This is a genomic window from Pseudomonas sp. (assembly GCF_030150285.1).
Classification (GTDB): domain Bacteria; phylum Pseudomonadota; class Gammaproteobacteria; order Pseudomonadales; family Pseudomonadaceae; genus Aquipseudomonas.
In genome coordinates this window covers 1-57,671 of record NZ_JASLGE010000097.1, presented here as the reverse complement: position 1 = coordinate 57,671, position 57,671 = coordinate 1, and the positions used below count along the sequence as shown (strand labels likewise).

Here is a 57,671-nt window from a genome sequence, read left to right as displayed (position 1 = left end):
AGGTAGTCGATATCGGTGTCTTCCAGCACCTCCTGCACCCGTTTGCCAAACATGTTCAGGTACACCAGCCCGCGAATACCGGCACTTTTAAACTGATGGCGCATTTCGCGTGAGGTGTACAGCGGGTTGGTATTGACCACCACCAAGCCCGCACGCAGGGCACCAAACACGGCAATCGGGTATTGCAGCACATTGGGCATCTGCACGGCGATGCGGTCGCCGGGCTTGAGGTCGGTGTGCTGTTGCAGGTAGCCCGCAAACGCCGCGCTGTGACGCTCAAGCTGCGCATACGTCAGGGTCACACCCAGGTTGCTGAAGGCCGGTCGGTCCGCGAACTTCTTGCAGGAGCGTTCAAAGACATCGACCACCGACTTGAAAGTCGTCATATCGATATCCAGCGGTACACCGGCGGGACGTTTGTCATTCCAGAAATCGGGGTTCATTATTTTTATCCTCTCACCTGAATGTGCCTGGCCGCACTTGAAAGCCCATGAAACGCAGCGTGATCCGACGTTAACAGTAATGAAGTAGTAGGCAAATACGGCGAACTTCGCCATTAACATCTTGAATCCTATTACTCCGTCGCGCTGCGTAACAGGGTCTCTGCGCCAAAGCGCTATACACTGCTACCACCGGGTACAAGGAAACGTCATGACTTCCACGACTTATTGGCTGGACGCAAATGACCGTAGCGGTCTTTTCGTGCATCAGTGGCTGCCCGCGATCCCGCCCAAGGGCATTGTGCTGCTGGTGCATGGCATGGCCGAACACGCTGGCCGATATGCGCGCCTGGGCCACGCACTGTGCCAAGCCGGTTATGGGCTCTACGCCCATGACCAACGCGGGCATGGCAAAACGGCCGAGCGCGGCACACTGGGGCACTTTGCCGATAAGGACGGATGGCATTCAGTCGTCTGCGATGTGGCCAGCCTGCATCAACACGTCAAACAGGCGCACCCGGGGCTACCGATTGTACTGCTGGGTCACAGCATGGGCAGTTACATCGCTCAAGCGTATGTCATGCATCACAGTGCCAGCCTGCACGGTGCGATCCTGAGTGGCTCCAACTTCCAGCCTGTCGCGCTCTACCGCAGTGCCAGCCTGATCGCCCGCCTCGAACGTTGGCGTCAGGGGCCCAAAGGCCGTAGCCCGCTCATCGAGTGGCTTTCCTTTGGCGCGTTCAACAAAGCATTCAAACCCAATCGCACGCGCTACGACTGGCTCAGCCGTGATCCGGCCGAGGTAGATGCTTATGCCAACGATCCCCTGTGCGGGTTTCGGTGTACCAACCAACTGTGGGTCGACTTGCTTGGCGGCTTGCAGCAAATCAGTAAAGCGTCCAATCTCAATCAGATTGATTGCGCCCTGCCCATCCTGGTGATCGGTGGCAGTTGTGACCCCGTCAGCCAAGGCAAGCGCCTTGAAGACTTGGCCAAGGCATTGCGAGAAGCGGGTAACCGACACCTGCAACTCAACGTGTACGCACAAGCGCGACATGAGCTGTTCAACGAAACCAACCGCGACGCTGTCACCGCAGACGTCATTCATTGGCTGAACCAGTCACTCAGCCGAACGCGCCCGCCACGGACGGAATAAGTCGGTCTTTGTTACAGAAAAACCCTTTAAAATCAGAATATTGAAATCAAACATTCGTCACAGGACATGCGCTAGATGACTCAGGTTACCAACACCCCATATGAAGCCCTCGAAGTCGGTCAGACTGCCCACTACAGCAAGACCGTTGAAGAGCGTGATATTCAGCTATTTGCGGCCATGTCCGGTGACCACAACCCGGTCCACCTGGACCCTGAGTTTGCCGCCGCCACCATGTTCAAGGAGCGCATCGCTCACGGCATGTTCAGCGGTGCTTTGATCAGCGCCGCGGTTGCCTGCGAGCTACCTGGGCCGGGCACCATCTACATCGGTCAGCAAATGAGCTTTCAAAAACCGGTAAAAATCGGTGACACACTGACCGTGCGTCTGGAAATCCTGGAGAAATTACCGAAGTTTCGCGTGCGTATTGCCACCCGCGTGTTCAACCAGCGCGATGAACTGGTCGTCGATGGCGAAGCTGAAATCCTGGCACCGCGCAAACAGCAGACCGTAACCCTGCCCACCTTGCCGGCCATCAGCATCGGCTAACTATCACCGCCCACACAAAAGCGGGCGTGTTCGCGATTCACCCCATCGATGCGCGGTGGGTTGTATCGCAACACGCCCGCCTTTATACAGGGCTAGCGGCTCTCAGTTTGCCCTCAAGCCCGCGCACGAGCCTGATTGCGTAGCGCCTTAACCTTGTCGTGATTCTGTTGCACGCCCAAGTACTGACGCTCAACCAGTTCGCGAATGGCCAGCAGGTTGTGTTTGCTGATTTTTTCCAGTGCTTCTTTGTAAGCCTTGATGGCGTGATCCTCACCGCGCTCGGCTTCATTGAGCACCGCTTCTTCGTCTTTGCCGGTGAACACGGATTTCACATCCAACCAACGGCGGTGCAAGTCACCCGCCACACTGGTGCTGGTCTCCGGATCGCCACCCAGTTCGCGGACCTTGACCTGCAACTCGGCTGCGGCCTTGGCACAATCTGCCGAACGGGTGGAGAAGTAGGCTTTGAGCTCAGGGTGCTTGATGTCTTCAGCGCAGGTTTTAAACCCTTCCTGACCATCTTTACTGGTTTCGATCAGATCGTTCAGGACGCTAATGGCTTCTTTATTAAGGTCAGTCATTGTTCAATTCCTTACAGGGTTGAGGATCGTGCAATAGAGGTTGCATGCCCTGTGCCAGGTTGTTGAATCATTAAAAAACCTTAACTATCAATAACTTGTGTTTTTATTTGAACTTCGGAGTCGGTTTATTTGCATGATCTGTCAATTGGCCTGCATGCAGAATACCTGTATTTTCCAACCCATCGCTAAATGCACTTAAAGGTCACTGCATGAACCCTGAAAAGCTCGAATTGCTGGTGACACGTGAAATGCCGTTCGGCAAATACAAGGGCCGTATCATTGCTGACCTGCCGGGCCAGTATTTGAACTGGTTCGCCCGTGAAGGCTTTCCTCACGGTGAATTAGGGGGGTTGCTGGCACTGATGCAAGAGATCGATCACAACGGCCTGTCAGACCTGCTCGACCCGCTACGCGCCAAACACGCCAAGCCCAAACCTCGCCATTGATGGCGCGGCGCGTATGAGCGCGGACTCAAACACCAGGCAAAAAAAAGGTGCGCCGACCAAGCGCACCAAACACGTAGAACACCCAACGAAATCGTTACATCACACTCAATCCAGCAGCGCCAGGGCTTGCGCGGTGCACTCCTGGATCCGGCCCCAGTCGCCGTTCTTGATCCACTCACTGTCCAGCATCCAGCTACCGCCCACGCACATCACGTTTTTCAACGCCATGTAGTTGCGAATATTCGCCGGACCAACACCGCCGGTCGGGCAGAACTTCACCTCACCAAACGGGCCGCCCAGGGCTTTGATGGCCGCCACGCCGCCACTCACTTCGGCCGGGAAGAGTTTGAAGCGGCGATACCCCAGGCCATAGCCTTCCATGATCCCGGAAGCATTGCTGATGCCCGGCAATAGCGGGATATCGCTGGCCGCGCCAGCCTCAAGCAAGTCGCGGGTGATGCCAGGCGTCACAATAAACTGCGAACCGGCTTCTTCAGCCGCGGCCAGCATATGACGATCCAGAATGGTACCCGCGCCGGTCACCAGCTCGGGGCGCTGCTCACGCAACACGCGAATCGCTTCCAGACCAAACTCAGAGCGCAGGGTGACTTCCAGTGCGGTCAAGCCGCCCGCTGCCAGCGCATCAGCCAACGGCAAGATATCCTGCCTGCGAGCGATGGTAATCACCGGCAGGATGCGCGCCTTGGCGCACAGCTCATCAATTATGGCGACTTTTTCGGCCATCGAAATGTTCGCGGTTTTTATGGTCATGGCAGCTGATCCTTGGCTCATGGGCACCAGTAAATCTCTAACGTGGGTTGCAGAAAGGCACGAATCGGCAAGGCGGCAACATCATCACCGGCCAGCGCTTCGTTCAGAATGTTCAATTTGGCCGGCCCTTGAATCGACAGCACGGTGTGGGTCGCGCTCGCCAGCAGGCTGCGGCTCAGGCTCAAGCGCTGGTGAGGCACGCTGGGGGCCAGCATCGGCCAGCAACGGCGCTCATTGCCCAGGTCCAACGCTTTGTCCAGGTTCGGGCTGTTGGGGAACAGCGAAGCGGTATGACCGTCGTCGCCCATGCCCAACACCAGCACATCAATAGGTGGCAATTCAGCCACTTGACGGTCGGCCTGTTCGGCCGCCTCGTCCAGCGTAGAGGCCACGTTGTACAACCCTACAAACTTGGCCTTCGCGGCCGGGCCTTGCAACAGATGCTTATGCAGCAGGCCGGCATTGCTGTCGGCATGTTCCACCGGCACCCAGCGCTCATCGGCCAGGCTGACGACCACGTTGCCCCAGTCGACAGGCTGCTGGCTCAGGTGCTGAAAAAATGCCACCGGGCTGCGACCGCCCGACACCACCAGCGTCGCAACACCCTGTTTGTCGATAGCCGCCTGGAGCCACGCCGCGACGTCAACCGCCAGCCCATCAGCCAATGCCAACGGGGTTTTGAAAGTGTGCGCCGTGACCCCCTCGGGCAGTTTCACATCAGATATCGCCATACCAAGACCTCCCGTCCCGCGTAATCAATGCAATGGAACTCATCGGCCCCCAGGAACCCGCCGCATAAGGCTTGGGCGCATCACCGGACTTCTTCCAGCCGGCGATCAACTGGTCGCACCATTTCCATGCCGCTTCAATTTCGTCTTTGCGCACAAACAGGTTCTGGTTGCCGCGCATCACTTCTAGTAACAGACGCTCGTAGGCATCCGGAATCCGCGCACTGCGATACGTGTCGGAAAAATTCAGTTGTAGCGGGCCGCTGCGCAGCTGCATGCCCTTGTCCAGCCCTTGGTCTTTGGTCATGACGCGCAAGGAAATGCCTTCATCCGGTTGCAGGCGAATGATCAGCTTGTTGCCGATCTGCAAACGCTGCTCGGGGGCGAAGATATAGTGCGACGGTTCCTTGAAGTGGATAACGATCTGCGACAACTTTTGCGGCATCCGCTTACCGGTGCGCAGGTAGAACGGCACCCCGGCCCAGCGCCAGTTGCGAATATCGGCACGCAGGGCGACGAAGGTTTCAGTGTCGCTCTGGGTATTGGAGTTCTCTTCCTCCAGATAACCTGGCACCGATTGCCCTTCGCTGTAGCCCGCAATGTATTGGCCACGCACCACTTGAGTGGTCAGGCCTTCGGGCGTGATCGGGGCCAGCGCTTTGAGCACCTTGACCTTCTCATCGCGAATGCTGTCGGCCGAGAGGTCCGCAGGCGGGTCCATGGCAATCAGGCACAACAACTGCAACAGATGGTTTTGAATCATGTCGCGCAGTTGACCGGCCTTGTCGAAGTAACCCCAGCGCCCTTCAATGCCGACCTTCTCGGCCACGGTGATTTCCACGTGGGAGATGTAGCGCTGGTTCCACTGGGTTTCGAACAGGCTGTTGGCAAAACGCAAGGCAATGAGGTTTTGCACCGTCTCTTTGCCCAGGTAATGGTCGATGCGGTAGATGCGGTTCTCGGGAAAGAACTGCGCCACGGCGTCGTTTACCTTGCGCGATGAATCGAGGTCCGAGCCAATCGGTTTTTCCAGGACCACCCGCGTGTTTTCAGCCAAGCCGACCGTGGACAGGTGTTCGCAAATGGCTCCGTACACCGCTGCCGGGGTGGCGAAGTAGGCGATCAGCCGCTGTGCCGTGCCTGCCAGCTCCGCCAACGGCACGTAATCGTCAACCTCCAGGAAATCCACATGCAGGTAACTCAAACGCCCCAGAAATCGGGTAATCGCTTCGTCTTCGATCTCTTTGGGGCCCAGGTACTGACGCAATTGGCTGTCAATGTGCGCCAGATGGCTCAGCGCATCGCCCGGTTCACGCGCCAGCGCCAAAATGCGCGTGTCGCTGTGCAACAGGCCTGCACGGTCCAGTTGGTACAAGGCAGGAAACAGCTTGCGCAAGGCCAGGTCGCCCAACGCGCCGAACAAGGCAAAGGTGCACGGTTCAACCGTAATCAAAGACATGATGTTTGTTCTTTTATCAAGTTAAGCTACAAATACCTTTTTTTAAGGCATCACTCAAGGAAAAATGTAGTAATAAACACAACATTTTCTCAAATTGCAGATTGTTGCTAGTGGTCGTAACAGGCCATCAGTAGGATAGGCCTCCTTAACAGGGCCGCTGCAGAGCGTCTCTCTTTGCATCGCTGAACCAAGGATCATAAATGGACCGCGTGCGAAACTTACTCGAACAAATCAAAGGCCGCCTCGAAGAGCTGAACAAAGCTGAGCGCAAAGTGGCTGAAATCATCCTGCAGAACCCCCAACAGGCGACGCGTTTCAGTATTGCCGCGCTGGCTCAGGCGGCGTCGGTGAGTGAGCCCACGGTCAACCGGTTCTGCCGCTCATTCGGTGTCAGCGGCTACCCCGAACTCAAACTGCAACTGGCGCAAAGCCTGGCCAGCGGTGCCGCCTATGTGAGCCGCGCGGTCGAAGCGGACGATAACCCGCAGGCCTACACACAAAAAATCTTTGGCAGCGCCATCGCCTCGCTGGACAGCGCCTGCCAGGCCTTGGACCCTAACCTGATCAGTCGCGCGGTCGACCTGTTGATCCAGGCCCGCCAGATCCATTTCTTCGGGCTGGGAGCCTCGGCCCCCGTGGCGCTGGATGCACAACACAAGTTCTTTCGCTTCAACCTCGCCGTCACGGCGCATGCCGACGTGCTGATGCAACGCATGATTGCCTCCGTGGCGCACACGGGTGAGCTCTTCGTGATTATTTCCTACACAGGGCGCACCCGCGAGTTGGTGGAAGTCGCACGCATTGCTCGCGCCAATGGGGCTTCGGTGCTGGGGCTCACTGCCGAAAACTCACCCCTGGCCAAAGCCAGCACCTTGAGTTTGAACATCCCACTGCCTGAAGACACCGACATTTACATGCCGATGACCTCACGCATCATCCAGCTCACGGTGTTGGACGTGCTCGCCACCGGCATGACCCTGCGCCGAGGCGTGGACTTCCAGCCGCACCTGCGCAAAATCAAGGAAAGCCTCAACGCCAGCCGTTACCCGGTGGGCGACGAGTTCAACTGAAACGACGGCACGGATTGCCCCCGTTCAGGGGCGATATCACGTCAAAAACACTGTCAGATATGACAGGTTACACATGTAGGAATATTCCATAAGCTGAATTCTCCAAGGTACCTTCCCCTGGCAGGAGTTCAGCAATATGACTCAAGAACCACTGAGTGTTTCGACCCCTGCATTGCCTAAAGGCGGTGGTGCCATTCAGAGCATTGGCAAAGGCTGGGGAGCCGTCGGCAGCTCAGGCGCAGCGTCGTGTTCGCTTGCGCTGCCCATTTCAGCCGGCCGCGGCTATGCCCCTTCTCTGGGCCTGAGTTACAGCAGCGCCAGCGGTAACGGCCTGTTCGGTTTGGGCTGGGCCGCCAGTGTGCCCCGTATCGCCCGACGCACCACCAAAGGCGTGCCTGCTTATACACACGACGATGTCATTGTCGGCCCCAGTGGGGACGTCTGGATGCCTGAGCTCGATAGCCAGGGCAAAATCGTCTTCACTGAAGTCAGTGAGTATCGCAAGGAGCCTGTTGGCTCTACGTACCAAGTCACTCGCTACTTCCCTCGTGCCGAAGGGGCATTTGAGCGCATTGAATACTGGAGCCACCCGAGTCATTCGGGGTTTTGGCTGATACATGGTGCCGACGGCAGCCTGGCTGTTTATGGAAAAAGCAAAAGTGCACGTACCGCCCACCCTGATGATGAGTTCAAGGTGGCCGAATGGCTGTTGGAAGAAACGCTGAACGTGCGCGGTGAGCATGTGCTGTACGAATACAAGCCCGAAGACCACGCCAACTTCGACAAGAACAGCCCCCGTAACTACAAGGCTCAGAGTTATCTAAGCCGAGTGCGTTACGGCAACTTCATTGCCCATGACAACCTGTATGTGTGGAACGAAGAGAAACTCAACGCGCTGAAATGGCATTTCGACCTGGTGTTCGACTATGGCGAGCGCAGCACCACCCTGACTGAAAAGCCCACTTACGAGGAACCCGCCAACCACAGCTGGCCAGTTCGCAGTGACCCACACTCAAGTTTTACTTACGGTTTCGAACTGGGCAATTTGCGCCTGTGCCATCAGGTGTTGATGTTCCATTATTTCCCGGAGGAGCCCGCACTGGGTCCAACCCCGCAGCTGGTTCAGCGCCTGCTGCTGGAATATGAAACGGGCGAGCTGTCCTACACCCACCTCACCGCCGCGCACTTTATGGCCTACGATGCCAAGGGCGAACCCGAGTACCGTCCGCCGGTCGAGTTCAGTTACGCCGCCTTCACTCTGGGTGAGCAACGCTACACCCCGTTTGACGCCATGCCGGGCCTCAATGATGGCCAGCAGTACCAACTCTTGGACTTATACGGTGAAGGCCTGCCCGGAGTGCTGTACCGCAACGATAAAAACTGGCTGTACCGCGAGCCTGTGCGGGCCGAGCTTGTCAGCGATCCTGATCAAGTCAGCTACGGGGCCTGGCATGCGCTGCCCGTTATCCCGGTGGCTGACGCCAACAAACCCGTGCGCCAATCACTGACCGACCTGACCGGAGACGGCCGACTGGACTGGATAGTGGCCCAACCAGGGCTCAGTGGTTTTTTCACGCTGAACCCGGACCGTAGCTGGTCGCGCTTCGCAACGTTTTCGGCATTCCCGCAAGAGTTTTTCAGCCCGCAAGGCCAGATGGCCGACTTGATCGGTGCCGGCCTGTCCGACCTGGCACTGATCGGTACCCGCAGCGTGCGACTCTATGCCAACCAGCGAGAACACGGGTTCGCCAATGCGCTGGAGGTGCCTCACAACGCCCCCAAAAACGCTTCTGAGAACGATGATGCGCTGCCCATTCTGAGTGACAGCCGCAGCGAACTGGTGGCGTTCAGCGATGTGCTCGGTAGCGGCCAACAGCATTTGATTCGAATCCGTCATAACGAAATACGCTGCTGGCCAAACCTGGGCCGTGGCAATTTTGGCAAGGGCTTCAAACTGGCCGACCTACCGTTCGACTACGCCGAATTTGATGCCTCGCGCATCCTGTTGGCCGACCTGGACGGCTCTGGAGCGGCCGACCTGATGTACCTGACAGCCGACGCGATCGAGATTTACATGAACCGCTGCGGTAACGGTTTTGCCGATAAGCAAACGCTGCCGTGGCCCATCGGTGTGCGCTATGACCGGTTTTGCCAGGTCAGCACCGCCGACTTGCAAGGGCTGGGCTGTTCCAGCCTGATCCTGACGGTACCGCATAGGTCGCCCCGCCACTGGCGCTGCGACTTTGTGCACGCCAAACCATACCTGCTCTCTGAAACCAACAACAACATGGGCGCGGTGGGCACTGTCAGCTATCGCAGCTCGGCCCAGGAATGGCTGGATGAGAAACGTGAACTGAGCACCCATCAACCGGCCGTGTCCTACCTGCCCTTCCCTATGCACGTGGTCAAGCAACAGACCCAATTCGACGAAATCACTGGCAGTCGGCTGACGCAACATTTTCAGTACCGCCAGGGTTTCTACGACGGTTTCGAACGTGAAACCCGGGGGTTTGGCCTGCTGATTCAAACCGATACAGAAGACACCAGCGGCTTTGACGCCGGCTCGGGTAACACCCCACCGGTGCAGACCAAAACCTGGTTCCACACCGGGCGACTCACGGACTACCCCGCGCGGGGTCAAGACACCCGGGATAGCGCTGCAAAGGGGCTGGGGGCCACTCTGCTCACGCGGTGCGAACCAGACACAACATCCGCCTGCAAAGACCGTGTGATCGTCAAGCCCACCGACGCACAGCAACGCGAACTGGCCCGTGCGCTCAGCGGCTCGACAGTGCGAGTTGAGGTACTCGGCCCCTTGGCGGCGGATAACACGCGCCCTTTGTACTCTGTGCAACACAACCGCTTCATGGTGCGCGAGCTCATCCCCCAGGCCTCGGATAAAGGCCAGCTTTACGCCTCCATGCAGGTGCTGCCACTGGAGTCCATCAGCTACCAGTACGACCGTTTTTACGACGACCCACTGTGCGCGCACAGCATCGGCCTGCGTTGGGACTGCTTTGGCAACTCGACCCATGCCGTGTCGATCAACTACCCACGGCGTAAAAACAGCACCCACCCGGGACCGTTTGAGGAAGAACACCAAAACACCTGGTGGCTGGCATCCCATGATGAAGCGCAGCAGTTTTATTACGTGAATGAAAGCCTGGCCGAAGCCATTCACTTGACCGATGCGCAAGGCTGGCAACTGGGCCTGCCTTATCGCGCACGCAGTAACGCTCTGGTTCTGCCCACTTGCGCATTACCCTCACCGCTGATCAGTTATGAATACCTGATTGACGATATCGAGGGCCCGCTTAAACCCCGCTCCGAACGCGAACTCACAGGCCTGAGTGTGCAGCGTTACACCGACAGGACAAACACCCTTGCGGACGGCATAGCCCACTTTCCGGCACTGATGGATGCCGTTGAAACAGCTGAGCTGGACGCTGTTGCACTGAGCGCCTATGACCGCGTCATGCAACCCGACGAACTGGAAGCGCGCCTGCTGGAGATTGGTTATCAGCGCATGTCCGTCTTTATGCCGCCTGACAACGCCGTTGTATTGTGGTCCGTCAAACGCGGGTTCGCGCAATACGAGGACCTCGACAAGTTCTACACCATCAAGACCTTTCGTCCCACGCTCAGCCAGGGCACAACCAGCGTCAGCTATGACCCTTACTGCCTGACACCGGTCAGCGTCAGGGCACCCGACGGTTGCACTACTGTCGCAGTCCATGATTACCGGACGCTTCAGCCCTGGAAAATTATCGACCCCAACCAAAACACCCAAGAGGCGCTGTTCGACGCCTTCGGCCAACTTCGCGCAACCAGCTTTTATGGCACAGAACGCGGTGAGCCGGTCGGCTTCGATCCTGTCAGCGGCTTCCTGGCCAGTTCCAAAGACCCGGCAGCCGCGATCCAGTCCCCCGAAATAGCGCTGGGACGTGTCGCCTCGGCCAGCTTCTACGACCCCTTCAGTTGGATGGGCCGGGTACCTCAGGCATTTCAAGATAATCCTGACTTGATGCAGCAACATATCGCGGCCGGTGACATCATGCCCACCGGGCACCTGCGCGCCAAAGGCCGCAGGCGTACCTCTATCAATGGCTGGGCTGGTGTTGTCGACAACATATCGCGCGAACCGGTGTACAGCGCCGTGTTACTGGCCGATCGCTACCCGGATGACGCTGAGCGCCAGATCCGTATCAGCCTGGCGTGCTTTGACGGGTTTGGTCGCACGCTGCAGAGCAAGCAGAAAGTTGAGCCGGGGATTGCCTATCACGTGGATGAAGCCGGCAACCTTGAAACAGCGGACGGCCAGCCCATACAGGCACCCAGCCCTCAGCGCTGGCGCGTGAGTGAGCGAGTTGAATACAACAACAAAGGTTTGGCTATTCGGGTGTACCGGCCTTATTTCGCGAGTGAGTTTCGCTACATCAACGATGAGTCCTTTCGTCGGTTCGGTTACAGCGACCAGCAGTTTTACGACCCTCTGGGCCGCCCGACACTGACCGTCACGGCCAAAGGTTATTGGCGCCGCCAGACCTACCTGACCTGGTACACCATCAGCGAGGATGAAAACGATCTGCATCAGGAAGCGCTGGAAACGCTCAAAGCCCCCATTGTGCTGGAAGCCGGCGGCAATCAACTTGACCCTCTGAAAGCCCTCCAGGGCGTAACCGTGCGGGTTGAGTACCTGGACATGCAGCCAGGTGACAACCTAACGCTGACGTGGCAAGGCGTTGCCGGGGCAGGCACGACCAGCCGCACCACAACCCTTGAGACCGCCCCAGAGCGCGTGCTTTTTGAGATACCTGCCACGGTTGTGGCTGCCAATATCGGAAAAACTGTAACGCTCAACTACACCGTGACGCGTAGCACAGGGAATAAAACCTCGGCGTGTTTAACGCTGCAGGTGGCCGAGCTACCGCCGGCGCTACTGGGCTCTCTGCTGCACGTTGAGAAGGATGATAACGGGACAATCTATTTAAAATGGTCACAAAACGGCAGCTATATTGACATTAAGACCTGGCCCCTGGTTGCTGTAGGCCAAAAGGTCTGGCTACTGCTGGAAGGGCAAAAGGCCGATGGCTCGCCGCACAACATCAGACTTTGGGCCGGAGCCAGCGTCAACAGCAATGAAATTCGTCAAGGGTATTTGCGCAAATTAGCCAGCTATAGCTACCTCAAAGAGCTGGCCGAGAACAGCACACTCAAGATCATTTTCAAAGTGGCTTTCTCCGGCAAAGACGAAGCGCAGGCCATGACATTCCCGATCAAAACCTTGAGGGTCATGACGAATAAAGGCTAGGCGGAATGATCAAACAACCGGGCCCGTCTGAACCTGGCCACCACCACCGCACGCCCGCACTCACCGTGACGGACCCGCGCGGTCTGGCGGTGCGGGCCGTTGAGTATCGGCGCAGCAGCGCGGACGCGCAGGCCATCGAACAAGCCACCCGTTACCGCCATGATGCCAGGGGGTGGCCGGTGGCCGAAATTGACCCACGCCTGAGTGACCCCAATCAACGCACAGTCTTCAGTTTGTCCGGCGTGGTGGTACTCCTTGAAAGTGTCGATGCCGGGTGGCGTTTGAGCCTGACAGATGAGAACGCCAATACCGTAGACCGCTGGGACGGCCGATACAGCCATTGGCGAACGGTGTTCGATGACTTGGCGCGGCCGGTGGCGATTTACGAAAAAGGCCAGACTCAAACCGAACACCGCGTGACTGGACGCCTGAGTTATGCCGCTTTTTCAGAACAGGCCGCGCTTCATAACCAATGCGGGTGCCTTATTCGTCAGGACGATGCGGCCGGGACATGCCTGTTTGCAGACTACGCCGTGACGGGGATCTCCCTCAGTGAAACCCGCCACTTTTTGAATCAACTCGATCCCCCGAATTGGCCCTTACCTGTTCCCGCTCCCGTGCAAATCCCCGTACAAGAGCCCGGCGCACGACTGGAGACGGGCAACGGCGCAACCACCCTCTGGCGCTGCAACACCTTGGGTGAAAGGCTCAGCCAGATTGATGCCATGGGTCATCAGCAACTCACCGCCTATACCGTGGCAGGTGAACTAAAAGGCGCTACCGTGCAATTGCAGCACGGCTCGCCAGTTACCGTGATGCACCGTATGACACATGGTGCCTCTGGCCAGATAGAACAGCAGACTCTGGGGTGTGGCGTAACACGTTGTCACTTTTACGACCCGGCCGACGGGCGTTTGAAAAGGCTGGTCTCCCGCCGCCCCGGCAGCACCTTGCAAGCGCTGGACTATACCTATGACCCCGTGGGTAACGTGGTTCAAATAACAGACCTGGCCCAACCCGACCGTCACTTCACCCATCAACACATATCTGCCATCAACACCTACCGCTACGACAGCCTGTACCAATTGATCGAAGCCACAGGCCGTGAAGCCATGGGTGCCCTCATTGGGCCACAGTTGCCCGGCCGAATGCCCAACCCGGGAGACCTGAGCCAACTGCTCAACTATTGCCAAACCTATGATTACGATACGGCTGGCAACCTGATTCAGTTGCGCCACATAGGCCATGAGTCTTACACCCGAACGCTGCAGGTCGCGCCTGACAGTAATCGGGGCATGCCTGCCACGGGGGGCCGCGAGATCGAAAACCGCTTCGATGCCAATGGCAACCTGCAAACGTTACAACCCGGCCAAACACTGGAATGGGACTTGAGCAATCAACTCAGCCGAACCGTGCAAGTGATTCGCTCACAGGGTTTGGATGACGACGAGCGTTACATCTACGATGCCCAAGGCCAACGCCTGCGCAAAATCACGACGCGACACAACAAAGCGGCGATAGATATTTCAGACGTCCGCTACTTGCCGGGGTTGGAAATACACACCCGAGAAGGTCAGTGCCTGCACATTGTCATCGCAGCGGGAGTTCGCTGCCTGCACTGGGAGGTCGGGAACCCTCATGCGCCTGCTAATGATGTGCTGCGTTACTCCCTGGATGACCATTTGGGTTCAAGTACGCTGGAGGTGGATAAAAACGCCGCCATCATCAGCCACGAAGGGTATTACCCTTTCGGCGGAACCGCGTGGTGGGCCGCCCGCTCAGGCGTTGAGGCCGCGTACAAAACCATTCGGTATTCAGGCAAGGAACGCGATGTCAGCGGGCTTTATTACTATGGTTTTCGCTATTACGCACCGTGGCTGGCGAGGTGGATAAACCCGGACCCGGCGGGAGATGTGGATGGGTTGAATCTATTCAGAATGCTTAGAAATAGCCCGATGCGATTCAAGGATGAGAGTGGATTGGATTCCAGTGAAGCTCGCGCGGAAATCAAAACCTTCAAAAAAGCCAAAAAGCTGGCCATTGAGCGCTTGGGCCAGGCCCAGGAATTTCTAAAGAAAGAGCAGAATTCCAGTACAGCCTTACACATCGGTCAGATTTTTTTCGGCGGCACACTTGACGTGTCGTATCTGGATCGCTGGTCCGCGCAAATAGAAAAAGTAAGCGACGGACTCAAACAACTCAAAACGTCAAAAAATATTGAATACAAAAAAATCAAGGCAACCAATGAAGACGCAGCAGCCGAGCTTGATGTATTGAAATACGATAACGAAAACAATAGCCGCCTCAAATACATGACAGCGTACACCCAAAAAATCAAAGAAATCAGTGATCTGCCGCACTTGAGTGTAGAGCATATTGCACATATCGCTATTCACGAACTCTCTCACGGCACGTTGAAGACTGAAGATGTCAAATACATCTTGGTCAAACACACCCCTGGCTATCACAACCTGGTCGACTTGGCCGCCTTGCCTATGCTGGAAGGAGAAATAGCCGGAGAGCCTCTGACACAGGAGCAGAAGGTAAAAAAATCGGCCAATATAAATCTGTCAAAAAACAATGCAGACTCGTTCACTACAGCAACTCGCTACCTTGCCTATGCGCAAAAAAACCCACGCTTTGCCCAACAACTTTTCGACGCACACACTTCATGGGCTCTGTCAGACAAGACACAGCCGTTGCTCATCAAAATAGCGAGCATGTATTAGTGGGCACATTGTTTTCTAGCGAAAAACAGGCGAGGAACGGCCGGGGTCGCGTACGACTTTACGTGGTGTAAATGAGCATTCTGAGCCTGTTTTCAACGCAGCATCACCGAGCGCAGATACATTGCGTACAGAACCTAATGACCTCAAAGACACCTTACTGATTACACCCGCACGTAAATCAGTAAGGTGTAGAGCACGCACTCAAGCCTCCACCAACCTCGCCCGTGCCTGCAAGCTCAGGTGTGCTTGTTCACCCGGGGCCAGGCTCTGGCCGCTGCCCTCCCCGCTGGTGGACTCGACACACACAAAGCCCATCACTTCATTCCAACTGACGCCCAGCAACGGCCGCTTGCCCGGGTGCCAGACTACCGTGTTGCCGGTGTCTCCGGTGTCAATGCCAAGCGCACGCTGCCAGGCATGGTCGTTGAGTTGCATTTCACCTTCGTGCTGAAACACACGCTGGCAGCCGCCCTCAACCCGCAATTCGCCCTGCTGCAAGCACGCTTCGCGGTTGAGCTGATCATAGCCGCGTGCACCGTCCAGGCCGGATAGCGCTACCTCGGCCACGTCACCAATACGCCAATAGGCCCGCAGGGCCTGGCTGACCTGACAAGGCTCATCATCCTGATGTTCGGTGCTCAACCGCAGCTCCATCTCTTCGCCCAGGCGTGCGTGCAAATCCACTTGCCAATCACACAATTGCAAACGCCAATGCAGGCTGACGCCCTCTTCGTCCGCACTGCTGTCCACCAGTTTCCAGTCAATCAACCGTGCCCAACCATGACAGGGCCATGCGTTCTCATGGGGGTGGCGCCCATACCACGGCCAAAAAATCGGCACACCACCGCGAATGGCTCCCACCTGCGGCCACTTCGCAGCGCACCACAGCCAAGGTTTTTGCCCGGTGGGTTTGAAGTGCAACAATTGTGCGCCTTGGCGACTGAAAACCGCCTGACAGTGCGGGTGGTCGATCACCAGCACGTCGCGCTGCTGAAAGCGTTCCCACTGAAAAATCGGTTGCTCGCGCCGGGATTTGAAAAAACGGTGAAGCGGATGCTCATGCATGTGCCACATGTCCTGAAAATCATGCCGGTGTGCACGCTATAAAAAAGCGGATAGCCAAGGCTATCCGCTGGAGGGAACAAGGAGCAAGAAACTTAGTCGCGGATGCCTAGAACGTTGACTGGATTTTCAGGCCCGCGACCCATGCGTTATCCACCTGATCAACGCCGCCCGGGTGGGCGATGTATTGCAGGTTGGGGCGAACGGTCAGCCAGTTGGTCACGTGAATGCCGTAGTTGAGCTCGTAGTTATATTCGGTCGAGCGCAGTGGCGCGTACAGCGGATCACTGTAGTCGGTGACCCCCAGGGCGGCGTTGGCCAATTCAGCGTTTTTCTTCACTTCCCCGTTGACATGAATGCGGGCAGCACCAATGCCGATGTCATCTTTGGGCCGCGCATCGAACGGTCCCTTGTACACCAGCATCAGCGACTGATAGTTGTCGACGATATTGGTGGCCTTGTCGTGAAAGGTGGCGTTGACCGCGATGTTCAAACCACGTGAAGCATCGCCGTTATGGCTCGTGAGCTGTTGCTGCGCCACGATCCAGTAGCCGTGCTTGCTGTGACGAACACGGTAGCTCTGGCCTGTGGTGGCGGCATCGGCTCCATTGATGTCTTCGCGCAGGTCATTGGCGGGCGCGGTGCTTTTGTAGTAACCGACACGGTATTCGCCCGGCAGGTCATTGACCTTCGGCAGCCACACCAGCTCGACCGGCAGCACGGTGCCCTTGGTGCCGCTGCCACTGAGTTTAAAGCCGTTACCGTGCTCCAGTTGCGAAGGGTTCTGGTTGTACGCGCCGATCTGCGCATAGAACTGGGGCGTGATGTTGTACTTCACACGCAGGGCCGCTTGGCTGACCGGCCAGTTGTACCAGATGTTGGTGGCCCAGTTGCCCACTTGCGAACCACAAAACGCCAGGTTTTGGAAGTCGCAGGCGAAGGTGTTGAAGTCTTCACCCTCACCGAAGTAACCGGCCTTGACGTCCAGCTTGCCGTCGAGGAACTGATGCTGAATGTACAACTGGGTCAGGCGCACCATATGACCACGGCCGTAGACTTCCTGAGACGAACTCAGCGTGCCGGCACGCGGGTCGCCGATACGGTCGTTGGAGATGTTCTGGCCGTTACGGTTGGTGAGCTGGATCTTGGCCTGGGTGTTGTCCCAGCCCCATAGCTTTTGCAGGTCCAGGGCCACGCCCAGGCCAAATTGATCGCTGTAGCGCGCCGTCTTGTCATGGTTGTAGCCACCGCCCAGGTTCGCGCCGACTTCACCCACGTAGTCGGCCTTGATGTCGATGCCCTGCTCAATCAGCCGGGTGCGCTCACCGCCCCAGTCGCCCGTCATCCATTTCGAATCGGCACTGAACGCTTCGTCCGCCATCGCATGGGCAGAAAGAAGCAGTGCTGTCATCGCTGACAGTTGGCAAACCCGCCGAGTCGCGCCGTGTTGCTTTTTCATCCCTAGACCCTCGTCTTTTTGTTATGAACCATTATGTCGAGCACGAATTACGTTGATTCCAGAAAACGCCAAGTCCTTGCTGGCGTTTTTTTGTGCGCAGACAGCGCCACAAAACCCTTGCGCGCCGGCATTTAGCGCCCCTTGATCGGGGTCACATTGCCGGCCTGAGTGTGTGCGGGCAGCGCAGCGCCCGTGCCCAGGCGCTCACCCGTGCCGGCGTCAAACAGCAGCACTTTGGCCGGGTCAAACTGCAAGGTCACAGACTCGCCCACCTGCGGTGCCTCATCAGGGGCCAGGCGGCAGCAAACTTTGGTTTCATTGAGCTGAACAAACACCAGCGTGTCCGGGCCCGTCGGTTCAGTGATACGCACGTCGGCACGAATCGTTGGCTGGCCATTGGGCACAGGCAACGCCAGTGTGATTTGCTCGGCGCGGACCCCCAACATCACGTCACGGCTTTCCAGGCCCGCCTCATGCACCGCCAACGGCAACTCGCAACGCGCCTGGCCACTGTCGAGCAGTGCCCACAAGCGAGCGTTACGGCGTTCCAGGCGCGCGGGGATGAAGTTCATGGGTGGCGAACCAATAAAGCTCGCCACAAACAGGTTGGCCGGGTCGTTGTAGATGTCTTTTGGCGTGCCGAACTGCTGAATGATGCCGTCCTTCATGACCGCCACTTTGTCGCCCAAGGTCATCGCTTCGATCTGGTCATGGGTAACGTAAACGGTGGTGGTTTTCAGCCGCTGGTGCATCAACTTCATTTCGGTGCGCATCTCGACCCGCAGTTTGGCGTCGAGGTTGGACAAGGGCTCGTCGAACAGGTAAATCTTCGGCCGCCGCGCCAGCGCTCGGCCCATCGCCACGCGCTGCTGCTGACCGCCGGACAACTGGCCGGGTTTACGGGTCAGCAGGTGTTCGATCTGCAGCAGCTTGGCGACACGGGCTACTTCTTCGTCGATAGCGGCAGGCGTCATTTTGCGAATCTTCAGACCGAACGCGATGTTGTCTCGCACGTTCATGGTCGGGTACAGCGCGTAAGACTGAAACACCATCGCAATGTCACGGTCCTTGGGGTTCATGCCGCTGATGTCGGCATCGTCCACCAGAATCGAACCGCCACTGATGCTCTCCAGCCCGGCGATGCAGTTCATCAACGTGGATTTTCCGCAGCCCGACGGGCCCACCAGAATCAGGAACTCGCCGTCCTCGATTTTCAGTTCGATGTCTTTGAGCGTGTCCGGCAAGCCTTTGCCGTAGGTTTTATTGACGTTGCGTAATTCGAGAGTTGCCATGCCTTACCCCTTGACCGCGCCGGACGTGAGCCCGCGCAGGAAATACTTGCCTGCAAATATGTAAACCAGCAGCGTCGGCAACCCCGCAATCATGGCCGCCGCCATGTCGACGTTGTATTCCTTGGCCCCGGTGCTGGTGTTGACCAAGTTGTTCAACGCCACCGTAATGGGCTGCGCATCACCACTGGCAAACACCACGCCAAACAAAAAGTCGTTCCAGATTTGAGTGAACTGCCAGATCAGGCACACCATCACGATCGGCACTGACATCGGCAGTAGAATGCGCCCGAAAATAGTGAAGAAGCCGGCACCGTCCAGGCGCGCCGCCTTGACCAGTGCATCCGGAATACTCACGTAGTAGTTGCGGAAAAACAGCGTGGTAAACGCTAGCCCGTACACCACATGCACCAGCACCAGGCCCGTGGTGGTGTTGGCCAGGCCCAGCTTGCCGATGGTGAACGAAGCCGGCAGCAAGACGGTCTGGAACGGCAGGAAGCAGCCAAACAGCAGCAGGCCGAAGAATAGTTGCGAACCTCGAAAGCGCCACATCGACAGCACGTAGCCATTCATGGCCCCCACAAAGGTCGAGATCAGCACCGCCGGCACGGTGATTTTCACCGAGTTCCAGAAATAGCCGCCCACCGTGTCCCAGGCCTTGATCCAGCCAATGCCATCAATCACCTGCGGCCAGCTCAACAGGTTGCCGGTACGAATGTCTTCCGGGCTTTTAAAGCTGGTCAACAGCATGACCACCAGCGGGATCAAGTACACCGCCGCCGCCAGGATCAAGGTGGCGTAAATGGCCACCCGGCTAAAGGTCAAGCGCGATGCACCGAAGCGGCGCGTCAGGTCAGTCATGGCGTTTGCTCCTCAGCTCGGAGTACAGGTAAGGCACGAGGATGGCCAGAATCGCCCCCAGCATCATGATGGCGCTGGCTGAACCAATACCCATTTGCCCACGACTGAAGGTGAAGTTGTACATGAACATGGCTGGCAAATCGGACGAATAACCCGGCCCGCCTGCCGTCATCGCCGACACCAGGTCAAAGCTCTTGATGGCGATGTGCGCCAGGATCATAAAGGCGCTGAAAAACACCGGGCGCAGGCTCGGCAGCACGATGCGCAAATAGATGACAGGCAAGCTCGCACCATCCACTTGAGCTGCCCGAATAATCGATTGATCGACCCCGCGCAACCCGGCCAGAAACATCGCCATCACAAATCCGGATGCCTGCCACACGGCAGCGATGACCAAGCAGTAAACGACCCGATCCTGGTCCAGCAGCCAATCGAAACGAAAGCCTTCCCAGCCCCAATCACGCAGCATTTTGTCCAGCCCCAAGCCGGGGTTGAGCAGCCATTTCCAGGCCGTGCCGGTAACGATCATCGACAGTGCCATGGGGTACAAGTAAATCGTGCGGATAAATCCTTCTTTGCGAATTCGCTGGTCAAGCAGCACCGCCAGAAACACGCCAATCACCAGGCTGATCACAATAAACAGGCCACCAAACACCGCCAGGTTCTGGCTCGCCACCCACCAGCGATCATTGGCCATCAGCCGGGCGTATTGCTGTAACCCGACCCATTGGTAGCTGGGCATAAAACTGGAGTTGGTGAACGACAGCAGGAACGTCCAAAAAATGTAGCCATAAAACCCCACCAGAACGATCAGCATGCTCGGTGCCAGCACCAGCTTGGGCAACCAGCGTTGCAGCGCGTCAAACGGCGAGGCCTTGCGCAATACCGCCACAGCACTCATCGAAATGCTCCCACAGGGGTTCGCCGGCCTCTGCACCCGCAGACACCGCCTGAACCGAAAGATAAGGGGCCGCGCGAACGCGGCGAGAGAATGAGGCGTTACCGGGCGGCTTTGATCGCCGACGCCAATTGTTTACCCGCCTTGGCCGGGTCGGCATTTTTGTCGCTCATAAAGTTGCTCACGACATCAAAAATGGCCCCCTGCACGGCCAGCGATGTGGCCATGTTGTGGGCCATGCTCGGTTCCAGCTTGCCGGCCTTGTCGGCGGCGGCAAAATCCTTGGCAGAGGCCTGGCCACAGCTGTCGAAACGGGTCATGTCCAGATCATTGCGCACCGGGATGGAACCTTTGTTTTCGTTGAACACGTATTGGAATTGCGGTTCAAGCACGACCTTGGCCAAGTCATTCTGGGCCGCAATATTACCGGGGGTGTTCTTGCTACCGGCCAGCTTGAACATGGCCAGGGAGTCGATGTTGTAAATGAAGCTGCCTTGGGTGCCTGGGAACGGTACACACTCATAGTCAGTACCCGCCTTTTTCCCTGCGGCGGTCCACTCGCTTTTGGCCCAGTCCCCCATGATCTGCATACCCGCCTTGCCGCTAATCACTTTGGCGGCTTCCAGGTTCCAGTCCTGGCCGGTGCCATCGGGGTCCATATACCCCTGGAGTTTTTTCAGCGCCGTGAAGACTTCCGCCATCTGCGCGCTTGTCAGCGTGGTTTCATCCAGGTCGACCAGAGCCTTCTTATAGCCATCGGTCCCCATGATGCTCAGCACCAGGTCTTCAAATACTGTGCTGTCCTGCCAAGGCTGACCGCCGTGTGCCAACGGAATAAAACCGGCGGCCTTAAGTTTGTCACCCGCGGCATACAGTTCCTCAAGGGTGGCCGGTGCTTTGTCGATCCCGGCTTTCTTGAACACCTGCGGGTTGATCCACAGCCAGTTAACGCGGTGAATGTTCAGTGGCACGGCCACGTAATGGCCGTCCACTTTCATGATGTCGGACACGGTTTTGGACAACAGCGAGTCCCAGTGGTTGGCGCTGGACACGTCATCGAGCGGTGCCAGTAACCCCAATGCGCCCCAATCCTGCAAGTCGGGGCCTTTGATTTGAGCGGCTGAAGGCGGGTTGCCCGAGACGGCGCGGGTCTTGAGGACGGTCATGGCCGCTGCACCGCCGCCACCGGCTACCGCACCGTCTTTCCAGGCGAAGCCATCTTTCTCCATCAGGGCCTTAAGCACACCGACGGCTTTGGCTTCACCACCCGAGGTCCACCAGTGCACCACTTCAACTTCGCCTTTGGGGGCGGTATCAGCGGCATAGGCATTCAGGGGCAGTAATGAAACGAGAGAAATGACAACGGCGAGGCGATTGAACGAATTCATGTCAGAACCTTTCTTGTTGTTATCGCGGTGCAAGTCTGTTGCTTGCGCTTGCCATGAGTCTATCCATCACTGTCGCGCCTCACGTCACGAAAAGACGCGCATTTGTCACGAAACGGTGACATTGAGCACCGACTTGTGTGAGTTCCGATGATTATTCGCCAGGCCCAAGCCCTGTGTTCTGACTCGTGTTTGGACTTGCACCCAACTCCATGTAAAGCTTTTTCCGCATTCCCTGTAGGACACATCCCGAAGTCGTTTTCCCACGTTGTACCTGCAAAAAACTTCAGCGAGTCTGCTATTCATCACCCCTTCTTAAGAACGGATGCTGACACTATCAGGAGATGTGCACCATGCAGAAAAAAAGCCTGACACCTCGCAATCATTGCTTCATTTACGCCGCCAAACACCCTGACGGCCAACCCTACGCCTGGAAAGTCGATGTCCAGCACGCGGGAAGAAACCATGTGCACCTCTTCAATTTCGCTGAGTACGGTGGCGAATCGGCCGCGTTGGCAGCCGCCGAGGCCCTGCGTGATGAGCTGGCACTGAAAGCCCCGCTCTCGTTTTCATATGAATGCCGCCAGCGATTGATGCCTCACAACACCAGCGGCCACCCGGGGGTGTACCGGGTTCAATCCAACCATATTGAATACTGGCGGGCGACCACCCGTATTCATGGTTACAACTTGAGCAAAAGCTTTCGCATTGACCGCTATGGCGATGACGAGGCCAAGCAACTGGCGTTGCAGGAGCGCGAGCGGCAATTGACGCTGTGCAACGAGCCCTATGACGTGGCCATGGAAAAACTGCAGCAGCATTTCAGCCAAACCAGCCGACGCGTGCGTGAAAACCGCATCAAGGCGGCCATGAATAAGCCCCGCGAACTGAAGACTGCGCTAGAAGACAGCACCAAAACCCATTTGGAACCGGTACTGCCCATCAGTGCCGAACAGGCCCGCCAGTCGATCAATCGGCATTTCGAGGCAAATACAAAGTAACGCGCAAGCCTTTGACGCGCAGGTTCTGCAAGCTCACTTCGCCGCCATGGCTGTGGGCAATGCTACGCGCGATACCGAGCCCCAGGCCGTAGCCCTGTTGCTGTCCAGCCAGGCGAACATGAGGTTCAAAGACCTGTTCAAGACGCTGCTGTGGCACGCCCGGGCCTTCATCATCAACGGTCAATACAAAGGCGCGTTCATGGTCCACAACGGTCAAATGCGCCTTATGACCGTACTTGAGCGCGTTATCGATCAGGTTGCCCATGCACCGGCGTAGCGCCAGCGGTTTGCCTGGATAAGCCTTGAGCGCCTGCCCTTGCACCGTCACGCGGCCATTTCCATGGGGTAACAGATACGGCTCGATCAGGCAGTCCAGCAACAGGTTCAGGTCCACCGGCTCGATATTTTCGTGGATGTCTGTGTCTTTTACGCATTGCAGCGCGCCTTTGACGAGCATTTCCAGCTCATCCAGATCGCGGCCGAATTTGTGCTGCAGGGCCTCGTCTTCAAGCAGTTCCACGCGCAACCGCAACCGCGTGATGGGGGTGCGCAGGTCATGGGAAATAGCACTGAACAATTGGCCGCGCTCGGTCAGGTAACGGCTGATACGCGCCCGCATGGTGTTAAACGCCCGTGCCACCTCCGCCACTTCACTGCCACCGCCGATTGCAACCGGTTTGGCCTCGTCTTCGCCCAGCGACATATCACGCGCCGCCCGCGCCAAGCGCTTGAGCGGGCGGCTTTGCCAATGCACCAGCACACCGATAAACAACAGTAAAAACAGGCTGCTCAACACAATAAACCACAGTTGCAAGGCGGGCAGCCCTTCCTCTTCAAGGCTGGTGTAGGGCTGCGGCAACAGCGAGGCGATGTACAGCCATTCGTCCGTGGCCAAGCGGATTTGTGTCACCAGCACCGGCGGGTTGACCGGCTCAAGGGTCAACGCGAAATGCGCCCACGAACGCGGCAGCTCATCGAGTTTCAAGCCGGCATTGAAGATACGCAGGTCCTGGGGGCTGACAAACTTCACCGAGAGGTCCACCTGCGGGCCCAGGGAGTGGCGCAACACTTGATCAACCGCCTCCAGCACGGCCTGCTTGCGCTGGGTCGGGGCCAGCACCTGCATGTCCAGTGGTTTGTCGTTGAGGCTTACGACAAAGCGCGTACCGCCCATGCTGCGCAACTGGTCGAGCACCAGCGGGCGATAGGCCAAGGGCAACGAGCGCAAGTACGTCACGGTGGCATTCATCGAGTACGCCAGGCTGCGAGCGCTGTTGACCAGGCCTTCCAGTTGCGTGGTGCGCAACTGGGACAACCAGATCAGGCTGGACAGCGTTTGCGCCAGCAGTATGGCCAACAAGGTGAGCAACAACATGCGGCCCAGCAATGACCGGGGCAAACGGGGTTTGCGCAGCCCTTTAAAGACCATGGCTGATCACGACGTCAGCGGCCAGTTGATAGCCGCTGCCACGGACGGTGCGAATCAGCCGGGGCGGTTTGCCCGTGTCTCGCAGGCGCTGGCGCAAGCGGCTGACGGCCATATCGACGATACGGTCCAGGGGCATCAGGTCGCGGCCACGTGTGGCGTTGCCGATGGTGTCGCGATCAAGAATTTGTTGCGGGTTGTCCAAAAACAGTTTGAGCAGGGCAAAGTCGGCCCCCGACAAAATCACCTCTTCACCGTCACGATGAAACAGCCGATGAGTCACGGTGTTGAGCCGCCACTCATCAAACACCATGACGTCATGCCCCCCCGCCACGCCCACACTGGCAAATTGCGAACGGCGCAACAGCGCCTTGATCCGCGCCTGGAGCTCGCGAGGGCTAAAGGGCTTGCCCAAGTAATCATCCGCGCCCAGCTCAAGGCCAATCACGCGGTCAGCCTCATCAGAGCTGGCGGTGAGCATGATGATCGGGGTTTGAGCAAAACGCGGGTGTTGCCGCACCCAGCGGCACAGGCTGAAGCCATCTTCGTCGGGGAGCATGACATCCAGGATCAACAAGTCGCTGCTGCCCTGTTCCAGCGCCTGCCGCAACCCTGCGCCATCTCCCACGGCCCGCACCGCAAAACCGGCGCGACTCAGATAAAGATCAAGCAGGTCACGAATTTCCTGATCGTCATCGACCAGCAAAATGGATTTGCCGAGTGCGCTCACAGCGGTATTCCTTATTGTTTTTAGGCACCCCGTGGTAGGGGTATGAGCGTTTGGTGACTTTGCGCTTTCAAAGCAACACGGCGTAAAGCCGGAACCTTATGTGGCCGTTATCGCAGCAATGGCTAGGGTTACCGCGCAACAGCGCGGCGTCGAAGACGGGAGGCCCCGCCCACGAAGCGCGGTCAACCAAACGCTTGTTGCAACGCTACGCCCGCCCCCATCAACCCCGAATACGGTGCCGTGACCAGCCACACTGGAATCCCCTTAAGGTAATCACTCATGCAGCCTTTGTCCGTGAAGCTTTTGGCAAAACCGCTGGCCAGGAAAATATCCGCAAAGCGCGGCACCACGCCCCCCACGATGTACACCCCGCCACGGCCGCCGACGGTCAGCACGTTATTGCCCGCCACGCGCCCCAACCAGCAACTGAACTGCTCGAGCACTTGCAGCGCCACCGGGTCACCTGCCAGGGCCGCAGCGGTAATGGCACGGTCGCTGTCGAGCACCGGCGTATGACCCTCGACGGCGCAGATGGCCCGATACACACGCGGCAAACCGCTGCCGCTCAGAATGGTTTCCGCACTGACATGGCCGATGTCGTTGTAGATGTGTTGCCACAATTGCACTTCGCGCGGGTTGCTCACGGGCAGGTCAACGTGGCCGCCCTCCCCCGGCAAAGCCATCCATTGGCCCTCACCCAGATTCAGCAGAGTGCCCACGCCCAGCCCGGTACCCGGCCCGATCACCACTGCCGGCCGCTCGGGCTCCGCGAGGCCGGGGCACACTTGGCGTACGTCTTCGGGGGCCAGGCAGGTCATGCCCAGCGCCATCGCATTGAAGTCGTTGATCAGCAGCAGGTTGTCCACCTGCAGATCATGGCAAAACACCGAACGGCTCAAGCGCCAGTGATTGTTGGTGAAGCGAAACTCATCGCCACTCACAGGCCCGGCCACCGACAGGCACACAGAGCCCACCGTGCCCAGGGCTATGTTGAGGTCATCGAGGTAGTGCCTGACAGCCGCCTGCGGGCAGGCGAAATCGGCCGTGGCCAGGACGCGGACCGAACTTAACTGCCCGTTGTCCCACAGGGCAAAACGCGCGTTGGTACCGCCGATATCACCGACAAGGGCGAGCTTCATTTGAGGGTTTCCAGCGACGAAGTGAAAGTACTCGCGCCCTGCTCGGCCGAACTGAAGGCCTGGCGCATAAACGCAAACAACTCACGCCCGGTGCCGACCGCGTTGCTCAAGGTACCGACGGCCGGAGTGCGAGCGGCAAACGCGGCCTCGTCCACCAACAGTTGCAACGTGCCTTTAACGCCGTCGACCCGGATGATATCGCCGTCCAGCACGCGCGCCAGTGCACCGCCAATAGCCGCTTCGGGGCTGACATGAATGGCCGCCGGAATTTTGCCTGAAGCCCCGGACATGCGCCCGTCGGTAATCAGCGCCACCTTAAAGCCGCGGTCTTGCAGCACGCCCAGAAACGGCGTCATTTTGTGCAACTCCGGCATACCATTGGAGCGCGGGCCCTGAAAGCGCATCACCGCCACAAAATCGCGCTCCAGCTCACCCGCCTTGAACGCATCGGCCAGTTCTTGCTGGTCCTGAAACACCCGCGCCGGGGCTTCGACAATTTGATGCTCGGGGGCAACCGCCGACACTTTCATGACACCGCGCCCCAAGTTGCCCTCCATGACCCGCAAGCCCCCTTCAGCCGAAAACGCGCGCGCCACCGGGCGCAAAATCGACTCATCGAGGCTTTCAACCGGGCCATCGCGCCACACCAGTTCGCCGTCCACCAGGAACGGTTCGCGGGTGTAGCGGCTCAGGCCAAAGCCCGCCACGGTGTTGACGTTTTCATGCAGCAATCCGGCTTCGAGCAGTTCGCGGATCAGAAAAGCCATGCCACCCGCCGCCTGGAAGTGGTTGATGTCGGCCTTGCCGTTCGGGTACACGTGGGACAGCGTCGGTACCACCTCGGACAGGTCGGCCATGTCTTGCCATGTCAACTGAATACCCGCCGCCATGGCAATTGCCGGCATGTGCAGGGTGTGGTTGGTGGAGCCACCGGTCGCGTGCAGGGCAACGATAGAGTTGACCAGCGAACGCTCGTCAACAATCTCGCCCAGCGGCGTGAAACTGCCATTTTGCTGGGTAAGACGGGTCACTTGGTGCGCCGCTTCGCGAGTCAGGGCATCGCGCAATGGCGTGTAAGGGTTGACGAAAGAGGCCCCCGGCAAATGCAGGCCCATGACCTCCATCAGCAACTGGTTGGTGTTGGCCGTGCCATAAAACGTGCAAGTACCCGGGCTGTGGTAAGACTTCATCTCTGACTCCAGCAGCTCTTCGCGGCTGGCCTTGCCCTCGGCATAACGCTGGCGAACGTCAGCCTTTTCCTTGTTGGAAATACCCGATGGCATCGGCCCGCCCGGCACAAAGATCGTCGGCAAGTGACCGAAGCGCAACGCGCCCATCAACAGACCCGGCACGATTTTGTCGCAGATGCCCAGCATCAGGGCCGCGTCGAACATGTTGTGCGACAGCGCCACAGCGGTCGACAAGGCAATCACTTCGCGGCTCAGCAAGCTCAGTTCCATACCCGCTTCGCCCTGTGTCACGCCGTCACACATTGCTGGCGTACCGCCCGCAAACTGCCCCACCGAGCCAACTTCGCGCAGGGCTTTTTTGATCTGTTCAGGAAAATGCTCGTAAGGCTGGTGCGCCGAGAGCATGTCGTTATAGGACGAAACAATGGCCACGTTAGCCGCGTTCATCAGGCGCAAGGTGTTTTTATCTTCCGTGCCACACCCCGCCACGCCATGGGCGAAGTTGGCGCACTGCAACTTGCCGCGTTGCGGGCCGTCACTGGCGGCACCGCGAATAAGCGCCAGGTACGCCTCGCGGGTCGCTCGACTGCGGGCAATAAGACGCTCGGTCACTTCAAGAACGCGGGGATGCATGTGTAGAACTCCAGGCTAACGGATGTGGCGACCTGCACGTGTCCTATGCTGACCGAAGCGCGACGCGGCGCGACTTCAATCATTCGGACCCGTTGATTCAGGTCACTCGTTGTAGATTGAACAAAATATTGCCACTTAAATGGCTTGTTTTCTATTTTTATGAGAATAATCTTGTAATTCCAACAACAAATCGATGGCAGGCGCTTTCCATGACACTACGAATTGCAATCAATGGCTTTGGCCGTATCGGCCGCAACGTCCTGCGTGCACTGTATACCCAAGGCTACCGTCAGGACTTGCAGGTCGTCGCCATCAATGACCTGGGTGACAGTTCCATCAATGCTCACCTGCTCAAATATGACACCGTTCATGGCACCTTCGATGCCACTGTCGAGCATGACCAGGAGAGCCTGACCGTCAACGGTGACCGTATTGCTGTCACGGCCATTCGCAACCCGGCTGAACTGCCGTGGGCCGCCTTGAAGGTTGACGTGGTGTTCGAATGCACGGGCCTGTTCACCGAGCGCAGCAAGGCCGAGGCCCATATTGTGGCCGGCGCCCGCAAGGTCATTATCTCTGCACCCGGTAAAAATGCCGATGCGACGGTCGTCTACGGCGTGAACCACGACATTCTGCGCCAATCGCACCAGATCATCTCCAACGCCTCGTGCACCACCAACTGTCTGGCTCCGGTGGCGCAAATCCTGCACCGCGAATTCGGCATTGAAAACGGCCTGATGACCACCATCCACGCCTACACCAATGATCAGAACCTGACCGACGTTTACCACAGCGACCCTTACCGCGCGCGTTCGGCCACCCAGAACATGATCCCGAGTAAGACCGGCGCAGCCGAAGCGGTAGGCCTGGTGCTGCCGGAACTGGCGGGCAAACTGACCGGCATGGCGGTTCGCGTACCGGTGATCAACGTGTCACTGGTCGACCTGACCGTGGAACTCAAACGAGAAGCCACGGCCGAGCACGTCAACGCGGTGTTCAAAGAAGCCAGTCAGCATTCCAGAGTGCTGGGCTACAACACCTTGCCGCTGGTATCGAGCGACTTTAACCACAACCCGCTTTCGTCGATTTTCGACGCCAATCACACCAAAGTCAGCGGCAGGCTGCTCAAAGTGCTGGCCTGGTACGACAACGAGTGGGGCTTCTCGAACCGCATGCTCGATAACTGCCTGGCGCTGTGCAACGCGGAGTAACGCGATGATCGGTATCAGCTTCACCACCGCCACTCTGGCGGCTCGCAAGCGCATCGCGCTGGTGGCCCATGATCACTGCAAGGGTTTCTTGCTGGACTGGGCCGAGCGTCATAAATCGGCCCTCAGCCAGCACGACTTGTGTGCCACCGGCACCACGGGCTCGCTGTTGAGCCAACGCCTGGGGTTGCCGATTGAGAGCATGATCAGCGGGCCTTTGGGGGGCGATCAGCAAGTGGGCGCGCGCATCGCCGAGCAACAGGTCGATATGCTGGTGTTCTTCTGGGACCCGTTCGAGCCTCAGCCTCACGACCCGGATATCAAGGCGCTGCTGCGGGTGGCGGCCGTGTGGAATATCCCGGTGGCGTGCAATGAATGCAGCGCCGACTACCTGCTCAGCAGCCCGCTGATGAGCCAGCCGCACGCTCACCGCATTCCTGATTACAGCGCGTATTTGAAGGGGCGCGTGTAACGCGCGATACACCTGCATAAACCACGCAGGCTAACGCCTGTAGGAGGGGCCGCCCCGTCTTCGACGCCGCGCTGTCGTTCAGCAATCCTGTCCATTGCTGCGGTCACGGCCACTGAAGGTTCCGGCTTTACGCCGTGGGCCTCCGCGATCGGCCAGCGTGGTTTAAGGGGAGGCTTTAAATCAAAAGCCAGATCAAAAGATCACGAGCAAGCTCGTTCCTACAAACGCTGCCATCCGTGATCCGTAGGAGCGAGCTTGTGCGAAGGCCCTTTGCAGGATGCTTATTCAGGTCATTTTGAAACATCACTTGACCAACGGCACAGATGATAAGCATTATCATTCGCTCAAAATCGGTCGGGTCGCCCTGTGAGTCACTCCCACTTCAATCAAGTCTTCCTCACTCAGCGGGTAACGCTGCTGCGCACGCTTGAGCGCATGGTGAATAACCACAGTACCGCCGAAGACTTGCTGCAAGAGACCTATTTGCGCGTCACCCGTGCCCTTAACGAGCGCACCGTGGAGCATCTTGAGCCGTTTGTGTACCAGACTGCGCGCAATCTGGCGCTTGATCATCTGCGCGCGCGCCGTATTCAATCGCGCACGGTGGTCGACGATGTGCCGACGGAAATCATTGAAGGGGTCGCTTCACCGCTCAGCACCCCTGAAGAAGCCCACCAGGCGGCGCAATTACTGGAGCGTTTAAGTGTGAGCCTGAGCCAGTTAAGCGCCCGCCAGCAACGGATCTTTATCCTTAGCCGTCTGCATGGCTGCAGTTATCAGGAGATAGCCCAGGAGTTGGACGTTTCATTGAGCACCGTTCAAAAGGAACTGAAATTGATCATGGCCATTTGCATCGGGGTAGCCGACAGACTGAATCAGCCTTAACCTTGACAGTCGATCGATGCCGCGAAAATGCCTGAGACTGCCAAGGAACATCTGTGACGGACACTCACACCTCTGCTCAAGACGTGCTGCAAGACAGCGCAATGGATCAGGCACTGGACTGGCTGATTACCCTTGAGTGCGCGAATGAAGAACAACAGCGCGCCTTTAATGCCTGGCTTAATGCCGACCCTGCTCACGCCCTGGCCTTCGCCAAGGCTAACGCCGTGTGGAATGGTGAACCGGTGCTGGCGGCCGCGCACGCCCTGCAAACCCGGCGCGCCCCCCACCTGTTGCGCCGCCTCGCTCGTCACTGGAAACACCTGGCCACGGCCGCTGTACTGGTGCTGACGGTAGGGGCTTACAGCAATGTGCCGATGCGCCTGCAAGCCGATCACCTGACCGTGGTTGGCGAGCGCCAGCACCTGCAACTTGAAGACGGGTCAAAGGTGTTACTGAACACCAACTCCGCGTTTTCCAGCCACCTGGTCAACGCACAGGGCACTGCGCGGCTGTATCAGGGCGAAGCCTTTTTTGAAGTCCCGGCCAACCTGGAGTTGCCGTTGCAGCTCGACGCCGGCCCGGTTCGCGCCAGCGTGCGTGACACCGCTTTTGCCGTGAGCTACCTCAATGGCGAAGCGCAAGTGCGCGTGCAACGGGGCGATGTTGAATTGAGGGTAAAAAGTGCGGGCGCACAAATGCGCTTGTCGGCGGGTAACAGCGTCAGTATCGGGCCTAACGGATTTGGCCAGCCGGTCAAGCTCAACCCTCAGACCGACCTGGCCTGGGTGCAGGGCCGTCTGGTGTTCGAAAACTGCCCGATGGGCAAGGTGCTGGACGAAGTGCGTCGCTACTACCCTGGCTGGATCATCAACAACAACGAAACGCTGGCCAATGTCGCAGTCACCGGTAATTACCGCCTCGATCAACCGCTGGACATCGTGCGCTCACTGGCTCACATCACTTCGTCAAACCTCTCGGAATTCCCCGCGCTGGTCATCCTGAATTAATTAAACTTTTTTTACGCGATGGCCTTTGGTAATTCGTCTCGTTGTAGTCAATGCAACTGATTCGCATTTTGAGTCAGCTTTGCAACTAACAAGAGTCGTTCACCACGGAGCGCTATCAATGCCCACTTGTTTCAACAGCCGGTCCTCTTCCAACGCCCGCACAGGCGGTTTGCAGCAGTGCACGTTGTCGTTGTTGACCGTCGCCATGCTCTTGGCCGGCGTCCAGGCGGCCCCGGCCATCGCGGCCACCGAAGACCAGCCCGCCACCCGCTCCGTGGGCAATTACAAGTTTGCGATTTCCCAGCAACCCCTCGCCTCGGCCCTGAACGACTTTACCGCTGTGACCGGCTGGCAGGTCGGCTTGCCGGCAGAACTGGCACAGGATGTGTCGTCGCCGGGTGCGCGCGGCTCGCTGTCCCCGGAGAAAGCGCTGGAACGCCTGCTCACCGGCACCAACCTGACCTACCGCAAACTGAGCGCCAACAACATCGTGCTCGAAAAACGCAGCGCGACTTCCGGCACGCTGGCCTTGCAACAAGTGACCATCAGCGCCACGCGTAACGAGCAGGACGTCAGCGCGGTCCCCAGCACCGTGACCGTTCATGATCGCCAGGCACTGGACCGCCAGAACGTCAATACCATCAAGGACCTGGTGCGCTATGAGCCAGGCGTTTCGGTAGGCGGCGCGGGTCAGCGCGGCGGTATCAGCGGCTATAACATCCGGGGTATCGATGGTGATCGGATCCTCACCCAAATTGATGGGGTGGAAATCCCCAACTCATTCTTCAACGGGCCTTACGCCAAGACCCAGCGTAACTACGTTGATCCTGAGATTGTCAGAAGCGTTGAGGTTTTGCGCGGCCCGGCGTCGGTGCTGTACGGCAGCAACGCCATTGGCGGTGCGGTCAGCTACTACACCCTCAATCCGGATGACATTATCAAGCCGGGGCAAGATGTGGGTGCCCGCTTCAAAACTGGCTACAGCTCAGCTGATCGCAGTTGGCTCAAGTCCGGCACCGTGGCCGGGCGCTCCGGTGAGTTCGACGGTTTGCTGCATGTGAGCCGTCGCGACGGTCACGAAACAGAGTCCTATGGTGATCACGGAGGTACGGGGTTGAGCCGTACTGCGGCCAACCCGGAAGTTATTCGCACCACCAACGTACTGGCCAAGGCAGGCTGGAACTACAACGACAACGACCGACTCGCTTTCACCTACGAAAACTACAACGACAAGCGCGACATCAATCAAAAAAGCGTTATCGGCGGTATTTTCATGAACGGTCGCCCCTTTAACATGTACCGTTCACGTAACGGTACCGATAACGTGAAACGCGAGCGTTTTGGCCTGGAAAACACCTTTGCCTTCGACAGTGCGTTGGCCGATCACGGCAAGTTGAGCTTGAACTATCAAGTCGCAAAGACCCATCAGAGCAGCGAAGAGCATTACAAAGCATCCCGAGATGTCTATCGCACCCGTGACACCCTTTACAAAGAGCAGCAATGGGTATTTGACGCTCAGTTCGACAAAGCGTTCGCTATCGCCAGCACTGATCATTTATTGACCTACGGTGCCACTATCAAGCATGAGAAAGTCACTGGATCGCGTGTAGGTCAAGGCACATGCCTCGCCGCCAGCCCGAAAAAAGAAGATGGTTGCCCAGCAGCCGGAGCACCCGCCGACAACCTTACTGATACATTCTCTAAACTCAGCGACTTCCCAGATCCGACTATCAACACCTACAGCCTATTCGCTCAGGATGAAATCAGTTGGAACCAGTGGACCTTTATGCCTGGTGTTCGCTACGACTACACCAAAATGAAGCCTAAAATGACGGAGGCGTTTTTGGCTACGGTCAATCCGGATCCGGATCCGGCGAAACAAGACCCCGTCAACAGTGCTACCAAGACCTGGCATCGCCTCTCACCAAAACTGGGCGTAACCTACTCGTTTAACGATAACTACACGTGGTTCGGCCAGTACTCGGAAGGTTTCCGCACCCCAACAGCCAAAGCGCTTTTCGGCCGCTTTGAAAACCTGCAACAAGGCTATGTGGTTGAACCAAACCCAAATCTGGAACCGGAAAAAAGCAAAAGCTACGAAACAGGCTTGCGCGGTAATTTTGATGAGGGCTCATTTGACGTAGCGGTGTTCTACAACAAATACCGCGACTTTATCGACGAAGACAACCTGAGCCCAGGCTATGGGATAGAGGCCTTCAAAAGCCGTAATATCAAGCACGCGACCATCAAGGGCATTGAGGCCAAAGGCAAACTGCAGTTGGATGCAATTGGGGCACCGCAAGGTCTGTACACCAAAGGCTCTATTGCTTACGCCCACGGCCAAAACAACGACTCAGGCGAACCGCTCAATAGCGTTAACCCGCTAACCGGTGTTTTTGGACTGGGATACGAGCAGGACACTTATGGTGCCTTGCTGAGCTGGACGTTGGTAAAAAGCAAAAACCGGGTGGACGAAACTTCGTTCAAGTCCCCTGACATTGCAGGCAAACAATTTAAAACCCCAGGCTTCGGCACCCTGGATCTGAGCGGGTTTTACAAGGTCACTAAGGACGTCACCGTCAGCGCCGGCATTTATAACCTGACTGACAAGGAATACTGGCTGTGGGATGACGTTCGCAGCTATGACGCGGTGGGTGAAGCCGCCGTTGTTAACCCGGCCAATCTGGAGCGCCTGACGCAACCAGGCCGCAACTTCGCAATCAACCTGATCTGGGAAATCTGACCCAAAAACCTCACTGCGTAGCTTTTATTACTGTGCAGTGAGGATTTTTTACTGTGATGCGTCATCTGGTTCGTCTAGTTACAAAGCGCATCTCATTCTCAAGGACTTTTGCATGACCACTCCAGAAACCGCCTCGCGCCCTGCCCTGCGCTCACAACGGATAAACCAGATCACAAACGAGCCGCATCAAAAGCTCGACGCCCTGGTAAAAGCGCACAAGCCCTTCGACACCCGTGAAAATTTCGCCCGTTTTGTCGTGGCTCAGTACCTGTTCCAATCGGAACTGCAAGCGCTGTACACCGACGCTGCCTTGAAGGAAATCGTTGCTGATCTGCCCGAGCGCTGCCGCGCAGAACAAGCCAAGGCTGACCTGGCTGACTTGAACACTGAAGTGCCTGCTGCCGTTCCTGGCGCGGTAAACTCGCCGAGCAAAGCCGAAGCGCTGGGCTGGATCTTTGTTTCGGAAGGCTCCAAGCTGGGCGCAGCCTTCCTGATCAAGCGTGCCGTTGCGCTGGATCTGAGCGAAACGTTCGGCGCACGCCACCTGGGCGAGCCTGCTGGCGGCCGTGCGGAAGGTTGGAAGAGCTTCATCAGAACCCTCGACGCACTGGAACTGAGCGCCGAAGAAGAAGCCGACCTCGACAAAGGTGCTGTAGCCGCCTTTGAACGTTTCACTGTATTACTGGAACACGCTTACGCTGGCGAAACCGCAGAAGCTTAAGCGTGATCTGCCCGGCCCGCCTTGCGCGGTCGGGCATCCTTTTCAGCGTCTTGAGCTTATGACCCGCCAAACCCAATCGTCGTCCAAAATTGCTCGCATCCTGTTCGGCCTGCTCGCTTACGTCAGCTTGGGCATTGGCCTGATCGCTATCGTGATTCCCGGTTTACCGACCACCGAATTCATTTTGCTCGCGGCCTGGGCGGCGACCAAAAGCTCCCCGCGCCTGAGCGCCTGGCTCGAAAACCACCGTTTGTTTGGCCCGATCCTGACCAACTGGCGCAACGGTAAAATCATCAAACGCAAAGCCAAAGTCAGCGCGACCATCAGCATGGCGCTCTGCGCAGGCTTGATGCTGTATGTGCTCGACCATGACTGGCCGGTTTATCTCGCCATTGCCGGCATGAGCATGGGCAACCTGTGGATCTGGTCACGGCCGGAACACCTGCCGTTGACCAGTGAATGACCGACGGTAGGAGCCAACTGTCTTTCGCTTCCCCACGACCAATGCGCCTATCAGAGTGGGTCGCAGCCTTCGTACCTCGTCAGCGGCACAAAAGAATGCAGTCGCTGCCGAAGGCTGCGATCGATTGCGTAGCGCTCGTAGACCCTGATTTATGGTTAAAAGATCGCGAGCAATCGAGCGTCGACCGGCTGTTCCTACGCGTGAGCGGCTACCCCCTTGAGCCACGCGGGTCTCGCGCTGGTTTTACGCAGCGGGACCATGAAGCAAGACCTGTAGGAACGAGCTTGCTCGTGATCTTTTGATCTGGCTTTTGATCCAAGGGCCCCCGTCAACCATGTGTCCGGTCTGTACAAGATCAAAAGATCGCGAGCAAGCTCGCTCCTACAGAGCATGCTTTTGATCTAAAGGGCCCCCTCAAACCACGCTGGCCTCACACCGGTTTTGCGCAGCAGGACCACGAAGCAAGACCTGTAGGAACGAGCTTGCTCGTGATCTTTTGATCTAGCTTTTGATTTAAAGGCCCCCCCTTAAACCACGCTGGCCGAACGCAGGTTTTACGCAGTGGCCCCTCCTACCGATTGAACCTGTGGGCATGAGCCCTAAAGCGTCAGCGCCCCGCTATACAAGCCATACGCGGCCCCCAGCGCCGTCACGATCACCGCCCCGAAAATCACTTTTTCCCACGGTTTGAACAACGGTTGGTGTTGTTCTCGTTTGGCCTTGGCGAAAAAAATAATGCCCGGCGCATACAGTAACGCTGACAGCAGCAGGTACTTGGGACCGGCCGCATACAACAGCCATATGGCGTAGATAAGCGCAATCGCCCCCATCAGCAGGTCCTTGACCCGCCGACGGTTCGCCCCCGTGTACGTCTCACCTCTCACGCACAGCAACACCGCGTAGGCGGCCGACCACAAATAAGGCACCAGAATCATCGACGACGCGAGGTAGATCAGCCCGGTGTAGGTGCCAGACGACACCAGGGTGATGATCAAGAATGCCTGGATCATCGTGTTGGTCAACCACAGCGCGTTGACCGGCACATGGTTGGCGTTTTCCTTTTTCAGGAAAGCCGGCATGGTGTGGTCTTTCGCCGTGGCATACAGGATTTCCGCGCATAACAACGCCCACGAGAGCAGCGCGCCGAGCAGTGAAATGGCGAGCCCGATGCTGATCAGAATCGCCCCCCAATCGCCCACCACATGCCGGAGCACGCCCGCCATCGAGGGGTTTTGCAGTTTGGCCAACTCCGGCTGGGTCATGATGCCCAACGACAGCACGTTCACCAGCACCAACAAAGCCAGCACGCCAAGAAAACCGATCACCGTGGCCTTGCCCACATCCGAGCGTTTTTCGGCACGCCCCGAGTACACGCTGGCCCCTTCAATGCCGATAAACACAAACACGGTCACCAGCATCATGTGGCGCACCTGGTCCATCACACTGCCCAGGCTCGGGGTTTGAGCGCCCCAAAAGTCTTGCGTAAAAATATCCGCCTTGAAGGCCACCCCCGCCAACACGATAAACATCACGATGGGGACGAGTTTGGCGACCGTGGTCAACTGGTTGATGAACGCGGCTTCCTTGATGCCTCGCATCACCAGAAAATGCACCGCCCACAGCAACAGCGAGGCGCAACCGATGGCAATCGGTGTGTTGCCCTGGCCAAATACCGGAAAAAAGTAGCCCAAAGTGCTGAACAACAACACAAAGTAGCCGACGTTGCCCAGCCAGGCACTGATCCAGTAACCCCAGGCGGACGAAAAGCCCATGTAATCGCCGAAACCAGCCTTGGCGTAGGCATACACGCCCGAGTCGAGTTCCGGTTTGCGATTGGCCAGCGTCTGGAAGACAAATGCCAGCGCCAGCATGCCGACGGCCGTGATGGCCCAGCCAATCAGCACCGCCCCGCCCGACGCACGTTCGGCAATATTTTGCGGCAACGAAAAGATACCGCCGCCAATCATTGAGCCGACGACCAACGCAATCAACGCGTTAAGCCTTAGTTTTTGTGGCTGTTGTGACATCACGACCTCTGCGTCCGATCCATGGTTAAGCCTGGGTGTGTAAGGGCAGCGGCTAAATAAAAGCCCACTTCACGCGTTTACTTAATTGACGAAATAAGCGATCCCTCTTTATAGAACAACATGTTCTATCAAGCCGTCATTAACAGGGCTCAGACAAACGGCAGTTTTAAGGTATGCAAGCGTAGATGAAACATCGCAATTGCATTTGCAAATTTGAAAATAGTGGCTAGTTTCAATCCCCATAACACCGTAACCCACCCTTCTCAATACTTGAGCGCAAGCGCTCTAAAGTGGGTATTCGCACGCACCTGAAAAAGACGTAAATGCGACATCCCTGCACAACAAACAACGGAATGTAGATATGCCCTGACCCATATCAATTGGCTAAAAAAAACAACGGACTAACCTTTTAAGCCTCACTTCTCCCGGATGGAGTCACTGCAAATGTCTGATACTCCTGGAAAACTACGATTGGGTGCGTTGGTTGCACTGGTCGTTGGCTCAATGATTGGCGGCGGTATCTTTTCGTTGCCACAAAACATGGCCGCCAGTGCCGATGTAGGGGCCGTACTCATCGGCTGGGCCATCACGGCCGTCGGCATGCTGACCCTGGCATTTGTCTTCCAAACCCTGGCTAACCGCAAACCCAACCTCGACGGCGGCGTTTACGCCTACGCCAAAGCCGGGTTCGGCGATTACATGGGTTTCTCATCCGCCTGGGGCTACTGGATCAGTGCCTGGCTGGGCAACGTCGGCTACTTTGTGCTGCTGTTCAGCACCCTGGGCTACTTCTTCCCCATCTTCGGTGAAGGCAACACCCCCGCCGCCATTATCGGGGCCTCTGTCCTGCTGTGGGCCGTGCACTTTCTGGTACTTCGCGGGATCAAGGAAGCGGCGTTCATCAACCTGGTGACCACCGTTGCCAAGGTTGTGCCCCTGATTCTGTTTATTCTGATTGCCGTGTTCGCGTTCAAACTGGATATCTTCACCAGTGACATCTGGGGCCTGAAAAACCCGGACCTGGGCAGTGTGATGGACCAGGTGCGCAACATGATGCTGGTGACGGTGTGGGTGTTCATCGGTATTGAAGGGGCGAGCATTTTCTCGTCCCGCGCCGAAAAACGCTCGGATGTCGGCAAAGCGACGGTGATCGGCTTTATCACTGTGCTGCTGTTGCTGGTACTGGTGAACGTACTGTCGCTGGGCATCATGACTCAGCCTGAGCTGGCGAAACTGCAGAACCCGTCAATGGCCGCCGTGCTTGAGCATGTGGTGGGGCATTGGGGCGCGGTGCTGATCAGCGTCGGCCTGATTGTGTCACTGCTCGGGGCCTTGCTCTCGTGGGTGCTGCTGTGCGCCGAGATCATGTTCTCGGCCGCCAAAGACCACACCATGCCGGCCTTCCTGAAAAAGGAAAACGCCAACCACGTGCCGGTCAACGCCCTGTGGCTGACCAACGCGATGGTGCAGGTGTTCTTGATCATCACCCTGTTCTCGGCCAGCACTTACCTGTCACTGATCTACCTCGCGACCTCAATGATCCTGGTGCCTTACCTCTGGTCGGCGGCCTACGGCCTGCTGCTGGCGGTGCGGGGCGAGACCTATGAAAACGCGATGGCAGAACGCAAAAAAGACCTGATCATCGGCTCGATTGCCCTGATCTACGCCGTCTGGCTGATCTATGCCGGTGGCCTCAAGTACCTGCTGTTGTCGGCCCTGCTGTATGCCCCCGGTGCCATCCTGTTCGCCAAGGCCAAACGTGAAAGTGGCCAGCAAGTGTTCACCAGCATCGAGAAAGTCATTTTTGCCGCTGTAGTGATTGGTGCCTTGTTTGCGGCCTATGGCCTCTATGACGGCTTCCTGACCCTGTAACACCCTGTTTATGTACTTTGGAGGATGACGGTAATGACCACGGAAAAAGTGAAGTTCGGCGTGCATTCTGAAGCCGGCAAGCTACACAAGGTTATGGTGTGTTCCCCGGGGCTGGCTCACCAGCGCCTGACCCCGAACAACTGCGATGAACTGTTATTCGATGACGTGCTATGGGTCAACCAGGCCAAACGTGACCACTTCGATTTCGTGACCAAAATGCGCGATCGTGGCATAGACGTCCTGGAAATGCACAACCTGCTGACCGATATCGTTGCCATGCCCGAGGCACTGGACTGGATCCTGGACCATAAAGTCACACCCAACCAAGTGGGTGTGGGTCTGGTGAACGAAGTCAAATCCTGGCTCAAAAGTCTGGAACCGCGCCATGCGGCCGAGTACCTGATTGGCGGTGTGTCCGCCGACGATCTGCCGGACAGCTTCGGCGGCAAAACCATCCAGATGTTCCGTGATTTCCTGGGCCACACCAGCTTTATCCTGCCGCCACTGCCCAACACTCAATTCACCCGTGACACCACGTGCTGGATCTACGGGGGCGTCACGCTGAACCCGATGTACTGGCCTGCACGCCGGCAGGAAACCCTGCTGACCACGGCGATTTACAAGTTCCACCCGGAGTTCACCAACGCCGAATTCCAGGTCTGGTACGGCGACCCGACAGTGGATCACGGCAACGCCAGCCTTGAAGGCGGGGACGTGATGCCTATCGGCAACGGCGTTGTACTGATCGGCATGGGCGAGCGCTCCTCGCGCCAGGCCATCGGCCAACTGACACAAAACCTGTTCAAGAACAAAGCGGTTGAGCGCGTCATCGTGGCAGGTCTGCCCAAGTCCCGCGCTGCCATGCACCTGGACACCGTGTTCAGTTTCTGCGACCGCGACCTGGTGACGATTTTCCCTGAAGTCGTGAACCAGATCGTGGCGTTCTCCCTGTACCCGGACGAGAGCAAAGCCGACGGCATCAACGTGCGCCGTGAAGAAGCCAGCTTTGTCGACGTGGTCGCCAAGGCCCTCAACCTCAAGGCGCTACGCGTTGTAGAAACCGGCGGTAACTCCTTTGCCGCAGAACGCGAGCAATGGGACGACGGCAACAACGTGGTGGCGCTGGAGCCGGGCGTGGTGATCGGTTATGACCGCAACACCTACACCAACACGCTGTTGCGCAAGGCCGGTGTCGAAGTCATCACCATCAGTGCATCCGAACTGGGCCGCGGCCGTGGCGGCGGTCACTGCATGACCTGCCCGATCGTGCGTGACCCCATCGACTATTGATTCATTTATTTGATTGCGGCGCCCGCCCCCACGAGGGGCCGGCGCAACTGACCCGGCATACCCCAGGAGATCCCCATGGCGTTTAACATGAAAAACCGCAGCCTGCTCAGTTTGGTGCACCACACCCAACGTGAACTGCATTACCTGTTGGACCTGTCCCGTGATCTCAAGCGCGCCAAGTACACCGGTACTGAAGAGCCGCACCTCAAAGGCAAGAACATTGCACTGATCTTCGAAAAAACCTCGACCCGCACCCGTTGCGCGTTCGAAGTGGCAGCCCACGATCAGGGCGCGCACGTCACCTACATTGACCCGGTGTCGTCGCAAATCGGTCACAAGGAAAGCATGAAAGACACCGCCCGCGTGTTGGGCCGCATGTTCGATGCCATCGAGTACCGCGGCTTCGCACAGGAAATCGTCGAAGAGCTGGCCAAATACGCCGGCGTACCGGTGTTCAACGGCTTGACGGCTGAATTTCACCCCACGCAAATGATCGCTGACGTGCTGACCATGCGCGAGCACAGCGACAAGCCGCTGCACAACATCAGCTACGCCTACCTGGGGGATGCCCGCAACAACATGGGTAACTCGCTGCTGTTGATCGGTGCAAAACTGGGCATGGACGTGCGTATCGCCGCGCCCAAAGCGCTGTGGCCGGAAGAGTCGTTCGTCAAACAGTGCCAAGCATTCGCCAAAGACAGCGGGGCCAGAATCACCCTCACCGAAGACCCGAAAGAAGCCGTCAAAGACGTGGACTTTATCCATACCGACGTGTGGGTATCGATGGGCGAGCCGGTTGAAGCCTGGAACGAGCGCATCAAACTGCTGCTGCCTTATCAGGTGAACATGGGCTTGATCAAAGCCAGCGGCAATATCCGCGTGAAATTCATGCACTGCCTGCCCGCGTTCCACAACTGTGAAACCAAGGTCGGCAAGGATGTGGCCGAGCATCATCCGAACCTTAAGGACGGTATCGAAGTGACAGAGGAAGTGTTTGAGTCGCCTTACAACATTGCCTTTGAACAAGCCGAAAACCGCATGCACACCATCAAGGCCATTCTCGTCGCAGCGCTGGCTGATATCTAAGGATGTGCCTCTGTGGGAGCGACCCTGCTCGCTCCCACAGCTCCCGGCTTTTGTGACATACCCTTCTATAAGGACATTTTTTATGCGTATCGTCGTTGCACTGGGCGGTAACGCCCTCCTGCGTCGCGGCCAGCCCATGACCGCAGAGAACCAGCGCGAAAACATCCGCACCGCCGCCACCCAAATCGCCTGCATCGCCCACGGTACCGAGCTGGTCGTCGCGCACGGCAATGGGCCGCAAGTGGGCCTGCTCTCGCTGCAAGCTGCCGCTTATACAGCCGTCAGCCCTTACCCGCTGGACGTACTGGGTGCAGAAACCGAAGGCATGATCGGTTACATGATCGAGCAGGAACTGGGCAATCTGTTGCCACAGGATGTACCGTTCGCCACCTTGCTGACTCAAGTGGAAGTGGACCCCAAGGACCCGGCGTTCCAGAAGCCGACCAAACCGATTGGCCCGGTGTACAGCGAAGCTGACGCCAAAAGCCTGGCCGCTGAAAAAGGCTGGAGCATCGCGCCCGACGGCGACAAATTCCGCCGCGTCGTGCCCAGCCCGAAGCCCAAACGCATCTTCGAAATTCGCCCGATCAAATGGCTACTGGAAAAAGGCACCGTTGTGATTTGCGCAGGCGGCGGCGGCATTCCGACCATGTACAACGAAGACGGCAAGCTTGAAGGCATCGAAGCGGTGATCGACAAGGACCTGGCGTCCTCGCTGCTGGCTCAGCAGTTGGCCGCTGACTTGCTGGTGATCGCCACCGACGTCAACGCCGCCTTCATCGACTGGGGCAAACCGACCCAAAAAGGGATTTCACACGCTCACCCGGATGAATTGGAAAAACTCGGCTTTGCCGCAGGTTCCATGGGGCCCAAGGTCGAGGCGGCCTGTGAATTTGCCCGCAAGACCGGCAAGACTGCCGTGATCGGCGCACTGGCGGATATCGAAGCTATTGTTCAAGGGACTGCAGGTACGCGCGTCAGTACCGAGAAACCTGGCATCACGTATTTCTGAACCCCGGGGCGGGCCTTGCGGTCTGCCCTTTTACCTTCATCGCCCAAGGAGTACCCCTATGGCCTCGTTCGAACCCGGTCACCTGCATATTCACCGTGAGCCGCTGCAACCGGGGGATTTTGGGTATGACATCAAAATTGACTACCAGGTCGTTCAAGATCCCAAGGAGGGCAAATCGATGCAGTTCGAGATGCATGGCCAGGTTAAAGGCCGCAAAGGCGTTCAAGACTTCAAAGAGACCTTTGTCCTGCCCAAGGATCAGTTCTACAACTTCGCCAGTAAAGGCTTCGAAATTGCGAAAAAATACGGCATTCCAGCCCATGCCGACCTTCGTTCAATGCACAAGTACTACGACATGATGTTTAAAGACGTCCGCGAACAACTGGGCCACAACCTGGGTGACCCGATCAAACCCGAACACCTCGAATAACCTGCCCCGGCAGGTGCGAGAAAACTCGCGCCTGCTGTTGCCGATTTCACCAATCTGCCCCGCCCGGTCATACTGGCCACCCGCAGGCCAGAAGTGTTTATCGTCCCCATGCGTATCCATGTCAGTTTTATCGACCGTGTCGGCATTACCCAGGAAGTTCTGGCGTTACTGGGCGGGCGTAACCTCAACCTGGATGCGGTGGAAATGATTCCGCCCAATGTGTACATCGATGCGCCGACCCTCAGCGCGCAAGTCCTTGATGAGTTGCGCGAGGCGTTGTTCAACGTCGAGGGCGTGCAGGCGGTCACCGTCGTCGACATCCTGCCCGGGCAGCGCCGCCACCTGCAGCTTGACGCGCTGCTCGCCGCCATGACCGACCCGGTGCTGGCGCTGGACAGCGCCGGTCATGTGTTGCTGGCCAACCCCGCGCTGATTGCCGTGTATGGGCGCGAGCCGACCGGCGAAAGCATCGACGACCTGTTTACCGCCCCGGGGCTGCTGGCAAGCCTGCTGGAGAACGGTTTTCGCCTACCCCTGCGCGAAGTCACGCTAAACGGGCACCCGCTGATGCTCGACGCCACCCCGATCACCGATGCCGGAGCCCTGCTCACCTTCTACCAACCGAGCCGAATCGGTGAGCGCCTGGCCGCACTGCACCACGACCACGCCGAAGGCTTTGACGCCCTGCTCGGCGACTCGCCCGCCATTCGCACCCTCAAAGCCCGGGCGCAGCGGGTAGCCGCCCTGGACGCACCGCTGCTGATCCAGGGCGAAACCGGCACCGGCAAAGAGCTGGTAGCCCGCGCCTGCCATGCCATCAGTGACCGCTTTAACGCCCCGTTCCTTGCGCTTAACTGCGCCGCATTGCCGGAGAACCTGGCAGAAAGCGAACTGTTCGGTTATGCGCCAGGGGCCTTCACCGGGGCACAACGCGGAGGTAAACCGGGGCTGATGGAACTGGCCAACCATGGCACGGTGTTCCTGGATGAAATTGCGGAGATGTCGCCGTACCTGCAAGCCAAACTGTTGCGGTTTTTGAGTGACGGCAGCTTTCGTCGGGTGGGTGGCGAGCGCGAGGTCAAGGTCAATGTGCGCATCCTCAGCGCCACGCACCGCAACCTCGAAAAAATGGTCAGCGAAGGCACGTTTCGCGAAGACCTGTTCTACCGTTTGAACGTCCTCAGCCTCGAAGTGCCGCCCCTGCGCGAGCGCGGCCAGGATATTTTGCTGTTGGCCCGCACCTTCATGCAGCAGGCCTGCACCCAGATTCAGCGCCCGGTCTGCCGGCTGGCACCGGGCACCTACCCGGCCTTGTTGGGTAACCGCTGGCCAGGCAATGTGCGCCAATTGCAGAACATCATTTTCCGCGCCGCCGCGATTTGTGAAAGCAGCATGGTCGACATCGGTGACCTCGACATTGCAGGCACATCAGTAGCCCGGCAAAGCGACACCGATGTCGAAACCCTGGAACAGGCAGTCGAAACCTTCGAAAAAGCCTTGCTTGAAAAGCTCTACGTCAACTACCCCTCCACGCGCCAACTGGCCAGCCGCCTGCAAACCTCACACACGGCCATCGCTCATCGACTGCGCAAGTACGGCATTCCTGGAAAAACCTGATCCTGTGCAGGAGCGAGCGTGCTCGCGATCTTTTGATCTGGCTTTTGATTTAAAGGGCCCCCTAAACCATGTGTCCGGTCTGTACAGCTTTTCAAAGTGGCACGGCGTAAAGCCGGAACCTTAAGTGGCCGTGACCGCAGCAATGGATAGGATTGCTGAACGACAGCGCGGCGTTATTGCGCTTTTAAAGATCAAAAGATCGCGAGCAATCGAGCGTCGACCGGCTGCTCCTACGGATCACGGATGGCAGCGTTTGTAGGAACGAGCTTGCTCGTGATCTTTTGATCTAAAGGGCCCCTAAACCATGTGTCCGGTCTGTACAAGATCAAAAGATCGCGAGCAAGCTCGCTCCTACTCCGGGGTTGACGTATTGAATTCATTCCATTGGAACGATATCGATACAGTCACGCTAATCCGCAGCCGCCCAAGGCTTTGATCCGCTTGAATTTTTAATTACGCCCGCACTGTAGCGATTTCATTACAGCACGCGCAAAACTTTGCCCAGCAAAACAACATAGCTAATTGATATATAACGTTTTTTACAAACTGGCCGCCATCTTGCAAAGAACACTGCAATAAGCTCGCCCTGTCGAGCGTTCAACTGTGACCACCAGACCTGTCTGGCCTTGAGGAGTTTCCATGAGCGAATTGCGTTTTACCGAAGATCACGAATGGCTGCGGACCGAAGCTGACGGCACCGTCACCGTGGGCATTACCGCGTTTGCGCAAAACGCTCTGGGCGATGTGGTGTTTGTGCAATTGCCCGAGTTGCAGGTTTACGACAAAGGGGCAGAAACCGCGACTGTAGAGTCCGTCAAGGCCGCCAGCGGCGTGTACATGCCATTGAACGGTGAAGTGATTGAGGTCAACCCGGCCCTTGATGACAGCCCGGAGCTGGTCAACGAAGACCCGCTGGGTCAAGGCTGGTTCTTCCGCTTCAAGCCAGCGGATGCCAACGCCGTTGCTCAATTGCTTGATCAAGACGCTTACGAGCGCCTGATCAAAGCCAACGCCCAAGCCTGAGGAGCCGCCATGACCATCACGCTCAGCACCGCCAATGAATTTATCGCCCGCCACATCGGCCCGCGCCAGGCCGACGAAGAGGCCATGCTGGCCCTCCTGGGCTTTGACTCGCTGCAAGCCCTCAGCGCCAGCGTGATCCCGGACAGCATCAAGGGCACCAGTGTGCTCAACCTGCCGGCCGGCCAGAGTGAAGCCAACGCCCTGGCCTCAATCAAAGCCATCGCGGCCAAGAATCAACTGTGCAAGACCTATATTGGCCAAGGCTATTACAACTGCCACACGCCTTCACCGATCCTGCGTAACCTGCTGGAAAACCCGGCCTGGTACACCGCTTACACCCCGTACCAGCCTGAAATCTCCCAAGGCCGCCTGGAGTCTTTGCTGAACTTCCAGACCTTGATCAGCGACTTGACCGGCCTGCCGATTTCCAACGCGTCGTTGCTGGATGAAGCCACCGCCGCCGCCGAAGCCATGACGTTCTGCAAGCGCCTGAGCAAGAACAAATCCAGCCACCGCTTCTTTGCCTCCAGCCACTGCCACCCGCAAACCCTCGACGTGCTGCGCACCCGCGCCGAACCGCTGGGCATTGAGGTGGTGGTAGGTGACGAACACACCCTGACGGACGTTTCGCCGTTCTTCGGAGCCCTGCTGCAATACCCGACCAGCAACGGTGACGTGTTTGATTACCACGACCTGGTTGAGCGCTTCCATGGGGCCAACGCGCTGGTGGCCGTCGCAGCTGACCTGCTGGCCCTGACCCTGCTGACCCCGCCGGGCGAATTCGGAGCCGATGTGGCTATCGGCACCGCCCAGCGTTTTGGCGTCCCCCTGGGGTTCGGCGGCCCGCATGCTGCTTACTTCGCCACCCGCGATGCGTTCAAGCGCGACATGCCTGGGCGCTTGGTCGGTGTGTCGGTAGACCGTCACGGCAAACCGGCACTGCGCCTGGCCATGCAAACCCGCGAGCAACATATCCGCCGCGAGAAAGCCACCAGCAACATCTGCACCGCGCAAGTACTGCTGGCCAACATCGCCAGCATGTACGCCGTGTACCACGGCCCTAAAGGCCTGACGCAGATCGCTCAGCGCACTCACCAACTGACCGCGATACTGGCCAAAGGGTTGAGCGAACTGGGGCTGACCGTCGAGCAGGAGCACTTCTTCGACACCCTGACCCTGAACACCGCTAGCCGCACCGCTGACCTGCACGCCAAGGCCCACACCCAGCACATCAACCTGCGTGCAATTGATGAGCAGCGCCTTGGCCTGTCACTGGATGAAACCAGCAGCCCGGCCGATGTGACCGCCCTGTGGGCACTGCTCGCCACAGACGGTCAGGCCCTGCCCGACTTCGACACCCTGGCGGGCACCGTCACCGGCTCGCTGCCGACGGCCCTGCTGCGTCAATCGCCGATCCTCATTCACCCCGTGTTCAACCGTTACCACTCGGAAACCGAGTTGATGCGCTACCTGCGCCGTCTGGCAGACAAGGACCTGGCGCTGGACCGCACCATGATTCCACTGGGCTCATGCACCATGAAGCTCAACGCCGCCAGCGAAATGATCCCCATCACCTGGGCTGAATTTGGCAACCTGCACCCGTTTGCCCCGGCTGAGCAAAGCCTGGGGTATCAGCAACTGACCCACGAACTGGAAGCGATGCTGTGCGCCGCCACCGGTTACGACGCCATTTCGCTGCAACCCAACGCCGGCTCCCAAGGCGAGTACGCGGGCCTGCTGGCCATTCGCGCCTATCACCAGAGCCGTGGCGAAGAGCGGCGCGATATCTGCCTGATCCCCTCTTCGGCACACGGCACCAACCCCGCCACCGCCAACATGGCCGGTATGCGCGTGGTGGTCACGGCATGCGATGCTCGCGGCAACGTCGACATTGAGGACCTGCGCGCCAAGGCCATTGAACACCGCGATCATCTGGCGGCACTGATGATCACCTACCCGTCCACCCACGGCGTGTTCGAAGAAGGCATCCGCGAGATCTGCGACATCATTCATGACAACGGCGGCCAGGTGTACATAGACGGTGCCAACATGAACGCCATGGTGGGCCTGTGCGCACCGGGCAAGTTCGGCGGCGATGTGTCCCACCTCAACCTGCACAAAACCTTCTGCATTCCTCACGGTGGTGGCGGCCCGGGCGTTGGCCCGATCGGGGTCAAGTCTCATCTCACGCCGTTCCTGCCGGGTCACGGCGTTATGGAACGCAAGGAAGGGGCCGTGTGTGCGGCACCGTTTGGCAGCGCCAGCATCCTGCCCATCACCTGGATGTACATTCGCATGATGGGCGGCGAAGGGCTCAAGCGCGCTTCGCAACTGGCTATCCTCAACGCCAACTACATTGCCCGTCGCCTCGAAGAGCACTACCCGGTGCTGTACTCGGGCAGCCATGGCCTGGTGGCGCATGAATGCATCCTGGACCTGCGCCCGCTCAAGGACAGCAGCGGTATCAGCGTGGACGACGTGGCCAAACGCCTGATCGACTTCGGCTTCCACGCGCCGACCATGTCGTTTCCGGTGGCCGGCACGCTGATGATCGAGCCGACCGAAAGTGAATCCAAAGAGGAACTGGACCGCTTCTGTGAGGCCATGATCTGCATCCGTGAAGAAATCCGCTGTGTCGAAAACGGCACACTGGACAAAGACGACAACCCATTGAAAAACGCCCCGCACACCGCGGCTGAAATGGTCGGTGAGTGGGCTCACCCGTACAGCCGCGAACAGGCGGTGTACCCGGTTGCGTCGTTGATCGAAGGCAAATACTGGCCACCGGTCGGCCGTGTCGACAACGTGTTCGGCGACCGCAACCTGGTGTGTGCGTGCCCGTCCATCGAGCTGTATGTTTAAGCCGCTATAAGTCTCTAGCCGCAAGCTGCAAGTTAAAAGCCGGTTGGCTTCAGCTTGTCCCTTGCGGCTTGTAGCTTGCCACTTGGAGCTCCCATGTCCTTAAGCGTGTTCGACCTGTTCAAGATTGGCATTGGTCCCTCCAGTTCCCACACCGTCGGCCCGATGCGCGCCGCCGCGCGGTTTGTCGAAGGCTTGCGCCGTGATGAGCTGCTGCAACACACCGCCTGCGTAAAAGCCGAGCTCTACGGCTCCCTCGGGGCCACCGGCAAAGGCCACGGCAGCGACAAGGCCGTGTTGCTAGGCCTGGAAGGCAAACACCCGGACACCGTTAACACCGACACCGTGGCGCAACACCTGGCCACGATCCGCAGCAGTGGGCGCCTGAACCTGTTGGGCGAACACAGCATCGCATTCAATGAAAAATCGCACCTGGCGATGATTCGCAAACCCCTGCCTTTCCACCCCAACGGCATGATTTTTCGTGCCCTGGATGCGGCCGGCATTCAGCTGCGCAGCCGCGAGTATTACTCGATCGGGGGCGGCTTTGTGGTGGATGAAGGCGCGGCGGGCGCTGACCGCATCGTTGAAGACAGCACACCGCTGCCCTACCCGTTTAAAACCGCCAAGGACCTGCTGCACCATTGCACCCGCCATCACCTGTCCATCAGCCAGCTCATGCTGGCCAATGAAAGTGCCTGGCGGCCTGAGAGCGAGACACGCAGCGGCCTGCTGAACATTTGGCAGGTCATGCAGGACTGTGTCAGCGCCGGCTGTCGCAACGAGGGCATTTTGCCGGGAGGCCTGAAGGTCAAACGCCGCGCTCCCGCGCTGCACCGCCAACTGTGTGCTCACCCGGAGGCCGCCTTGCGCGATGCGCTGTCAGTGCTCGACTGGGTGAACCTGTATGCCTTGGCCGTCAACGAAGAAAACGCCAACGGCGGCCGCGTGGTCACCGCACCGACCAATGGCGCGGCCGGGATCATTCCGGCCGTGCTGCATTACTACATGCGGTTTATCGCCGGAGCCAATGAAGACGGCGTCGTGCGCTTCCTGCTGACCGCCGCTGCCATCGGCATCCTGTACAAGGAAAACGCCTCGATCTCGGGTGCCGAAGTGGGCTGCCAGGGGGAAGTCGGCGTGGCCTGTTCCATGGCCGCCGGCGCGTTGTGCGAAGTACTGGGCGGCAGCGTGCAGCAAGTCGAGAACGCGGCTGAGATCGGTATGGAGCACAACCTCGGCCTGACCTGCGACCCGATTGGCGGGCTGGTTCAAGTGCCGTGCATCGAACGCAACGCCATGGGCTCAGTCAAGGCGATCAACGCGGTGCGCATGGCATTGCGCGGCGACGGCCAACATTTTGTCTCGCTCGACAAAGTGATCCGCACCATGCGCCAGACCGGTGCCGACATGAAAAGCAAATACAAAGAGACCGCTCGCGGCGGTCTGGCCGTCAACATCATTGAGTGCTGACTTTCAAGGAGTCACGAATGACCACCGAACACCTGAAAAAAACCCCGCTGCACGCCCTTCACCTTGAGCGTGGCGCTCGCATGGTGCCGTTCGCCGGTTATGACATGCCCGTGCAATACCCGCTGGGCGTGATGAAAGAACACCAGCACACCCGTGAACACGCCGGACTGTTCGATGTGTCGCACATGGGGCAAATTCGCCTGACCGGAGCCGATGCCGCCAAGGCACTGGAAACCCTGGTACCGGTCGACATTATCGACCTGCCAGTGGGCATGCAACGTTACGCCATGTTTACCAACGAACAGGGCGGCATTCTGGATGACCTGATGGTCGCCAACCTGGGTAACGATCAACTGTTCCTGGTGGTCAACGCGGCCTGCAAGGACCAGGACCTGGCGCATCTGCGCGCGCATTTGGCGGCCCACTGCCAGATCGAGCCGCTGTTTGAAGAGCGCGCACTCCTGGCCCTGCAGGGGCCTGAAGCCGTTACCGTACTCAAGCGCCTGGCCCCTGAAGTGGCCGACATGACGTTTATGCAATTTGCCCCGGTCACACTGCTGGGCATTGAGTGCTATGTCAGCCGTTCGGGCTATACCGGGGAAGACGGCTTCGAGATCTCCGTGCCCTGCGACCACGCTGACGCCCTGGCGCGTCGCCTGCTGGCCGAACCGGAAGTGGCCGCCATTGGCCTTGGTGCACGCGACTCACTGCGCCTGGAAGCCGGCCTGTGCCTGTACGGGCATGATATGGACGAACACACCACACCCATCGAAGCAAGCCTGCTGTGGGCAATCTCCAAGGCCCGCCGGGCTGATGGCCCTCGGGCCGGAGGCTTCCCGGGGGCCGAACACATTTTTGCCCGCCAACGCGACGGCGTTGCACGCAAACGGGTCGGCCTGCTGCCCCAGGAACGTACACCCGTGCGCGAGGGCGCTGACATTGTTGATGCGAGCGGTCAGATTATCGGACGCGTCAGCAGCGGTGGTTTTGGCCCAACCCTGGGTGCACCGCTGGCAATGGGCTACCTGGACAGCGCTTTTACTCCCATCGACACAGACGTTTGGGCCATCGTACGTGGCAAGCAAGTTGCGATGAAAGTGTCAAAAATGCCGTTTGTTGCGCACCGCTATTACCGGGGCTAAATGCGTCAAAAAGTTGCATGACGCCTGCACTAACGTGTCATGCAACTGCCACATACCAGTGCGATGTTTCGATAGCGAAAAGCGATTATAAAAGTCGAAAATAATTGAACATTCCTATAACTGAATGTGCGTACAAAAAACCCCAAAGTTATATATAAAACAAGCCCTCCGGGTCACACTTAAGGGACTTGTTTTTGCATCCTTAGTTGTCGTAGAGTTTGCCCACTGTGTTTGCATGGGTCGCTGGAATCGTGACCTGGGCAGTAGCTTCAGGATTGCTACATCCCGTTCTGCGTCTCTTACTTTCCTGCAACCCAGCACCAGTCCTCTTTAAAGGTAAAGAGGCTGTCATTCATTGTTAGCGTCAAGGAATTAAGAAATGTCCCAACGTCAGAGCGGTACCGTCAAGTGGTTTAACGACGAGAAAGGTTTTGGTTTTATCACTCCAGAAAGCGGTCCAGACCTGTTCGTGCACTTCCGTGCCATTCAGGGCAACGGTTTCAAAAGCTTGAAAGAAGGCCAAAAAGTGACCTTCATCGCAGTTCAGGGCCAAAAGGGCCTACAGGCTGACGAAGTTCAAGCAGAAGCTTAAGCTTTCTCGCTCAAAAGCCTCTGATGGTGACATCAGAGGCTTTTTTATGGCCGCAATTCCGTAAGATGGCGTTTTTCATTGACGAGACCCTGTCATGTCGAAACAACCACTTAGCCCTCAAGGCGAGTTTCCCGCCGTGGGTTTGGGGCGCCGCCTGGCAGCCATGTTCTATGATTTCTTGCTGTGCACAGCGCTGCTGATCGTGACCACCTTTATCTACAAGCTGATCATGATGGCTTTTATTGGCGAAGCTAAACTGCGCGCCCTTTCAGAATCCGGTGCGCTGGACGGTGACCCGTTGCTGTCCACTCTGCTATTTTTTGTGTTGTTTGGTTTTTTTGCAAAATTCTGGACCCACTCCGGGCAAACCCTGGGAATGCAGGTGTGGGGCATTCGCGTGCAGAACGCTGACGGTACCGCAATCAGCCTGTGGCAAGCCTTACTGCGTTTTATTGTGTCCATCGGCTCATGGCTGTGCCTGGGCCTGGGGTTTTTCTGGTCGGTGTTCGACAAACAAAAGCGGACATGGCACGACATGTACTCCAACACTCAATTAGTCCGTATTCCCAAACCTAAAAAATAAAACAACCTGTCGTTGACGCGCTTTGCGAGGCTAGGTCCGGCACCGAAGGCGTCGTGAATCTAGGCAGCGCGGTGTGCCTGCCTGATCCGGGATTCAGGTTTTACGATTGCTGCGCAATCGATCGCAGCCTGCGGCAGCGACTACACCTGTAGTCGTTGACGAGTAGAACGAGGCTACGAAAGGGCCACACAGGTGCCCCGTCAATGCGCCTTCCCACCTCTAAAAATCAAAAAAGCCCGTATCTCGCGATACGGGCTTTTGGGTTACTGCAATAGGTGGCTTAGCAAACCTTGCTGGAAGATCCTGCGGACCTTGTCGCAGCCTGCGGCCGCCACATCACAGGCTGAAGGCTTACTCCGCCAGCTTAAAGGTAATGAAGCTGGCACGGCCCTGACGCAGTACCCGCATTGAGACCGAGCGGTTTTTCGGCAGTGCCTTGGCAATTTCAGTGAACTGCTTGGCATCACTGATAGCCTGGTTGTTGAGGTGAGTAATCACGTCACCCGGTTGCAGGCCAATCAGGGCGGCAGGCCCCTCCTGCACGTCCTTGATGATGACGCCGCCTTTGATGTCGTTGGCTTTCTTTTGCTCTTCGCTCAAGTCGACCACGGACACACCCAGGCGGTTGCTGCTTTGCTCAGCGCCAGCCAGTGAACTCAACTCTTTCCCTTCATCAGGGATAGCACCCACCGTCAGGTCCAGGGTTTTGCGCTTGCCGTCACGAACCACTTCAAGGGTTGCTTTGCTGCCGGCCTTAAGTGCGCCGACCAGATGCGGCAAATCGGCGGACATAACAATGGGCTTACCGTTCATGCTCAGAATTACATCGCCCACTTGCAGGCCACCTTTGGCAGCCGGACCATCATCCAGTACCTGTGCTACCAGCGCACCGGCCGGTTTTTCCAGGCCAAAAGATTCAGCCAGGTCCTTGTTGACCTCTTGAATCACTACGCCCAACCAGCCACGGCTCACCTTGCCACCCGCTTTAAGCTGATTGGACACGTCCATGGCGACATCGATTGGAATCGCGAACGACACGCCCATGAAACCACCGGAGCGGGTGTAGATTTGCGAGTTGATGCCCACCACTTCGCCCGCCAGGTTGAACAACGGCCCACCCGAGTTACCCGGGTTGATGGGCACGTCCGTCTGGATAAAAGGCACGTAGCTTTCATTCGGCAAGCTGCGACCAATGGCACTGATGATGCCTTGGGTCACGGTATGGTCAAAACCAAACGGTGAACCGATTGCCACAACCCATTGGCCCGCCTTGAGGTCCTGAGATTTCCCAAGTTTGAGCACGGGCAGGTTTTTGCCATCAATTTTCAGCAACGCCACGTCGGAACGCGGATCGGTTCCCACCAGCGTGGCTTTCATTTCGCTACGGTCCGACAGGCGCACGATGATTTCATCGGCATCCGCCACCACGTGGTTATTGGTGAGGATGTAGCCATCCGGGGAGATGATAAAACCTGACCCCAGGGACTGGGCTTCCCGTTGACGGCCACCCTGCCCGCCGGGTCCACCGCGGCTTCCCGGTGGCAGGCTACGTTCAAAGAAGTCGCGCAACCCGGGTGGCAGCCCTTCCAGATCAGGCATCTGCCCCATGCTGGATGCTCTGCGCTCAGGCAGCTTTTGCGTGGTGCTGATATTCACCACAGCCGGAGAGGCTTGCTCGACCAATTGTGTGAAGTCAGGCAACTGCGCTTCAGCAAGGGCCGGCACGGCTTGGCCCAGCATCAGCACGGCAGCAAAAATGGGTAAGTAAGATTTCAATCGAGGCATCGATATACAGCTCCCGTGAGTAGCAAGCAGAGTTAAGCGACAGGCACCAAAAACTTAAGCCAGCATAGACTCATTTCAGAGTCCTAAAGCAAAGCCAGCCCAGCACCTTCACATGTGCCGGGCTATAAAAAGATAAAAAATGGATGTTTCAACACCCCGATTCATCATTTCGATCTGTTAGTTCTCATGAGCCGCAGGCTCCGGTTCGGCCTCACCCGAGCGCATTGAAAGCGCAATACGTTCCGCCGTGCCCATCGGAATTTCACCGACCACCGTCGCCAATATGTCGCCATCTGGTGAGGTGAGATGCCTTGACACGGCGACCGTCGGCCCAAGCTGTAGCCGTGTATCACTGGCAGCAGCGCCCTTCAACGGTTCGAGAAACACCGAAAAGCGCGTCAAACCATCGTCATATAACAGACTGGTAATTTCAGAGCGGGTTTTCGGGTCGCGGCGAACAGTGCTACTGACGATCTCAAACCCTGGGGGTAACCAGTCAGAGTGCCAGGCATGAGCCGCATGACTCGAAGGTGCTCCTTCAATCTTCTGAGGGACAGATCGGCATTGGCTTGTAGGCATGAGCTGGCTGTCATCAGGTGCAGTCGTGTCGAGACGCACAAACTGAAAGCGCTCCAGTAATTGCCCTTTGTCATTGAGCAACAAGGATTTGAGCGGCAAACCGGTGTCGCGATCCAGGTACAACTCGACGCCGTAACGGTGTTGATCGCGAGGCGTGAGGGCAATGACCGCAACAGGTCGGCCTGCAACCCGCGTAGTCCCGGTTTTGGAGATGGTGTACCAATCATCCAGCCGATCGACTTCCAGTTGCCGCACCGTGGCTGCACTCACATCTGCAATCCGTGGTGCAGCATTGCCGCTGACACATTCAGTATGTCCATCGGCACGTACCACTTCATGCGCTGCACCATCCAGTTGCATCAAACGCTCACGAACTTTTCCATCCTGCACGCGGTGCCAGATGTTATGGGTAGAAAAACTACCGTTACGCTCGTAAACGAAAGTGCCCTGATAGCTTTGCTGCTGCTCGGCCTGCCCAAGACGTTTGAGCCAATCCCGGGCTTCATCCGCCTGGGCTGGAACGACAAACCATCCACTGAGCAACAGAGGTAACAAAGGTAGGACGCGCATGAGGGTCCTTAACGGTTTTCCAGGCTAGCAGCGCGCGCATACGGCAGAGGGCTTTCAGTGCCTTTCAACGCCGCTTGCTGAGCGTGCTGGCGCAAGTACCCGGGCAAACGCTGATCCTGCCAGCCGGGCTGGCCTTGCAGAACCCTGTTGGCCATCGGGCCGGTGGCCTGATCACTGCTCTCGCTGTAGTTCGCCAACACCGCCGGGCCTTTGACCATCGGAGCACTCAACGTCTGCTGAGCGGCTTGTTGGGCCAGTTGATCACCGACGATGTCATCCTGGTTATACAACCTGACCCCAGCCAGTACGGCAACGGTCACCGAAGCAGCCACAGCCAGACGACCAATGCTGCGCCACGGCCCACGCACGACCTTCGCTGGCGTCTGTTCTTCAGCCAACGCCGCCGAGACGGCAGAGGCGATGTCCAGGCGCGGAACCAGCAACTCCTTGTGCATGGCCGCACGTGCCACCTGATAGCGGGACCAGGTGTCACGGGTTTGTGTATCGTCAAAGGCATTCAATACCCGACGCAGTTCCAGTTCGTCCGCTTCGTTATCCATCACTGCGGACAGCGATTCCTGCAGGGCTTCACGACTCATGGCGTTCCTCTCTTGGCTGTCGCCGCTGTCTCAAGTGTCCTGCAACAACGGTTGCAGGGCTTTATCAATGGCCTCCCGAGCGCGGAAAATCCGGGAGCGCACGGTGCCTACCGGACATTGCATGACGCTCGCAATGTCTTCGTAACTCAGACCATCGAACTCACGTAAAGTTAAAGCGGTACGCAAATCTTCAGGCAATTGCTGGATAGTTCGATGGACAGTGCCTTCGATCTCATCCCGGAGCAATGCACGCTCCGGCGACTCAAGATCCTTGAGGCCATGATCGCCATCGTAGAACTCAGCATCTTCAGAACTTACATCGCTATCCGGTGGCCGCCGTCCGCGAGACACCAGATAGTTTTTCGCCGTATTAATGGCGATACGGTACAGCCACGTATAAAACGCACTGTCGCCGCGAAAATTGCCAAGTGCACGGTAGGCCTTGATAAAAGCCTCTTGTGCAACATCCTGGGCTTCATGGGTGTCGTGCACGAAACGCACGATCAACCCGAGAATTTTGTGTTGATACTTCAACACGAGCAGATCGAAAGCTCGCTTGTCACCGCGCTGAACGCGCTCGACCAGCTGCTGATCCTCTTCCTGGGTTAGCATGAACACTCCTCGATAAACTCGGAGGAAGCTTGCATGGCTAAACGACCGGACTTGCAAACATAGACTCGGGCTTTTCGCAAAAGTTCTCCCCCTCCAAGCAAGTTTCCTGCGGGCTCTGATTTGGCACGCACGAAAAACGCAGCGCGGGATAAACCGGCTGCGCGAATAATCTTTTCATCGGCTCGCCGGCTAGAACCCAACCGCAGGTTCCGCATTGAAGCCGACACTGTCCCTTGTTTCGGGCAACTGTCTATTGATCTTGGGCCTCTGGCAAAAGTTCCAAATATTTATAGACGGACCGCGCCGACATTGGGCAACCGTGAGCGGAAAAAGCATGTTTCATCTGCGATACAGTCGCTTTTTCCCAAAACCGGCGGAAAAATCTTCCGACAAAGCGTCGGCATTTCACCGTCACAGTAGTTTCACAATGCCATATCCACCCGGCTATTGTGCCGCCCCACCCCTCTATATACTAGTGGGCTGTGTGGCTGTCTCGACTCGCCCATCCGCCTGTCTTGCGCCAACCCCGACCCGGGTCGCATTGAGCGGAATCCTGAAATGAGCCAACAGTTTCAACACGATGTTCTGGTGATTGGCAGCGGCGCTGCCGGTTTGAGTCTCGCGCTGACCCTGCCCGGTCACTTGCGCATCGCCGTACTGAGCAAGGGCGATCTTGCCAACGGTTCGACTTATTGGGCCCAGGGTGGCGTC

General features: G+C 57.8%; 47 protein-coding genes (1 of these 47 running past the window's edge). 27 read left to right on the top strand and 20 right to left on the bottom strand.

Translation table 11 applies throughout. The features are described 5' to 3' along the window. Positions 1-443, bottom strand: the 5' end (the start) of a protein-coding gene (gene fadD2, locus Q1W15_RS23015) for a long-chain-fatty-acid--CoA ligase FadD2 (protein WP_300733054.1). It extends 1,246 nt beyond the left edge of the window; only the first 443 of its 1,689 coding nucleotides appear in the window; its start codon is at positions 441-443; its stop codon lies beyond the left edge, outside the window. 208 nt (positions 444-651) lie between these two features. On the opposite strand from fadD2, the gene Q1W15_RS23010 reads away from it, so the two are divergent. Both Q1W15_RS23010 and Q1W15_RS23005 read left to right on the top strand, forming a co-directional pair. Further along, positions 652-1,596 carry an alpha/beta hydrolase gene (locus tag Q1W15_RS23010; RefSeq protein WP_300733051.1) on the top strand — a complete coding sequence of 315 codons (945 nt, stop codon included), beginning with the start codon at positions 652-654 and terminating at the stop codon, positions 1,594-1,596. A gap of 75 nt (positions 1,597-1,671) precedes the next feature. Continuing rightward, on the top strand, positions 1,672-2,142 hold the full coding sequence (locus tag Q1W15_RS23005) for a MaoC family dehydratase (RefSeq protein WP_300733046.1): 471 nt from the start codon (positions 1,672-1,674) through the stop codon (positions 2,140-2,142). A gap of 113 nt (positions 2,143-2,255) precedes the next feature. On the opposite strand, the gene Q1W15_RS23000 is transcribed toward Q1W15_RS23005, so the two are convergent. After that, positions 2,256-2,723 (bottom strand): PA2169 family four-helix-bundle protein, encoded by a 468-nt coding sequence (locus Q1W15_RS23000; RefSeq protein ID WP_300733043.1) that lies wholly within the window; start codon positions 2,721-2,723, stop codon positions 2,256-2,258. A gap of 209 nt (positions 2,724-2,932) precedes the next feature. Here Q1W15_RS23000 and Q1W15_RS22995 point away from each other — a divergent pair, with 209 nt between their 5' ends. Continuing rightward, positions 2,933-3,169, top strand: coding sequence for a DUF3820 family protein (locus Q1W15_RS22995; RefSeq protein ID WP_300733040.1), 237 nt, complete (start codon positions 2,933-2,935; stop codon positions 3,167-3,169). Positions 3,170-3,274: 105 nt separating this feature from the next. On the opposite strand, the gene Q1W15_RS22990 is transcribed toward Q1W15_RS22995, so the two are convergent. The 3 genes from Q1W15_RS22990 to zwf are packed head-to-tail and all read right to left on the bottom strand — an operon-like array spanning position 3,275 to position 6,127. Beyond that, positions 3,275-3,961, bottom strand: a complete 687-nt coding sequence (locus Q1W15_RS22990; protein WP_300733037.1) for a bifunctional 4-hydroxy-2-oxoglutarate aldolase/2-dehydro-3-deoxy-phosphogluconate aldolase — start codon at positions 3,959-3,961, stop codon at positions 3,275-3,277. Further along, positions 3,958-4,671 carry a 6-phosphogluconolactonase gene (gene pgl, locus Q1W15_RS22985; protein WP_300733034.1) on the bottom strand — a complete coding sequence of 238 codons (714 nt, stop codon included), beginning with the start codon at positions 4,669-4,671 and terminating at the stop codon, positions 3,958-3,960. The genes Q1W15_RS22990 and pgl overlap by 4 nt, the downstream gene beginning before the upstream one ends. Beyond that, positions 4,658-6,127: a glucose-6-phosphate dehydrogenase gene (zwf, locus tag Q1W15_RS22980; RefSeq protein ID WP_300733031.1), complete on the bottom strand. Its 1,470-nt coding sequence runs from the start codon at positions 6,125-6,127 to the stop codon at positions 4,658-4,660. The genes pgl and zwf overlap by 14 nt, the downstream gene beginning before the upstream one ends. Before the next feature lie 209 nt (positions 6,128-6,336). Here zwf and Q1W15_RS22975 point away from each other — a divergent pair, with 209 nt between their 5' ends. The 3 genes from Q1W15_RS22975 to Q1W15_RS22965 all read left to right on the top strand — a co-directional run bounded on the left by Q1W15_RS22975 (position 6,337) and on the right by Q1W15_RS22965 (position 15,237). Further along, positions 6,337-7,197: a MurR/RpiR family transcriptional regulator gene (locus Q1W15_RS22975; protein ID WP_300733187.1), complete on the top strand. Its 861-nt coding sequence runs from the start codon at positions 6,337-6,339 to the stop codon at positions 7,195-7,197. Between the two features lie 136 nt (positions 7,198-7,333). Further along, positions 7,334-12,508, top strand: a complete 5,175-nt coding sequence (locus Q1W15_RS22970) for a SpvB/TcaC N-terminal domain-containing protein (protein WP_300733028.1) — start codon at positions 7,334-7,336, stop codon at positions 12,506-12,508. A 5-nt stretch (positions 12,509-12,513) separates the two neighbouring features. Beyond that, complete coding sequence (locus Q1W15_RS22965) at positions 12,514-15,237, top strand: RHS repeat domain-containing protein (protein ID WP_300733025.1); 2,724 nt, start codon at positions 12,514-12,516, stop codon at positions 15,235-15,237. Positions 15,238-15,438: 201 nt separating this feature from the next. Here Q1W15_RS22965 and Q1W15_RS22960 read toward each other — a convergent pair whose 3' ends face one another. The 6 genes from Q1W15_RS22960 to Q1W15_RS22935 form a co-directional block, all read right to left on the bottom strand. Then, the gene (locus Q1W15_RS22960; protein ID WP_300733022.1) at positions 15,439-16,302 is read right to left on the bottom strand and encodes a D-hexose-6-phosphate mutarotase; all 864 of its coding nucleotides are present in this window, start codon (positions 16,300-16,302) and stop codon (positions 15,439-15,441) included. A 106-nt stretch (positions 16,303-16,408) separates the two neighbouring features. Then, entirely contained in the window at positions 16,409-17,758 is a 1,350-nt protein-coding gene (locus Q1W15_RS22955; RefSeq protein ID WP_300733018.1) for a carbohydrate porin, read from the bottom strand. A gap of 131 nt (positions 17,759-17,889) precedes the next feature. Next, positions 17,890-19,050: an ABC transporter ATP-binding protein gene (locus Q1W15_RS22950; RefSeq protein ID WP_300733015.1), complete on the bottom strand. Its 1,161-nt coding sequence runs from the start codon at positions 19,048-19,050 to the stop codon at positions 17,890-17,892. 3 nt (positions 19,051-19,053) lie between these two features. Continuing rightward, entirely contained in the window at positions 19,054-19,908 is an 855-nt protein-coding gene (locus tag Q1W15_RS22945; protein ID WP_300733012.1) for a carbohydrate ABC transporter permease, read from the bottom strand. Beyond that, positions 19,901-20,809, bottom strand: a complete 909-nt coding sequence (locus Q1W15_RS22940; RefSeq protein ID WP_300733007.1) for a carbohydrate ABC transporter permease — start codon at positions 20,807-20,809, stop codon at positions 19,901-19,903. Before Q1W15_RS22940 ends, Q1W15_RS22945 begins: the two co-directional genes overlap by 8 nt. A gap of 98 nt (positions 20,810-20,907) precedes the next feature. Next, positions 20,908-22,194: an ABC transporter substrate-binding protein gene (locus Q1W15_RS22935; protein ID WP_300733004.1), complete on the bottom strand. Its 1,287-nt coding sequence runs from the start codon at positions 22,192-22,194 to the stop codon at positions 20,908-20,910. A gap of 350 nt (positions 22,195-22,544) precedes the next feature. On the opposite strand from Q1W15_RS22935, the gene Q1W15_RS22930 reads away from it, so the two are divergent. After that, positions 22,545-23,192: an AP2 domain-containing protein gene (locus tag Q1W15_RS22930; RefSeq protein WP_300733001.1), complete on the top strand. Its 648-nt coding sequence runs from the start codon at positions 22,545-22,547 to the stop codon at positions 23,190-23,192. Here Q1W15_RS22930 and Q1W15_RS22925 read toward each other — a convergent pair. The 4 genes from Q1W15_RS22925 to edd all read right to left on the bottom strand — a co-directional run bounded on the left by Q1W15_RS22925 (position 23,161) and on the right by edd (position 28,310). Beyond that, positions 23,161-24,621, bottom strand: coding sequence for an ATP-binding protein (locus Q1W15_RS22925; protein ID WP_300732998.1), 1,461 nt, complete (start codon positions 24,619-24,621; stop codon positions 23,161-23,163). The two genes, Q1W15_RS22930 and Q1W15_RS22925, sit on opposite strands and share 32 nt — an antisense overlap. Beyond that, positions 24,611-25,348: a response regulator gene (locus Q1W15_RS22920; protein WP_300732996.1), complete on the bottom strand. Its 738-nt coding sequence runs from the start codon at positions 25,346-25,348 to the stop codon at positions 24,611-24,613. Before Q1W15_RS22920 ends, Q1W15_RS22925 begins: the two co-directional genes overlap by 11 nt. Positions 25,349-25,530: 182 nt before the next feature. Beyond that, the gene (locus Q1W15_RS22915) at positions 25,531-26,487 is read right to left on the bottom strand and encodes a glucokinase (protein WP_300732993.1); all 957 of its coding nucleotides are present in this window, start codon (positions 26,485-26,487) and stop codon (positions 25,531-25,533) included. After that, entirely contained in the window at positions 26,484-28,310 is a 1,827-nt protein-coding gene (gene edd, locus Q1W15_RS22910) for a phosphogluconate dehydratase (RefSeq protein ID WP_300732990.1), read from the bottom strand. The genes Q1W15_RS22915 and edd overlap by 4 nt, the downstream gene beginning before the upstream one ends. Positions 28,311-28,519: 209 nt before the next feature. Between edd and gap the strand changes: the two genes are divergently transcribed. From gap to Q1W15_RS22875, 7 genes are all read left to right on the top strand, one after another. Then, positions 28,520-29,521, top strand: coding sequence for a type I glyceraldehyde-3-phosphate dehydrogenase (gene gap, locus Q1W15_RS22905; RefSeq protein ID WP_300732987.1), 1,002 nt, complete (start codon positions 28,520-28,522; stop codon positions 29,519-29,521). Between the two features lie 4 nt (positions 29,522-29,525). Then, complete coding sequence (locus tag Q1W15_RS22900) at positions 29,526-29,990, top strand: methylglyoxal synthase (protein WP_300732984.1); 465 nt, start codon at positions 29,526-29,528, stop codon at positions 29,988-29,990. 366 nt (positions 29,991-30,356) lie between these two features. Next, positions 30,357-30,875 (top strand): RNA polymerase sigma factor, encoded by a 519-nt coding sequence (locus tag Q1W15_RS22895; protein ID WP_300732981.1) that lies wholly within the window; start codon positions 30,357-30,359, stop codon positions 30,873-30,875. A 101-nt stretch (positions 30,876-30,976) separates the two neighbouring features. Further along, positions 30,977-31,882, top strand: a complete 906-nt coding sequence (locus Q1W15_RS22890) for a FecR domain-containing protein (protein WP_300733184.1) — start codon at positions 30,977-30,979, stop codon at positions 31,880-31,882. Positions 31,883-32,000: 118 nt separating this feature from the next. Next, a complete protein-coding gene (locus tag Q1W15_RS22885) occupies positions 32,001-34,625 on the top strand; it encodes a TonB-dependent receptor (protein ID WP_300732979.1) in 2,625 nt (874 codons plus the stop codon). 112 nt (positions 34,626-34,737) lie between these two features. Further along, complete coding sequence (locus tag Q1W15_RS22880) at positions 34,738-35,346, top strand: biliverdin-producing heme oxygenase (RefSeq protein WP_300732975.1); 609 nt, start codon at positions 34,738-34,740, stop codon at positions 35,344-35,346. A gap of 58 nt (positions 35,347-35,404) precedes the next feature. Next, a complete protein-coding gene (locus Q1W15_RS22875) occupies positions 35,405-35,809 on the top strand; it encodes a YbaN family protein (protein ID WP_300732972.1) in 405 nt (134 codons plus the stop codon). 599 nt (positions 35,810-36,408) lie between these two features. On the opposite strand, the gene arcD (Q1W15_RS22870) is transcribed toward Q1W15_RS22875, so the two are convergent. After that, positions 36,409-37,836, bottom strand: a complete 1,428-nt coding sequence (gene arcD / locus Q1W15_RS22870; RefSeq protein ID WP_300732969.1) for an arginine-ornithine antiporter — start codon at positions 37,834-37,836, stop codon at positions 36,409-36,411. Between the two features lie 444 nt (positions 37,837-38,280). On the opposite strand from arcD (Q1W15_RS22870), the gene arcD (Q1W15_RS22865) reads away from it, so the two are divergent. The 12 genes from arcD (Q1W15_RS22865) (at position 38,281) to Q1W15_RS22810 (ending at position 52,815) form a co-directional block, all read left to right on the top strand. Further along, complete coding sequence (gene arcD, locus Q1W15_RS22865; protein WP_300732966.1) at positions 38,281-39,708, top strand: arginine-ornithine antiporter; 1,428 nt, start codon at positions 38,281-38,283, stop codon at positions 39,706-39,708. A gap of 33 nt (positions 39,709-39,741) precedes the next feature. Beyond that, positions 39,742-40,998 (top strand): arginine deiminase, encoded by a 1,257-nt coding sequence (arcA, locus tag Q1W15_RS22860; RefSeq protein ID WP_300732963.1) that lies wholly within the window; start codon positions 39,742-39,744, stop codon positions 40,996-40,998. A 75-nt stretch (positions 40,999-41,073) separates the two neighbouring features. Continuing rightward, positions 41,074-42,084, top strand: a complete 1,011-nt coding sequence (locus Q1W15_RS22855) for an ornithine carbamoyltransferase (protein WP_300732960.1) — start codon at positions 41,074-41,076, stop codon at positions 42,082-42,084. 82 nt (positions 42,085-42,166) lie between these two features. Then, the gene (gene arcC, locus Q1W15_RS22850) at positions 42,167-43,096 is read left to right on the top strand and encodes a carbamate kinase (RefSeq protein WP_300732957.1); all 930 of its coding nucleotides are present in this window, start codon (positions 42,167-42,169) and stop codon (positions 43,094-43,096) included. Between the two features lie 58 nt (positions 43,097-43,154). Next, a complete protein-coding gene (locus tag Q1W15_RS22845; RefSeq protein WP_300732954.1) occupies positions 43,155-43,526 on the top strand; it encodes a DUF5064 family protein in 372 nt (123 codons plus the stop codon). 108 nt (positions 43,527-43,634) lie between these two features. Next, positions 43,635-45,143, top strand: a complete 1,509-nt coding sequence (locus Q1W15_RS22840; protein WP_300733174.1) for a sigma-54-dependent transcriptional regulator — start codon at positions 43,635-43,637, stop codon at positions 45,141-45,143. Between the two features lie 639 nt (positions 45,144-45,782). Continuing rightward, positions 45,783-46,166, top strand: coding sequence for a glycine cleavage system protein GcvH (gcvH, locus tag Q1W15_RS22835; RefSeq protein WP_300732951.1), 384 nt, complete (start codon positions 45,783-45,785; stop codon positions 46,164-46,166). Between the two features lie 9 nt (positions 46,167-46,175). Beyond that, a complete protein-coding gene (gene gcvP / locus Q1W15_RS22830; RefSeq protein ID WP_300732948.1) occupies positions 46,176-49,028 on the top strand; it encodes an aminomethyl-transferring glycine dehydrogenase in 2,853 nt (950 codons plus the stop codon). A gap of 93 nt (positions 49,029-49,121) precedes the next feature. Then, entirely contained in the window at positions 49,122-50,498 is a 1,377-nt protein-coding gene (locus Q1W15_RS22825; RefSeq protein WP_300732945.1) for an L-serine ammonia-lyase, read from the top strand. A 17-nt stretch (positions 50,499-50,515) separates the two neighbouring features. After that, entirely contained in the window at positions 50,516-51,640 is a 1,125-nt protein-coding gene (gcvT, locus tag Q1W15_RS22820; RefSeq protein ID WP_300732942.1) for a glycine cleavage system aminomethyltransferase GcvT, read from the top strand. Between the two features lie 379 nt (positions 51,641-52,019). Beyond that, complete coding sequence (locus Q1W15_RS22815; RefSeq protein ID WP_198631666.1) at positions 52,020-52,232, top strand: cold-shock protein; 213 nt, start codon at positions 52,020-52,022, stop codon at positions 52,230-52,232. 94 nt (positions 52,233-52,326) lie between these two features. Beyond that, complete coding sequence (locus tag Q1W15_RS22810; RefSeq protein WP_300732931.1) at positions 52,327-52,815, top strand: RDD family protein; 489 nt, start codon at positions 52,327-52,329, stop codon at positions 52,813-52,815. 351 nt (positions 52,816-53,166) lie between these two features. On the opposite strand, the gene Q1W15_RS22805 is transcribed toward Q1W15_RS22810, so the two are convergent. The 4 genes from Q1W15_RS22805 to rpoE all read right to left on the bottom strand — a co-directional run bounded on the left by Q1W15_RS22805 (position 53,167) and on the right by rpoE (position 56,960). Beyond that, entirely contained in the window at positions 53,167-54,606 is a 1,440-nt protein-coding gene (locus tag Q1W15_RS22805) for a DegQ family serine endoprotease (RefSeq protein ID WP_300733171.1), read from the bottom strand. 171 nt (positions 54,607-54,777) lie between these two features. Further along, the gene (locus Q1W15_RS22800) at positions 54,778-55,749 is read right to left on the bottom strand and encodes a MucB/RseB C-terminal domain-containing protein (protein WP_300732928.1); all 972 of its coding nucleotides are present in this window, start codon (positions 55,747-55,749) and stop codon (positions 54,778-54,780) included. Positions 55,750-55,757: 8 nt separating this feature from the next. Beyond that, complete coding sequence (locus tag Q1W15_RS22795) at positions 55,758-56,348, bottom strand: RseA family anti-sigma factor (protein WP_300732924.1); 591 nt, start codon at positions 56,346-56,348, stop codon at positions 55,758-55,760. Positions 56,349-56,378: 30 nt separating this feature from the next. Next, positions 56,379-56,960 (bottom strand): RNA polymerase sigma factor RpoE, encoded by a 582-nt coding sequence (rpoE, locus tag Q1W15_RS22790; RefSeq protein ID WP_274104932.1) that lies wholly within the window; start codon positions 56,958-56,960, stop codon positions 56,379-56,381. Between the two features lie 558 nt (positions 56,961-57,518). Here rpoE and Q1W15_RS22785 point away from each other — a divergent pair. After that, positions 57,519-57,671, top strand: a 153-nt coding sequence (locus Q1W15_RS22785; RefSeq protein WP_300733169.1) for an FAD-dependent oxidoreductase, incomplete at its 3' end; no start/stop codon positions are given.

What these genes read in the sequence shown, in the direction of transcription:
- pgl (WP_300733034.1), bottom strand. Translation starts at nt 4,671, where the DNA reads ATGGCGATATCTGATGTGAAACTGCCCGAGGGGGTCACGGCGCACACT.
- Q1W15_RS22935 (WP_300733004.1), bottom strand. Translation starts at nt 22,194, where the DNA reads ATGAATTCGTTCAATCGCCTCGCCGTTGTCATTTCTCTCGTTTCATTA.
- Q1W15_RS22970 (WP_300733028.1), top strand. Translation starts at nt 7,334, where the DNA reads ATGACTCAAGAACCACTGAGTGTTTCGACCCCTGCATTGCCTAAAGGC.
- Q1W15_RS22965 (WP_300733025.1), top strand. Translation starts at nt 12,514, where the DNA reads ATGATCAAACAACCGGGCCCGTCTGAACCTGGCCACCACCACCGCACG.
- Q1W15_RS22795 (WP_300732924.1), bottom strand. Translation starts at nt 56,348, where the DNA reads ATGAGTCGTGAAGCCCTGCAGGAATCGCTGTCCGCAGTGATGGATAAC.
- Q1W15_RS22955 (WP_300733018.1), bottom strand. Translation starts at nt 17,758, where the DNA reads ATGAAAAAGCAACACGGCGCGACTCGGCGGGTTTGCCAACTGTCAGCG.
- gcvP (WP_300732948.1), top strand. Translation starts at nt 46,176, where the DNA reads ATGACCATCACGCTCAGCACCGCCAATGAATTTATCGCCCGCCACATC.
- Q1W15_RS22855 (WP_300732960.1), top strand. Translation starts at nt 41,074, where the DNA reads ATGGCGTTTAACATGAAAAACCGCAGCCTGCTCAGTTTGGTGCACCAC.
- Q1W15_RS22885 (WP_300732979.1), top strand. Translation starts at nt 32,001, where the DNA reads ATGCCCACTTGTTTCAACAGCCGGTCCTCTTCCAACGCCCGCACAGGC.
- arcD (WP_300732966.1), top strand. Translation starts at nt 38,281, where the DNA reads ATGTCTGATACTCCTGGAAAACTACGATTGGGTGCGTTGGTTGCACTG.
- Q1W15_RS23000 (WP_300733043.1), bottom strand. Translation starts at nt 2,723, where the DNA reads ATGACTGACCTTAATAAAGAAGCCATTAGCGTCCTGAACGATCTGATC.
- Q1W15_RS22845 (WP_300732954.1), top strand. Translation starts at nt 43,155, where the DNA reads ATGGCCTCGTTCGAACCCGGTCACCTGCATATTCACCGTGAGCCGCTG.
- Q1W15_RS22940 (WP_300733007.1), bottom strand. Translation starts at nt 20,809, where the DNA reads ATGAGTGCTGTGGCGGTATTGCGCAAGGCCTCGCCGTTTGACGCGCTG.
- Q1W15_RS22825 (WP_300732945.1), top strand. Translation starts at nt 49,122, where the DNA reads ATGTCCTTAAGCGTGTTCGACCTGTTCAAGATTGGCATTGGTCCCTCC.
- gcvH (WP_300732951.1), top strand. Translation starts at nt 45,783, where the DNA reads ATGAGCGAATTGCGTTTTACCGAAGATCACGAATGGCTGCGGACCGAA.
- Q1W15_RS22810 (WP_300732931.1), top strand. Translation starts at nt 52,327, where the DNA reads ATGTCGAAACAACCACTTAGCCCTCAAGGCGAGTTTCCCGCCGTGGGT.
- Q1W15_RS22915 (WP_300732993.1), bottom strand. Translation starts at nt 26,487, where the DNA reads ATGAAGCTCGCCCTTGTCGGTGATATCGGCGGTACCAACGCGCGTTTT.
- Q1W15_RS22990 (WP_300733037.1), bottom strand. Translation starts at nt 3,961, where the DNA reads ATGAGCCAAGGATCAGCTGCCATGACCATAAAAACCGCGAACATTTCG.
- Q1W15_RS22995 (WP_300733040.1), top strand. Translation starts at nt 2,933, where the DNA reads ATGAACCCTGAAAAGCTCGAATTGCTGGTGACACGTGAAATGCCGTTC.
- arcD (WP_300732969.1), bottom strand. Translation starts at nt 37,836, where the DNA reads ATGTCACAACAGCCACAAAAACTAAGGCTTAACGCGTTGATTGCGTTG.
- Q1W15_RS23010 (WP_300733051.1), top strand. Translation starts at nt 652, where the DNA reads ATGACTTCCACGACTTATTGGCTGGACGCAAATGACCGTAGCGGTCTT.
- Q1W15_RS22960 (WP_300733022.1), bottom strand. Translation starts at nt 16,302, where the DNA reads ATGCATGAGCATCCGCTTCACCGTTTTTTCAAATCCCGGCGCGAGCAA.
- gcvT (WP_300732942.1), top strand. Translation starts at nt 50,516, where the DNA reads ATGACCACCGAACACCTGAAAAAAACCCCGCTGCACGCCCTTCACCTT.
- arcC (WP_300732957.1), top strand. Translation starts at nt 42,167, where the DNA reads ATGCGTATCGTCGTTGCACTGGGCGGTAACGCCCTCCTGCGTCGCGGC.
- Q1W15_RS22945 (WP_300733012.1), bottom strand. Translation starts at nt 19,908, where the DNA reads ATGACTGACCTGACGCGCCGCTTCGGTGCATCGCGCTTGACCTTTAGC.
- Q1W15_RS22875 (WP_300732972.1), top strand. Translation starts at nt 35,405, where the DNA reads ATGACCCGCCAAACCCAATCGTCGTCCAAAATTGCTCGCATCCTGTTC.
- Q1W15_RS23005 (WP_300733046.1), top strand. Translation starts at nt 1,672, where the DNA reads ATGACTCAGGTTACCAACACCCCATATGAAGCCCTCGAAGTCGGTCAG.
- rpoE (WP_274104932.1), bottom strand. Translation starts at nt 56,960, where the DNA reads ATGCTAACCCAGGAAGAGGATCAGCAGCTGGTCGAGCGCGTTCAGCGC.
- arcA (WP_300732963.1), top strand. Translation starts at nt 39,742, where the DNA reads ATGACCACGGAAAAAGTGAAGTTCGGCGTGCATTCTGAAGCCGGCAAG.
- Q1W15_RS22890 (WP_300733184.1), top strand. Translation starts at nt 30,977, where the DNA reads ATGGATCAGGCACTGGACTGGCTGATTACCCTTGAGTGCGCGAATGAA.
- Q1W15_RS22900 (WP_300732984.1), top strand. Translation starts at nt 29,526, where the DNA reads ATGATCGGTATCAGCTTCACCACCGCCACTCTGGCGGCTCGCAAGCGC.
- zwf (WP_300733031.1), bottom strand. Translation starts at nt 6,127, where the DNA reads ATGTCTTTGATTACGGTTGAACCGTGCACCTTTGCCTTGTTCGGCGCG.
- Q1W15_RS22950 (WP_300733015.1), bottom strand. Translation starts at nt 19,050, where the DNA reads ATGGCAACTCTCGAATTACGCAACGTCAATAAAACCTACGGCAAAGGC.
- Q1W15_RS22800 (WP_300732928.1), bottom strand. Translation starts at nt 55,749, where the DNA reads ATGCGCGTCCTACCTTTGTTACCTCTGTTGCTCAGTGGATGGTTTGTC.
- Q1W15_RS22815 (WP_198631666.1), top strand. Translation starts at nt 52,020, where the DNA reads ATGTCCCAACGTCAGAGCGGTACCGTCAAGTGGTTTAACGACGAGAAA.
- gap (WP_300732987.1), top strand. Translation starts at nt 28,520, where the DNA reads ATGACACTACGAATTGCAATCAATGGCTTTGGCCGTATCGGCCGCAAC.
- Q1W15_RS22880 (WP_300732975.1), top strand. Translation starts at nt 34,738, where the DNA reads ATGACCACTCCAGAAACCGCCTCGCGCCCTGCCCTGCGCTCACAACGG.
- Q1W15_RS22840 (WP_300733174.1), top strand. Translation starts at nt 43,635, where the DNA reads ATGCGTATCCATGTCAGTTTTATCGACCGTGTCGGCATTACCCAGGAA.
- edd (WP_300732990.1), bottom strand. Translation starts at nt 28,310, where the DNA reads ATGCATCCCCGCGTTCTTGAAGTGACCGAGCGTCTTATTGCCCGCAGT.
- Q1W15_RS22930 (WP_300733001.1), top strand. Translation starts at nt 22,545, where the DNA reads ATGCAGAAAAAAAGCCTGACACCTCGCAATCATTGCTTCATTTACGCC.
- Q1W15_RS22925 (WP_300732998.1), bottom strand. Translation starts at nt 24,621, where the DNA reads ATGGTCTTTAAAGGGCTGCGCAAACCCCGTTTGCCCCGGTCATTGCTG.